Source organism: Variovorax durovernensis (assembly GCF_977011995.1).
This window is the reverse complement of the sequence record NZ_CDRNCW010000001.1, coordinates 1,739,028-1,795,445: the sequence shown is the minus strand read 5'-3', so window position 1 is coordinate 1,795,445 and position 56,418 is coordinate 1,739,028. Positions and strand designations below refer to the sequence as shown.

53 protein-coding genes (1 of these 53 cut by a window edge) are annotated in these 56,418 nt (G+C 67.1%); 15 read left to right on the top strand and 38 right to left on the bottom strand.

Annotation, left to right across the window (positions count from 1 at the left end; genetic code table 11):
• Positions 1 to 112 precede the first annotated feature (112 nt).
• The 8 genes from urtE to ppk2 form a co-directional block, all read right to left on the bottom strand.
• Complete coding sequence (gene urtE, locus ACWV14_RS08520; RefSeq protein ID WP_454907352.1) at positions 113 to 805, bottom strand: urea ABC transporter ATP-binding subunit UrtE; 693 nt, start codon at positions 803 to 805, stop codon at positions 113 to 115.
• Positions 806 to 1,072: 267 nt separating this feature from the next.
• Positions 1,073 to 1,951, bottom strand: coding sequence for an urea ABC transporter ATP-binding protein UrtD (gene urtD, locus ACWV14_RS08515; protein ID WP_422085518.1), 879 nt, complete (start codon positions 1,949 to 1,951; stop codon positions 1,073 to 1,075).
• The gene (gene urtC / locus ACWV14_RS08510; RefSeq protein ID WP_454907353.1) at positions 1,948 to 3,168 is read right to left on the bottom strand and encodes an urea ABC transporter permease subunit UrtC; all 1,221 of its coding nucleotides are present in this window, start codon (positions 3,166 to 3,168) and stop codon (positions 1,948 to 1,950) included. The genes urtD and urtC overlap by 4 nt, the downstream gene beginning before the upstream one ends.
• A complete protein-coding gene (gene urtB, locus ACWV14_RS08505; RefSeq protein WP_454907354.1) occupies positions 3,165 to 4,712 on the bottom strand; it encodes an urea ABC transporter permease subunit UrtB in 1,548 nt (515 codons plus the stop codon). The genes urtC and urtB overlap by 4 nt, the downstream gene beginning before the upstream one ends.
• Positions 4,713 to 4,895: 183 nt before the next feature.
• Positions 4,896 to 6,164 (bottom strand): urea ABC transporter substrate-binding protein, encoded by a 1,269-nt coding sequence (gene urtA, locus ACWV14_RS08500; protein WP_081270211.1) that lies wholly within the window; start codon positions 6,162 to 6,164, stop codon positions 4,896 to 4,898.
• Between the two features lie 117 nt (positions 6,165 to 6,281).
• Complete coding sequence (locus ACWV14_RS08495) at positions 6,282 to 6,611, bottom strand: nucleotide pyrophosphohydrolase (RefSeq protein WP_454907355.1); 330 nt, start codon at positions 6,609 to 6,611, stop codon at positions 6,282 to 6,284.
• A 20-nt stretch (positions 6,612 to 6,631) separates the two neighbouring features.
• The gene (locus ACWV14_RS08490; RefSeq protein WP_454907356.1) at positions 6,632 to 7,678 is read right to left on the bottom strand and encodes an extracellular catalytic domain type 1 short-chain-length polyhydroxyalkanoate depolymerase; all 1,047 of its coding nucleotides are present in this window, start codon (positions 7,676 to 7,678) and stop codon (positions 6,632 to 6,634) included.
• Between the two features lie 148 nt (positions 7,679 to 7,826).
• Positions 7,827 to 8,753 carry a polyphosphate kinase 2 gene (ppk2, locus tag ACWV14_RS08485; RefSeq protein WP_454907357.1) on the bottom strand — a complete coding sequence of 309 codons (927 nt, stop codon included), beginning with the start codon at positions 8,751 to 8,753 and terminating at the stop codon, positions 7,827 to 7,829.
• A gap of 153 nt (positions 8,754 to 8,906) precedes the next feature.
• Between ppk2 and ACWV14_RS08480 the strand changes: the two genes are divergently transcribed.
• The 8 genes from ACWV14_RS08480 to ACWV14_RS08445 all read left to right on the top strand — a co-directional run bounded on the left by ACWV14_RS08480 (position 8,907) and on the right by ACWV14_RS08445 (position 16,911).
• Positions 8,907 to 10,538, top strand: a complete 1,632-nt coding sequence (locus tag ACWV14_RS08480) for an inorganic phosphate transporter (protein WP_454907358.1) — start codon at positions 8,907 to 8,909, stop codon at positions 10,536 to 10,538.
• A 10-nt stretch (positions 10,539 to 10,548) separates the two neighbouring features.
• On the top strand, positions 10,549 to 11,592 hold the full coding sequence (locus ACWV14_RS08475; protein ID WP_422085512.1) for a transporter: 1,044 nt from the start codon (positions 10,549 to 10,551) through the stop codon (positions 11,590 to 11,592).
• Between the two features lie 97 nt (positions 11,593 to 11,689).
• A complete protein-coding gene (locus tag ACWV14_RS08470) occupies positions 11,690 to 12,547 on the top strand; it encodes a 3',5'-nucleoside bisphosphate phosphatase (RefSeq protein ID WP_081266235.1) in 858 nt (285 codons plus the stop codon).
• Positions 12,544 to 13,521: a DMT family transporter gene (locus tag ACWV14_RS08465; protein WP_422085511.1), complete on the top strand. Its 978-nt coding sequence runs from the start codon at positions 12,544 to 12,546 to the stop codon at positions 13,519 to 13,521. The genes ACWV14_RS08470 and ACWV14_RS08465 overlap by 4 nt, the downstream gene beginning before the upstream one ends.
• Positions 13,522 to 13,537: 16 nt before the next feature.
• Complete coding sequence (locus ACWV14_RS08460) at positions 13,538 to 14,173, top strand: L-threonylcarbamoyladenylate synthase (RefSeq protein ID WP_454907359.1); 636 nt, start codon at positions 13,538 to 13,540, stop codon at positions 14,171 to 14,173.
• 41 nt (positions 14,174 to 14,214) lie between these two features.
• Entirely contained in the window at positions 14,215 to 14,886 is a 672-nt protein-coding gene (locus tag ACWV14_RS08455; protein ID WP_454907360.1) for a site-2 protease family protein, read from the top strand.
• Positions 14,887 to 14,902: 16 nt separating this feature from the next.
• The gene (locus tag ACWV14_RS08450) at positions 14,903 to 16,234 is read left to right on the top strand and encodes a tryptophan--tRNA ligase (RefSeq protein ID WP_454907361.1); all 1,332 of its coding nucleotides are present in this window, start codon (positions 14,903 to 14,905) and stop codon (positions 16,232 to 16,234) included.
• A gap of 74 nt (positions 16,235 to 16,308) precedes the next feature.
• Positions 16,309 to 16,911: a LuxR C-terminal-related transcriptional regulator gene (locus ACWV14_RS08445; RefSeq protein WP_081266230.1), complete on the top strand. Its 603-nt coding sequence runs from the start codon at positions 16,309 to 16,311 to the stop codon at positions 16,909 to 16,911.
• Between the two features lie 159 nt (positions 16,912 to 17,070).
• Here ACWV14_RS08445 and shkS read toward each other — a convergent pair whose 3' ends face one another.
• A complete protein-coding gene (gene shkS / locus ACWV14_RS08440) occupies positions 17,071 to 18,486 on the bottom strand; it encodes a surface-behavior sensor histidine kinase ShkS (RefSeq protein WP_454907362.1) in 1,416 nt (471 codons plus the stop codon).
• A gap of 177 nt (positions 18,487 to 18,663) precedes the next feature.
• Here shkS and ACWV14_RS08435 point away from each other — a divergent pair, with 177 nt between their 5' ends.
• Positions 18,664 to 19,065 (top strand): phage holin family protein, encoded by a 402-nt coding sequence (locus tag ACWV14_RS08435; protein WP_454907363.1) that lies wholly within the window; start codon positions 18,664 to 18,666, stop codon positions 19,063 to 19,065.
• A 19-nt stretch (positions 19,066 to 19,084) separates the two neighbouring features.
• Here the strand turns inward: ACWV14_RS08435 and ACWV14_RS08430 are convergent, their stop codons facing one another.
• A complete protein-coding gene (locus tag ACWV14_RS08430; RefSeq protein WP_454907364.1) occupies positions 19,085 to 20,410 on the bottom strand; it encodes an FAD-dependent oxidoreductase in 1,326 nt (441 codons plus the stop codon).
• A gap of 1 nt (position 20,411) precedes the next feature.
• Positions 20,412 to 21,374: a Bug family tripartite tricarboxylate transporter substrate binding protein gene (locus ACWV14_RS08425; RefSeq protein WP_454912700.1), complete on the bottom strand. Its 963-nt coding sequence runs from the start codon at positions 21,372 to 21,374 to the stop codon at positions 20,412 to 20,414.
• 215 nt (positions 21,375 to 21,589) lie between these two features.
• On the opposite strand from ACWV14_RS08425, the gene ACWV14_RS08420 reads away from it, so the two are divergent.
• Complete coding sequence (locus tag ACWV14_RS08420; protein ID WP_454907366.1) at positions 21,590 to 22,489, top strand: LysR family transcriptional regulator; 900 nt, start codon at positions 21,590 to 21,592, stop codon at positions 22,487 to 22,489.
• A gap of 224 nt (positions 22,490 to 22,713) precedes the next feature.
• A complete protein-coding gene (locus ACWV14_RS08415) occupies positions 22,714 to 23,724 on the top strand; it encodes a LacI family DNA-binding transcriptional regulator (RefSeq protein ID WP_454907842.1) in 1,011 nt (336 codons plus the stop codon).
• A 6-nt stretch (positions 23,725 to 23,730) separates the two neighbouring features.
• Here the strand turns inward: ACWV14_RS08415 and ACWV14_RS08410 are convergent, their stop codons facing one another.
• Positions 23,731 to 24,795: an L-idonate 5-dehydrogenase gene (locus ACWV14_RS08410; RefSeq protein ID WP_422085500.1), complete on the bottom strand. Its 1,065-nt coding sequence runs from the start codon at positions 24,793 to 24,795 to the stop codon at positions 23,731 to 23,733.
• A 19-nt stretch (positions 24,796 to 24,814) separates the two neighbouring features.
• Positions 24,815 to 25,768: a 2-hydroxyacid dehydrogenase gene (locus tag ACWV14_RS08405; protein ID WP_454907367.1), complete on the bottom strand. Its 954-nt coding sequence runs from the start codon at positions 25,766 to 25,768 to the stop codon at positions 24,815 to 24,817.
• A gap of 165 nt (positions 25,769 to 25,933) precedes the next feature.
• On the opposite strand from ACWV14_RS08405, the gene ACWV14_RS08400 reads away from it, so the two are divergent.
• Both ACWV14_RS08400 and ACWV14_RS08395 read left to right on the top strand, forming a co-directional pair.
• Positions 25,934 to 26,695, top strand: a complete 762-nt coding sequence (locus ACWV14_RS08400; protein ID WP_454907368.1) for an SDR family oxidoreductase — start codon at positions 25,934 to 25,936, stop codon at positions 26,693 to 26,695.
• A 4-nt stretch (positions 26,696 to 26,699) separates the two neighbouring features.
• Positions 26,700 to 27,239: a gluconokinase gene (locus ACWV14_RS08395; protein WP_454907369.1), complete on the top strand. Its 540-nt coding sequence runs from the start codon at positions 26,700 to 26,702 to the stop codon at positions 27,237 to 27,239.
• On the opposite strand, the gene ACWV14_RS08390 is transcribed toward ACWV14_RS08395, so the two are convergent.
• From ACWV14_RS08390 to fliE, 25 genes are all read right to left on the bottom strand, one after another.
• Positions 27,205 to 29,103 carry a glycoside hydrolase family 15 protein gene (locus ACWV14_RS08390; RefSeq protein WP_454907370.1) on the bottom strand — a complete coding sequence of 633 codons (1,899 nt, stop codon included), beginning with the start codon at positions 29,101 to 29,103 and terminating at the stop codon, positions 27,205 to 27,207. The genes ACWV14_RS08395 and ACWV14_RS08390 overlap by 35 nt on opposite strands.
• Before the next feature lie 95 nt (positions 29,104 to 29,198).
• On the bottom strand, positions 29,199 to 29,933 hold the full coding sequence (locus ACWV14_RS08385) for an RNA polymerase sigma factor FliA (protein ID WP_081266208.1): 735 nt from the start codon (positions 29,931 to 29,933) through the stop codon (positions 29,199 to 29,201).
• Positions 29,934 to 29,967: 34 nt separating this feature from the next.
• Positions 29,968 to 30,807: a MinD/ParA family ATP-binding protein gene (locus ACWV14_RS08380; RefSeq protein WP_454907371.1), complete on the bottom strand. Its 840-nt coding sequence runs from the start codon at positions 30,805 to 30,807 to the stop codon at positions 29,968 to 29,970.
• Between the two features lie 10 nt (positions 30,808 to 30,817).
• Positions 30,818 to 33,319 (bottom strand): flagellar biosynthesis protein FlhF, encoded by a 2,502-nt coding sequence (flhF, locus tag ACWV14_RS08375; protein ID WP_454907372.1) that lies wholly within the window; start codon positions 33,317 to 33,319, stop codon positions 30,818 to 30,820.
• Positions 33,316 to 35,415 (bottom strand): flagellar biosynthesis protein FlhA, encoded by a 2,100-nt coding sequence (gene flhA, locus ACWV14_RS08370; RefSeq protein ID WP_454907373.1) that lies wholly within the window; start codon positions 35,413 to 35,415, stop codon positions 33,316 to 33,318. Before flhA ends, flhF begins: the two co-directional genes overlap by 4 nt.
• The gene (gene flhB / locus ACWV14_RS08365) at positions 35,412 to 36,566 is read right to left on the bottom strand and encodes a flagellar biosynthesis protein FlhB (RefSeq protein WP_422085492.1); all 1,155 of its coding nucleotides are present in this window, start codon (positions 36,564 to 36,566) and stop codon (positions 35,412 to 35,414) included. The genes flhA and flhB overlap by 4 nt, the downstream gene beginning before the upstream one ends.
• 144 nt (positions 36,567 to 36,710) lie before the next feature.
• The gene (gene cheZ, locus ACWV14_RS08360; RefSeq protein ID WP_422085491.1) at positions 36,711 to 37,355 is read right to left on the bottom strand and encodes a protein phosphatase CheZ; all 645 of its coding nucleotides are present in this window, start codon (positions 37,353 to 37,355) and stop codon (positions 36,711 to 36,713) included.
• Position 37,356: 1 nt separating this feature from the next.
• Positions 37,357 to 37,752: a chemotaxis response regulator CheY gene (cheY, locus tag ACWV14_RS08355; protein ID WP_422089148.1), complete on the bottom strand. Its 396-nt coding sequence runs from the start codon at positions 37,750 to 37,752 to the stop codon at positions 37,357 to 37,359.
• 31 nt (positions 37,753 to 37,783) lie between these two features.
• Positions 37,784 to 38,869: a protein-glutamate methylesterase/protein-glutamine glutaminase gene (locus ACWV14_RS08350; protein ID WP_454907374.1), complete on the bottom strand. Its 1,086-nt coding sequence runs from the start codon at positions 38,867 to 38,869 to the stop codon at positions 37,784 to 37,786.
• Positions 38,866 to 39,540, bottom strand: coding sequence for a chemoreceptor glutamine deamidase CheD (gene cheD, locus ACWV14_RS08345; RefSeq protein ID WP_454907375.1), 675 nt, complete (start codon positions 39,538 to 39,540; stop codon positions 38,866 to 38,868). Before cheD ends, ACWV14_RS08350 begins: the two co-directional genes overlap by 4 nt.
• Positions 39,537 to 40,370, bottom strand: a complete 834-nt coding sequence (locus tag ACWV14_RS08340; RefSeq protein WP_422085489.1) for a CheR family methyltransferase — start codon at positions 40,368 to 40,370, stop codon at positions 39,537 to 39,539. Before ACWV14_RS08340 ends, cheD begins: the two co-directional genes overlap by 4 nt.
• Before the next feature lie 95 nt (positions 40,371 to 40,465).
• Positions 40,466 to 41,773, bottom strand: coding sequence for an EAL and HDOD domain-containing protein (locus ACWV14_RS08335; RefSeq protein ID WP_454907376.1), 1,308 nt, complete (start codon positions 41,771 to 41,773; stop codon positions 40,466 to 40,468).
• A 19-nt stretch (positions 41,774 to 41,792) separates the two neighbouring features.
• A complete protein-coding gene (gene cheA, locus ACWV14_RS08330; RefSeq protein WP_454907377.1) occupies positions 41,793 to 43,895 on the bottom strand; it encodes a chemotaxis protein CheA in 2,103 nt (700 codons plus the stop codon).
• Positions 43,896 to 43,945: 50 nt separating this feature from the next.
• Positions 43,946 to 44,845: a flagellar motor protein MotB gene (gene motB, locus ACWV14_RS08325; RefSeq protein ID WP_454907378.1), complete on the bottom strand. Its 900-nt coding sequence runs from the start codon at positions 44,843 to 44,845 to the stop codon at positions 43,946 to 43,948.
• A 36-nt stretch (positions 44,846 to 44,881) separates the two neighbouring features.
• Positions 44,882 to 45,742, bottom strand: coding sequence for a flagellar motor stator protein MotA (motA, locus tag ACWV14_RS08320; RefSeq protein ID WP_454907379.1), 861 nt, complete (start codon positions 45,740 to 45,742; stop codon positions 44,882 to 44,884).
• 64 nt (positions 45,743 to 45,806) lie between these two features.
• Entirely contained in the window at positions 45,807 to 46,394 is a 588-nt protein-coding gene (gene flhC / locus ACWV14_RS08315) for a flagellar transcriptional regulator FlhC (protein WP_081271448.1), read from the bottom strand.
• Positions 46,391 to 46,777: a flagellar transcriptional regulator FlhD gene (flhD, locus tag ACWV14_RS08310; RefSeq protein WP_454907843.1), complete on the bottom strand. Its 387-nt coding sequence runs from the start codon at positions 46,775 to 46,777 to the stop codon at positions 46,391 to 46,393. Before flhD ends, flhC begins: the two co-directional genes overlap by 4 nt.
• Before the next feature lie 324 nt (positions 46,778 to 47,101).
• Positions 47,102 to 47,401 (bottom strand): EscU/YscU/HrcU family type III secretion system export apparatus switch protein, encoded by a 300-nt coding sequence (locus ACWV14_RS08305; RefSeq protein ID WP_422085484.1) that lies wholly within the window; start codon positions 47,399 to 47,401, stop codon positions 47,102 to 47,104.
• Positions 47,398 to 48,708 (bottom strand): flagellar hook-length control protein FliK, encoded by a 1,311-nt coding sequence (gene fliK, locus ACWV14_RS08300; protein WP_454907380.1) that lies wholly within the window; start codon positions 48,706 to 48,708, stop codon positions 47,398 to 47,400. The genes ACWV14_RS08305 and fliK overlap by 4 nt, the downstream gene beginning before the upstream one ends.
• A 29-nt stretch (positions 48,709 to 48,737) precedes the next feature.
• Positions 48,738 to 49,070: a flagellar protein FliT gene (locus ACWV14_RS08295; protein ID WP_454907381.1), complete on the bottom strand. Its 333-nt coding sequence runs from the start codon at positions 49,068 to 49,070 to the stop codon at positions 48,738 to 48,740.
• Between the two features lie 40 nt (positions 49,071 to 49,110).
• The gene (fliS, locus tag ACWV14_RS08290) at positions 49,111 to 49,530 is read right to left on the bottom strand and encodes a flagellar export chaperone FliS (RefSeq protein WP_422085481.1); all 420 of its coding nucleotides are present in this window, start codon (positions 49,528 to 49,530) and stop codon (positions 49,111 to 49,113) included.
• 19 nt (positions 49,531 to 49,549) lie between these two features.
• A complete protein-coding gene (fliD, locus tag ACWV14_RS08285) occupies positions 49,550 to 50,992 on the bottom strand; it encodes a flagellar filament capping protein FliD (protein ID WP_454907382.1) in 1,443 nt (480 codons plus the stop codon).
• Positions 50,993 to 51,060: 68 nt separating this feature from the next.
• Positions 51,061 to 51,417, bottom strand: coding sequence for a flagellar protein FlaG (locus tag ACWV14_RS08280; RefSeq protein WP_422085479.1), 357 nt, complete (start codon positions 51,415 to 51,417; stop codon positions 51,061 to 51,063).
• 173 nt (positions 51,418 to 51,590) lie between these two features.
• Positions 51,591 to 53,246, bottom strand: coding sequence for a FliC/FljB family flagellin (locus tag ACWV14_RS08275; RefSeq protein WP_422085478.1), 1,656 nt, complete (start codon positions 53,244 to 53,246; stop codon positions 51,591 to 51,593).
• Between the two features lie 179 nt (positions 53,247 to 53,425).
• On the bottom strand, positions 53,426 to 53,746 hold the full coding sequence (fliE, locus tag ACWV14_RS08270) for a flagellar hook-basal body complex protein FliE (RefSeq protein WP_081271454.1): 321 nt from the start codon (positions 53,744 to 53,746) through the stop codon (positions 53,426 to 53,428).
• Between the two features lie 356 nt (positions 53,747 to 54,102).
• On the opposite strand from fliE, the gene fliF reads away from it, so the two are divergent.
• Both fliF and fliG read left to right on the top strand, forming a co-directional pair.
• Positions 54,103 to 55,839, top strand: coding sequence for a flagellar basal-body MS-ring/collar protein FliF (fliF, locus tag ACWV14_RS08265; RefSeq protein WP_454907383.1), 1,737 nt, complete (start codon positions 54,103 to 54,105; stop codon positions 55,837 to 55,839).
• Positions 55,832 to 56,418: the 5' portion of a flagellar motor switch protein FliG gene (fliG, locus tag ACWV14_RS08260; RefSeq protein ID WP_422085476.1), read on the top strand. Its footprint extends 412 nt past the window's final position; only the first 587 of its 999 coding nucleotides appear in the window; it begins with the start codon at positions 55,832 to 55,834; its stop codon lies off the right edge, out of view. Before fliF ends, fliG begins: the two co-directional genes overlap by 8 nt.

Here is a 56,418-nt window from a genome sequence, read left to right as displayed (position 1 = left end):
TGCCCGGCAGCAGCGGGCAAAGCCCGATTTTAGGGTTAACCCTGAAATTCCGCCGATACGGAATTGCCGAAGACCTTGTACTCACATGGCCGCGAGGCCCTGGCGGCAAGGCTCAGATGGCCACCAGCTGGCGCACGCCCTGTGCTTCCATGTCTTTGCCGAGACCGCGCGCGATGACCTCGCCGCGCTCCATCACGAGGTAGTCGTCGGCCAGTTCCTGGGCGAAGTCGTAGTACTGCTCGCACAGCACGATGGCCATGTCGCCGCGGTCGGCCAGCATGCGGATGACGCGGCCGATGTCCTTGATGATGCTGGGCTGGATGCCTTCGGTGGGCTCGTCGAGGATGAGCAGCCTGGGCTTGGGAGCCAGGGCGCGCGCGATGGCAAGCTGCTGCTGCTGCCCTCCCGAAAGATCGCCGCCTCTTCTGTTGATCATTTGCTTGAGCACGGGGAACAGGTCGTACAGCTCCGAAGGGATGGGCGTGCTGCCGCTCTTGTAGGCCAGGCCCATGCGCAGGTTTTCTTCTACGGTGAGCCTCGCGAAGATCTCACGGCCCTGGGGGACGAAGCCGATGCCGGCTCTGGCCCTGTCGTAGGGTGTCGCTTTGTGGATGGGCTTGCCTTCGAGTTCGATGCTGCCGCTCTTGATGGGGACCAGGCCCATCAACGATTTAAGTAGCGTGGTCTTGCCTACGCCGTTGCGGCCCAGCAGCACCGTGACTTTGCCTAACCTTGCCTCGAAGCTCACGTCTCTGAGGATGTGGGAGCCGCCGTAGTACTGGTGGATGTTTTTTACTGTCAGCATTTATGGGCTCCTTCTCTGGTTTCGTTTGGGGAGCGCCCGGTACGCGGCACGGCTCTGACCACGGCGACGGGGGCTGTCCCTTTGGGCGGCCGTTGAGGCACCGCCGAGCAGCGCAGCGGCGGGCGGATCAGGGCTCGCAGCTGTTTGAGCGGAGCGAGTTCTGCGAGACCCCGCCCGTCGCGAGCAGCGCAGGGGAGCCCGAAGGGCCGGTGACGTCGGCCGACCAAAGGGACAGCCCCCGTCGCCGAGCCCCGGACAACAACGGCCTCAGCGCCCAAGATAAACCTCGATCACGCGTTCGTCTGCCTGCACTTCATCAAGCGTTCCCTGAGCCAGCACGGAGCCGTCGCACAGCACGGTGACGATCTCGGAGATGGTGCGGATGAAGCTCATGTCGTGCTCCACCACCATCAGCGAATGCTTGCCCTTGAGGGTGAGGAACAGCTCCGCGGTGCGCGCCGTCTCTTCGTCGGTCATGCCGGCGACTGGCTCGTCGAGCAGCAGCAGCTTCGGGTCCTGCATCAGCAGCATGCCGATTTCCAGCCACTGCTTCTGGCCATGGCTCAGGTTGCCGGCCAGGCGCGACACGCTGTCGGCCAGGTGGATGGTCTCCAGCACCTCGGCCAGGCGGTCGCTCTGCGCCGAATCGAGCTTGAACAGCATCGACGCGCGCACGCCCTTGTTCGTCTTGAGCGCGAGCTCGAGGTTCTCGAACACCGTCAGGTGCTCGAACACCGTCGGCTTCTGGAACTTGCGGCCGATGCCTAGCTGCGCGATTTCCGCCTCGCGGTGGCGCAGCAGGTCGATGGTGCTGCCGAAGAACACCGTGCCCGAATCGGGCCGGGTCTTGCCGGTGATGATGTCCATCATCGTGGTCTTGCCCGCGCCGTTGGGGCCGATGATGCAGCGCAGTTCGCCGGGCGCGATGTCGAGCGACAGCTTGTTGATGGCCTTGAAGCCGTCGAAGCTCACGCTCACGTCTTCCAGGTACAGGATGCGGCCGTGCGTGACGTCGACCTCGCCGGGCGTGACATGGCGGCCGAAGTCGGCGGCTCGGCCGCCCGACTCTGTGCTGCCGCTCACGTAGTGAATGCCGCTGGCGCGTGCGGCGCGCTCGGCGCCCGCTTCCATCAGGTCGGGCGTCATGCGCGTGCTCCCTTCGCGTCCGCTGGCAGCGAGGCCAGCGCATCGGGCTCGACGCCCTGCTCCGCCGCAACCGAGCGCCGAGCAGCGTCCTGCACGGGCTCGGGCGGCACCGATTTCTTCTCCCTCGACACCCACTTGCGCACCAACCCCACGATGCCGTTCGGCAGGAACAGCGTGACAGCAATGAACAAGGCACCCAGGAAGTACAACCAGTACTCCGGGTAGGCCACGGTCAGCCAGCTCTTCGCGCCGTTGACGATGAAGGCGCCGATGATGGGGCCGATGAGCGTCGCACGCCCGCCCACCGCCGCCCAGATGGCGATCTCGATGGAGTTGGCCGCGCTCATCTCGCCCGGGTTGATGATGCCGACCTGCGGCACGTACAGCGCGCCGGCCACGCCGCACATGATGGCGGAGATGACCCAGATCGTGAGCTTGTAGGGCAGCGGGTTGTAGCCCGAGAACATCACGCGCGTTTCAGCATCGCGAATGGCCTGCAGCACGCGGCCGAACTTGCTGCCGATGAGCCACTTTGCGAACAGGAAGAAGCCCAGCAGCGTGGCGCCGGTGAGCGCGAACAGCGTCATGCGCATTTCCTGCGTGGCGATCGGAATGTTCAGGATGCGCTTGAAGTCGGTGAATCCGTTGTTGCCGCCGAAGCCGGTCTCGTTGCGGAAGAACAGCAGCATGGCCGCAAACGTCATGGCCTGCGTGATGATCGAGAAGTACACGCCCTTGATGCGCGAGCGGAACGCGAAGAAGCCGAACACGAAGGCGATGAGGCCCGGCACCGCGACGATCAATATCAGCGTGGCGATGAAGCTGTCGCTGAAGGTCCAGTGCCAGGGCAGCGTCTTCCAGTCGAGGAACACCATGAAGTCGGGCAGGTCGCTCTTGTAGTTGCCGTCGCGGCCGATCTGGCGCATGAGGTACATGCCCATCATGTAGCCGCCGAGCGCGAAGAACAGGCCGTGGCCCAGCGAGAGGATGCCGGTGTAGCCCCAGATCAGGTCCATGGCCAGCGCGCAGATGGCGTAGCACATGATCTTGCCGACCAGCGCCACCGCGTAGTCGCTCATGTGCAGCGGGCTGTCGACCGGCACCCACATGTTGAGAACGGGCGCCACCGCGCACACCACGACGAGTGCGACGAAGAAGGCCGTCCAGCCCTTGCCGCTCAGCAGCGGCCCCTTGGTTGGAAGTACGACCTTGCTCATGCCTCAGCGCTCCGGCCTTTCATTGCGAAGATGCCCTGCGGCCGCTTCTGGATGAAGATGATGATGAAAACGAGCACCGCGATCTTGGCAAGCACCGCGCCCGCCCAGCCTTCGATGAACTTGTTGAGAATGCCCAGCCCCAGCGCCGCATACACGGTGCCCGCGAGCTGGCCGACGCCGCCCATCACGACCACCATGAAGCTGTCGACGATGTAGCTCTGGCCCAGGTCGGGGCCGACGTTGCCGATCTGGCTCAGCGCACAGCCGGCAAGGCCCGCGATGCCGGAGCCGAGCGCGAAGGCGTAGGTGTCGATGCGCGCGGTGTTCACGCCCATGCACGAGGCGATCGGCCGGTTCTGCGTGACGCCGCGCACGAAGAGGCCCAGTCGCGTCTTGCCGATGAGCCAGCCCATCGCCAGCAACACCAGGGCAGCGAAGATGATGATGCAGATGCGGTTCCACGGCAGCGTGACGTTGCTCAGCATGGTGAAGCCGCCGCTCATCCAGCCGGGGTTCTCGACGCCGACGTTCTGCGCGCCGAACAGCGAGCGCACCAGTTGCTGCAGCATCAGGCTGATGCCCCAGGTGGCGAGCAGCGTCTCGAGCGGGCGGCCGTAGAGGAAACGGATCACGCCGCGCTCCAGCACCGCGCCCACCAACGCCGACGCGAGGAAGGACACGGGAATCGCGGCGACCAGGTACCAGCCGAAGGCTGCCTCCGGCATGTACTTCTGGAAGATGCCCTGCATCACGTAGGTGGCGTAGGCACCGATCATCATGAGCTCGCCGTGCGCCATGTTGATCACGCCCATCAGCCCGTAGGTGATGGCCAGGCCCAGCGCGGCGAGCAGCAGCACAGAGCCCAGGCTGATGCCGCTGAACACGGCGTTGATGCGGTCGCCCCAGACCAGCGAGCCGTCGATGCTGGCGATGGACGCGACGATGGCGGCCTTGACGTCGGCCTCGGTCTCGTCGGCCAAGCGCTGGTTGAGCAGCAGCTTGGTGTCGGGGTTGCGGTTGTTGCCCAGTTCCTTGGCGGCGACGAGGCGCTTGGCCTTGTCGGCGCTGCTGAGCATGCTGGCGGCGCGCACCAGTTCGAGCTGCGCCTTGATCTTGGGGTTGGTCTCGGCGGCCAGCGCCTTTTCGACCATGGGCACGCGCGATTCGTCGGGCTCCTTGAAGAGCGCCTGCGCGGCTTCGGCGCGCACCGCGTCGTCCTTGCTCGTGAGCTTGAGCGCGGCCTGCGCGGCATCGAGCGCGCCGCGCATGAGGTTGTTGTTGACGACATCTTCCGCGGTGTCGGGCACCTTCAGCTCGGCGCCGGTGACGGGGTCGTAGCCCTTGTCGTCCTTCATCACGAAGACCTTGTCCTCGGTGTACTTGACCGCGTCGTCGGACATGGCCTGGATGAAGGCGGCGGTCTTGTCGTCGGCCGTGAGCACGGCCTTGTTGAGCGCGGCGATGCGGGCTTCGGATTCGCCGGACGCGATGGCCCGGGCTTCGTCGGCGGTCAGCGCGTAGGCGGCCGATGCCATGAGGAGCATGGCGGCGAGTGCGCAGTGAAGGGTTCGTCGAAGCATGTTGAGAATGGAAGTTGGGTTGGCTCCCTCCCCTTCCGGGGGAGGGTTGGGGTGGGGGCACGCGGCGCACGCTCAGGCGCTGTGACCGGATCGACCGCCGTCAGCCCCCACCCCTGCCCTCCCCCAGCGGGGGAGGGAGAAACACACTTACATCGACTTGCCAGCCGGGTAATCCGGCTTCTTGTCGTTGCCTTCGATGTACGGGCTCCACGGCTTGGCCTTCACCGGACCCGGCGTCTTCCACACCACGTTGAACTGGCCATCGGCCTTGATCTCGCCGATGAACACGCTCTTGTGCAGGTGATGGTTCTTCTCGTCCATCTTCGACACGATGCCCGAGGGCGCGGTGAAGGTCTGGCCGGCCATGGCCGCGATCACCTTGTCGGTGTCGGTCGACTTGGCCTTCTCCACGGCCTGCTTCCACATGTGGATGCCGATCCAGGTAGCTTCCATCGGGTCGTTGGTGAGCGGCTTGTCCATGTGGCCAGGGATCTTCTTGGCCTTGGCGTATTCGCTCCACTCCTTGATGAATGCCGTGTTGGTCGGGTTCTTCAGGCTCATGAAGTAGTTCCAGGCGGCCAGGTGGCCGACCAGCGGCTTGGTGTCCACGCCGCGCAGTTCTTCCTCACCCACCGAGAAGGCGACCACGGGCACGTCCTTGGCCTTCAGGCCGGCGTTGCCCAGTTCCTTGTAGAAGGGCACGTTGGAGTCGCCGTTGATGGTCGACACCACGGCCGTCTTGCCGCCGGCCGAGAACTTCTTGATGTCGGCAACGATGGTCTGGTAATCACTGTGGCCGAAGGGGGTGTACTTCTCGTCGATGTCCGTTTCCTTCACGCCCTTGCTCTTGAGGTAGGCGCGCAGGATCTTGTTGGTGGTGCGGGGGTACACGTAGTCGGTGCCCAGGAGCACCCAGCGCTTGGCGCCGCCGCCTTCCTTGCTCATCAGGTAATCGACGGCCGGAATGGCTTGCTGGTTGGGCGCGGCGCCCGTGTAGAACACGTTCTTCGAGAGTTCTTCACCCTCGTACTGCACCGGGTAGAACAGCAGGCCGTTCATTTCCTCGACCACCGGCAGCACCGACTTGCGCGACACCGAAGTCCAGCAGCCGAAGATCACCGAAACCTTGTCCTGGCCGAGCAACTGCTTGGTCTTCTCGGCGAACAGGGGCCAGTTGGAGGCCGGGTCGACCACCACGGGCTCGAGCTGCTTGCCCAGCACGCCGCCCTTCTTGTTGATGTCGTCGATAGCCATCAGCACCGTGTCTTTCAGCACGGTTTCCGAAATGGCCATCGTGCCCGACAGCGAGTGCAGCACGCCGACCTTGATGGTGTCGGCGGCAAATGCGGGCGCAGCAGAAATGCTGGCCAGCGCGACGGCGGCGGTAAGCGCCTTGAGTGTGAAACGACGTTGCATGTGGACTCCTGCTCCGGGGTTGGTTGAACCTTGTCGACAGCGCTTGGCTGGCGTGGAGAGGAGTCTGCGGAATGCACCACGAAGGTGAAATACGCCGGGTGGCGTACACGGAGGTATTCAGGCAATTGGCGGCAGCGGCGGCGGGTATTTCCGGGCGTTGACCAGCATCTTGCTGCGCGCCGCCTCGACCACGTCGATGCCGAGCTTGTCCGCAAGCTGCAGCAGGTAGAGAAAGACGTCGGCGATCTCGGTGCCGATCTCGGCGCGCTTCTCGGGCGGGAGGTTGCGGCTCTGGGCTTCGGTGAGCCACTGGAAGTGCTCGAGCAGTTCGGCAGCCTCCACGGAAAGGGCCGAGGCGAGGTTCTTGGGGGAGTGGAATTCTTCCCAGTTGCGCTCGCTCGCGAATTCGCGCAGCGCCTGGGTCAGTTGTTGCAGATCGGCGGCCATGTCGCTCCAGTGTCGCCGGATCAGGCCTTCTTTGCCGCGGCCTTGAACTGCGCGCTGGCGAAGGCCCAGGTCATTCGCGTGGCGTCGGGCCCGTTCGGGTCGCTGAACAGCAGCTTCGATGCGCCGCCGCTCCATGAATGGCCCAGGCCGGCAATCTCGCACAGCGTGACGAGCGTGCGGCCCTTGCGCTTGAAGTCGGTCACCCGCATGGGCCGGCGCTTGCCGCGCTGCATGTCGCGCGGCTGGCCCGGCTGCGCGCCCATGGCAGTAGCCCAAACCGCCGCGCTGCTGACGGCATTGCTGGGCGCGACCACCGCGTCGGCGTCGCCGTGCAGCACCAGCATCGGCGGCAGCGTGGTGAAGACGGCCGCGGCGCCCATCGCCTTGCCGACGGCCGTCACCGGCATGGGCGGCACGTTCTGCCCGCGCATCGCGCCGAGCGCGGTGGCAGACGACTTGGCGGCGCCGGGCGCAACGCCCGAATGCATGACGACGGCGCGGAAACGATTCGGGTAGCGCGTGGCGACCAGCGCCGCCATGCTGGCACCGGCCGACAAGCCGGCCAGCGCCACGCGGTCGCGGTCCACCGGGTAGAGCATGCAGGCCTGGTCGACAGCGGCCATCAGCGTGGCGGCCTCAGCGTCGGCCTTGCCGGAGCGGCGCTCATACCAGTTCCAGCAGCCTTGCGGATGGGCCAACCGGTCCTGCTCTGGGTAAAGAACGAAGAAGCGCTGGCGCACCGCAAGCGCGTTCATGCGCGTGCTGGCCGCGAAGTCACGCCCAGTCTGGCCACAACCATGCAGCATGACCATGAGCGGCAGCTTCTCGCCGGGCGCAAGCTGCAGCCCGGCCGGCCGGAAAAGGTGATAGCCCCGGGCCCCGCCCGCCCCTATCGCCACGCCACTGAGCCAATCACCACGCCCCGGCGGCGGCTTCAGCCGCTTCGCGGTCGCGCGCTGCACCTGCCCCGCCACGCGCTTGCTGCTGCTCAGCGTGAGCCGGGTCAGCGCCTTGAGGTTGCGCTCATAAGCGCGGGCAAAAACGGAAGCGGTAGAACGACGGGCCATGGTGCAGTGTGAAGGCAAAGCGCTCACCAACCAAGAACCGCTCCACGGCCCAGTCCAGAAACACCGCGGATCCGGCTCCGCCGGTCCGCAGGTGTTGCCCCCTGCAAGGGGGAAGGAGAAGCGACACGAAGTGCGCGAAGCCTGGGGGTCAGTAAATTTCCGGCACGATCATGCTGGCCGGCACCGGCTGGCGCAGATAGTCCGCATGGCGCACGCGCTCGGGCAGTTCGACCGGGGGATGCGGCACTTCCTTGTACGGCATCTGGTCCAGCAGGTGGCTGATGCAGTTCAGGCGCGCCTTCTTCTTGTCGACCGCCTGCACCACCCACCACGGCGCTTCCGGAATATGGGTGCGCTCCAGCATGATTTCCTTCGCCTTGGTGTATTCCTCCCAGCGGCGGCGGCTCTCCAGGTCCATGGGGCTCAGCTTCCATTGCTTGAGCGGGTCATGGATGCGGCCGAGGAAGCGCATGTGCTGCTCGTCGTCGGTGATGGAGAACCAGTACTTGATGAGCTTGATGCCCGAACGCACGAGCATCTTCTCGAACTCGGGCACGGTGCGGAAAAATTCTTCGTACTCGTCGTCGGTGCAGAAGCCCATCACGCGCTCGACGCCGGCGCGGTTGTACCAGCTGCGGTCGAACAGCACCATTTCGCCGGCTGCAGGCAGGTGCGCGGCATAGCGCTGGAAGTACCACTGGGTGCGTTCGCGGTCGTTCGGCGCCGGCAGCGCGGCCACGCGGGCCACGCGCGGGTTCAGCCGCTGGGTGATGCGCTTGATGACGCCACCCTTGCCGGCCGCGTCGCGGCCCTCGAACAGGATGACTACTTTCTGCTTGCCGTGCTGCACCCAGTCCTGCAGCTTGACCAGTTCGCCCTGCAGGCGGAACAGTTCCTTGAAGTAGGCCTGCCGGGCTGCCTTGTCGGTGGCGGCACTGGTGCTGGACGAGGGGTCGAGACCCTCGATGTTGCGGTCTTCGATCTCCAGTTCCAGCTCTTCGTCGTAGCTGTCGATCAGGTCGCGGGCGATGCGTTGCATCAGTTCTTCATGGTCGGGAAGTGCGCTCGTCAGCATGGTGGGGCAGCAGGAGAAAAGGATTGAAATAAGGCGAAAAGGCATGCTGCTCGCCCTGTATGACGACTACATGACGGTCTTGACGCCGTTGACATGTAGTTGTCACACGCGGCGAACACCATCTGGAGCCATTCCAACACCCCAGAATCGTCCATGAACACGCTTGCAGCCCCGCATGCCGAGTTGCCGTCCGCGCCTGCTGCGCACCGGCCGAAACTCGACGCCAAGCCCGGTCCGCTCACGCTGATCACCTTCGTGGGCCTGCTGGCCGCCGGCCTGCTGTTCACGGCCTGGAGCCTGGTGGGCGACGTCACCGCCTCCGGCGTGCCGGTCACGACCTGGGTTCCCTACATCCTCCTGGGCGTGGCGTTGCTGATTGCGCTGGGCTTCGAGTTCGTCAACGGCTTCCACGACACGGCCAACGCCGTGGCGACCGTCATCTACACACACTCGCTGCCGCCCAACTTCGCGGTGGTGTGGTCGGGCTTCTTCAACTTCCTGGGCGTGCTGGTTTCCAGCGGCGCGGTGGCCTTCGGCATCATCGCGCTGCTGCCTGTGGAGCTGATCCTGCAGGTGGGCTCGAGCGCCGGCTTTGCCATGGTGTTCGCGCTGCTGATTGCCGCGATCATCTGGAACCTGGGCACGTGGTGGCTCGGGCTGCCGGCATCGTCGTCGCACACGCTGATCGGCTCGATCATCGGCGTGGGCGTGGCCAATGCGCTCATGCACGGCCGCGACGGCACCAGCGGCGTCGACTGGGGACAGGCCACCAAGGTGGGCTATTCGCTGCTGCTGTCGCCGATGGTCGGCTTCGGCTGCGCCGCATTGCTGCTGCTGGCGCTGCGGGCCTTCGTGAAGAACCGCGCACTGTATGAGGAGCCCAAGGGCAGCGAGCCGCCGCCGTGGTGGATCCGCGGCCTGCTCATCCTTACCTGCACCGGCGTATCTTTTGCGCACGGCTCGAACGACGGGCAGAAAGGCATGGGCCTCATCATGCTGATCCTGGTGGGCACGGTGCCGATGGCCTACGCGCTGAACCGCGCGATGCCCGCCAACGAGACCATCAAGTTCGTGGCGGTGACCGAGATGGCGCAGACCGCGCTGAACCGCAGCGTGCCGACCTCCCTGCCCGCGCTGCAACCCGAAGCAGCGCGCGAGACGCTCTCCACCTACGTGCGCACGCGGGAGTTCAATGCCTCGGTCGTGCCCGCCCTGGCCGCCGCTGCCGGCAGCATCGGCCAGCAGGTCAAGGCACACGGTTCGCTGGCCGGCGTGCCTGCCGATTCCGTGGCCAACGTGCGCAACGACATGTACCTGGCCTCCGAAGCCATCCGCCATCTGGAGAAAAGCGGCGCCGCCAAGTTCGACGACGAGACCAAGCTGCGCGTCGGCACCTTCCGCGAAGAACTGGACACCGCCACGCGCTTCATCCCGTTGTGGGTCAAGGTCGCTGTGGCCATTGCGCTGGGCCTGGGCACGATGATCGGCTGGAAGCGCATCGTCGTGACCGTGGGCGAGAAGATCGGCAAGACGCACCTGAGCTACGCGCAAGGCGCCTCGGCCGAAGTGGTGGCCATGATCACCATCGGCGCGGCCGACATGTACGGCCTGCCAGTGTCGACCACGCACGTGCTGTCCTCCGGCGTGGCCGGCACCATGACGGCCAGCGGCTCGGGCCTGCAGATGTCGACGCTGCGCAACCTCGCACTGGCCTGGGTGCTCACGCTGCCGGTGGCGATGCTGCTGTCGGGTTCGCTCTACTGGCTTTTCACTCGTATCTTCTGAATCACGCATCTTGTCGGCATTTCATGATCTCGCCGCCCAGTCCTACGGCGGCGACGAAGCCGGACTGATCTCCGGCTACCTGTTCGACGCGTCGGCGCCCGAGCCCGCGCGGGCCATCGACTCCGTCCAGGCCGCGGCATGGCTGGCGGAGCAGCGCGAAAGCGAGTGCGCCGAAGAAAACCCGCCGTACGTCTGGCTGCACTTCAACCTGAGCCATGCGCACGCCGAGCGCTGGCTGGTGCGGCACGCGAACCTCTCCGACACCTTCTACGAGACGCTGCACGAAGGGCTGCCCTCCACGCGCATCGAACGCGCCGACGACTCGCTGATCGCGGTCATCAACGACGTGCACTTCGAGTTCAGCTTCGAGCCCTCGGACATCTCCACGCTGTGGATCAGCGTGGGCCCGCGCCTCGTGGTCACGGCACGTACCAAGCCGCTGCGCTCGGTCGATGCGCTGCGCACGGCCGTGAAGGCAGGCGACGCGCCGCGCTCCAGCACCGAACTGCTCGAACACCTGCTGCGCGCGCAGGCCGACGTGCTGGTGAAGATCGTGCGCGGCGTCACCTCGCGCATCGACCGCATCGAAGACGAGCTGCTGGCCGGCCGCCTCGACCACAAGCGCGCGCGGCTCGGCGTGCTGCGCCGGCTGCTGGTGCGGCTGCAGCGGCTGCTGGCGCCCGAGCCGGCCGCGCTCTTCCGCCTGCTGCAGGGGCCACCCGCCTGGATGGCCGAACCCGACGTGCAGGAACTGCGCGGCTCGACGGAAGAGTTTTCGGTAGTGTTGCGCGACATGCAGGCGCTGCAGGAGCGCATCAAGCTGCTGCAGGAAGAAATAGCCGCCAACGTCAACGAGGACAACAACCGCAGCCTGTTCGTGCTCACGGTGGTCACTGTGCTGGCGCTGCCGATCAACATCCTGGCCGGCCTGTTCGGCATGAACGTGGGCGGCATTCCGCTCGCGGATCACAAACACGGCTTCTGGATCGTTGTCGCCATCGTGGCAAGCTTCACCGCGGTGGCGGCCTGGGCGGCTTTTCGCAAGAAGCGCTGAGCCGCATGCAGCGGGCCAGTAATGCTATTTATTTAGTAGCGTCGTGCATAGCATCCATGCGCCCGCACCGATGTTCCATAGCCCCTAGAATGGTGGGGTGTCCTCCATCCTCAATGCCGATCTTCACTGCCACTCCGTGGTCTCCGACGGCACTCTGACGCCCGAAGAACTGGCCGCGCGCGCGGCCGCGAACGGGGTCGAGCTCTGGGCCCTCACCGACCACGACGAAATCGGCGGCCAGCACCGCGCCGCCGCGGCAGCCCGCGCCAATGGCATGCGCTACCTCACCGGCACCGAGATTTCCGTGACCTTCGCGGGCGAGACCGTGCACATCGTCGGCCTGGGTTTCGACCCGGACGACGCGGCCATCACGCAGGGCCTCTACGACACGCGCGGCGGCCGCGGCAAGCGCGCGCAGGAAATGTCCGAGGGGCTGGCCAAGGTCGGCATCCATGGCGCCTACGAAGGCGCGCTCAGGTTCGTGGGCAACCCCGAACTCATCTCGCGCACGCACTTCGCGCGCTTCCTGGTCGAGCAGGGCCATTGCCGCGACACGCCCGAGGTGTTCCGCAAGTTCCTCACCGAGGGCAAGCCCGGCTACGTGCCGCATCGCTGGGCCTCGCTGAAGGACGCGGTGCACTGGATCACCGCCGCCAAGGGCATCGCCGTCATCGCGCACCCTGGCCGCTACAAGTTCTCGGCCAACGAGGAATACGCGCTGTTCCTCGAATTCAAGGCGCACGGCGGCCAGGCGATCGAGGTCGTCACCGGCAGCCACACGCCGGCCGAATATGTCGAGTACGCCGACAAGGCGCTCGAGTTCGATTTCGCCGCCTCGCGCGGCAGCGATTTCCACAGTCCCGACGAGAGCCATTGCGATCTCGGCAAGCTGCCGCCGTTGCCCGGCGCGCTCACTCCTGTGTGGGAACTGCTCGGCCACCGCATCCAGCAGTGAGCCAGAGCCCCGGGCCCGGCATCGACAACGCGGCAACCGTTGCGCTGGCCAGTGCACGCTCGGCGGCACAAAGGGCCCGCAGCGTCGAGTCGGAACGCATCCTCGCGGGCATCGGCCTCGTGCTGCTGGCGGTGGCCTGCTTCGCCACGCTCGACACCGCCACCAAGTTCTCCACCCTCGGCGTGCCGATTCTCATGGGCGTGTGGTTCCGCTATGCATTCCAGGCCGTGGCGACCACCATCGTGCTGCTGCCGCTGCACGGCACCGCGCTGCTGCGCACGCGGCATCCGCGCTACCAGGCGCTGCGCGGTGCGTTGCTGCTGTCGTCGAGCGTGTTCGCTTTCCTGAGCCTGCGCTACATGCCGCTGGCGGAGTTCACGTCGATCGTGCTGATCGCGCCGCTGGTCATCACGCTGCTGGCCGCCACTACGCTCAAGGAGCAGGTGTCACCCTTGCGCTGGACGCTGGTGGCGGGCGGCTTCGCCGGCACGCTGGTGATCCTGCGGCCGGGCGGCGGCACGTTCAGCTGGGCCATTCTTTTGCCGCTGGGGCTGGTGCTGACCAACGCCTGGTTCCAGGTGCTCACCAGCAAGCTCGCGCAGACCGAGAACCCGCTGACCATGCACTTCTACACCGGCTGGGTCGGCACGCTGATCGCCTCGCTGGTGGTGCCCTTCGCATGGACCGCGCTGCCTTCGTGGGAATGGTGGGCGCTGCTGTGCCTCATGGGGTTCATGGGTACGGTGGGCCACTTCATGCTGATCCTGGCCTACCAGCGCGCGCCGGCCTCCACGCTCACGCCCTATCTTTATGCGCAGATCGCCTTTGCGATGCTGGGCGGCTGGCTTGTCTTTTCCCATGTGCCCGACCGCTTCTCGCTAATCGGCATGGCAATGATCGCCGTGTGCGGCGCGGCCGGCGCATGGCTCACCGTGCGCGAGCGGCGCGTGCCGATCGAACCCGCGGAATCCTGATCCGGAGATATTTCCAATGGCCCAGTACTTCGAAGTCCACCCCGAGAACCCGCAGCAGCGCCTGCTCAAGCAGGCCGTCGCGCTGCTCGAGCGCGGCGAGATCGTGGCCGTGCCCACCGACTCCAGCTACGCCCTGGCCTGCCACCTCGACGACAAGGACGCAGTCGACCAGCTTCGCCGCATCCGGCAGGTCGACGACAAGCACCACCTCACGCTGCTGTGCCGCGACCTGAGCGAACTGGCCAACTACGCACGCGTCGACAACAAGCAATATCGCCTGCTGAAGGCCGCCACGCCCGGCCCCTATACCTTCCTGCTCGAAGCCACCAAGGAAGTGCCGCGCCGCGTGAGCCATCCGCAGCGCAAGACCATCGGCCTGCGCGTGCCCGACCACAAGGTGCTGCTGGAGCTGCTGTCGCTGCACGGCGCGCCGCTGCTGGCCACCACGCTGATCGCGCCCGGCGAGACCGAGGCACTGAACGACGCACAGACCATCCGCGAGCGCTTCGAGAAGCAGATCGGCGCCGTCATCGATGCCGGGGCCTGCCCCTCGCAGCCCACCACGGTGGTCGACCTCACGCCCATGGGCACTGGCGACGACCCTGTCGTGGTGCGCCAGGGGCGCGGGGCATTGGCCGTGCTGGGCCTCTGAAATCGGACTGAATCGCATGCCATGTCTGACACAATCCGGCGGTGGATATTACAAGTCAGATTCAAACCGTCCTGATACTGGCGTTGCCAGTGCTGTTCGCCATCACGGTACCCGCCGTTGTCCGAGGCCGCGTGGCAAGCCACTTCGGCGATCAGACCGCAGCCATGATGGGTCGGCTCACGCTCAATCCGATCAAGCACATCGATCCGATCGGCACGCTGCTGATCCCGATAGTGCTGTACTTCGCAACTTCGGGCGCCTTTCTGTTCGGCTATGCCAAGCCGGTTCCTTTCGACCCGCGCAATCTGCGCAATCCGAAGCGGGACTTGCTCTGGGTGTCGCTATCGGCACCCGTTGCAAACTTTGCGATGGCGTTGGCTTGGGCGGTCCTTTTCGTCTTGTTGCGCGCAACCGGAGTAGACGAACCTTTCTTCGTACAAATGGCTCAGGGCGGTGTGCTCGTCAACCTCGTGATGTGGGCCTTCAATCTGTTCCCGCTTCCACCACTCGATGGAGGACGCATCCTCGCAGGGCTACTGCCCAACGGACCCGTGCAGAATTTTCTCGCGCGCATCGAGCCTTACGGCTTCTTCATCGTGATGGCATTGGTGCTGGCAGGCGTTCTCAGCAAGTTCTGGCTGCAGCCCTTGATGGCTGCGGGCTACGCCATCATCAACACCATCCTCATTCCGCTCGTGGCACTGCTGCGCTAAGTTCCCTCGTCGTTCCATGTCCCCGTCTTCCAAAGCTCCCCTGCGCGTCCTGACCGGCATCACCCCGTCGGGCACGCCCCACCTCGGCAACTACGTCGGCTCGATCCGCCATTCGGTGCGGCAAAGCGTCGCGCCCGGTGTGCAGAGCTTCTTCTTCCTGGCCGACTACCACGCGCTCATCAAGGTACAGGAGCCGGCAAAGATCCAGCGCTCCACCCTCGAGATCGCCGCCAGCTGGCTGGCCTGCGGCCTCGACCCCGAGCACGTCACCTTCTACCGCCAGTCCGACATTCCCGAGATTCCCGAGCTCACCTGGTTTCTCACCTGCGTCACCGGCAAGGGCGTGCTCAACCGCGCGCATGCCTACAAGGCGCAGATCGACAAGAACGTCGCCAAGGGCGAAGACCCCGACGCCGACGTCACGGCCGGCCTCTTCATGTACCCGGTGCTCATGGGCGCGGACATCCTGATGTTCAACGCCCACAAGGTGCCCGTGGGCCGCGACCAGGTCCAGCACATCGAGATGGCGCGCGACATGGCGCAGCGCTTCAACCACCAGTACGGCGAGCACTTCACGCTGCCCGACGCCGAGATCGACGATGCCGTCGCTACCTTGCCCGGCCTCGACGGCCGCAAGATGAGCAAGAGCTACAACAACACGATCCCGCTGTTCGCGCCGCGCGCGTACCTCCGCAAGCAGATCACCAGCATCGTGACCGACTCGCGCGCGCCAGGCGAGCCCAAGGAGACCGAAGGCTCCGCGCTGTTCCAGATCTACCAGGCCTTTGCCGACGCCGACGAGACCGAGATGCTCCGCAAAGCCTATGCCGACGGCATCGGCTGGGGCGATGCCAAGCAGCTGCTGTTCGAGCGCATCGACCTCGAGGTGGCGCCGCTGCGTGAGCGCTACGACGCGCTCATGAACAACCCGGCCGAGATCGAGCGCCTCCTGCTCATCGGTGCCGAGAAGGCACGCGCGCTGTCGAAGCCCTTCATGGTCGAGCTGCGCCATGCGGTCGGCCTGCGCAATCTCGCGGCCGGCAAGGACAAGGGCGGCGCCAAGGCGGCCAAGGTCGCGAAGCCCAGCTTCAAGCAATACCGCGAGAAGGCCGACGGCCTCTTCTATTTCAAGCTGCTCGATGCGCGCGGCGAAACCCTGCTCCAGAGCCGTGGATTCACCTCGCCGCAAGAGGCGGGCCGTACCATCGCGGTCTTGCAGGCGCAGCGCGGCGCTGCATTGGCCGCACTGGCCGGGCAGCTTGAACCAATCGACACAGAAGGAACACGCGCCGTCACCGAGGCGCTGGAGGTACTGGCCGAGGCAACGCCCACGAACCAAGGGAGTTGATCCGGCTGAACCCGCCGGCCTACCCGCCGGCGAGCAGGAAGAGAGAAGACGGTGCGATCACAAAGGAAGAAAACATGAGCATTTATGTCATCGACGACCACCCCCTGATGCGCGACGCGATCGTGATGGTCTTGCGGCGCTTGCGCCCGGCCGAGAACATCGTCGAGCTCGAGCGCCTCGACAAGCTCGCGGGCTCTGTCCAGCAGCGCGGCGCCCCCACCCTCTTCTGCCTGGACCTGAAGCTCCCGGACACCAATGGCGTGTCGGGCGTGATCGCGGTCAAGCAGGTCTATCCCAACGTGCCGATCGCCGTGTATTCGGCGGCACCGGCCGCCGACATGGAAGATGCCTGCATCGAGGCGGGTGCAGACACCTACATCGAGAAATCGGCCAGCTCCAACGAGCTGGCGGCCGCCCTTCGCGGCCTGCTGATGGCGGGTTCGGAAGACGAAGCCGACGAGCCGCCGGCCGCCAACAGCGGCAAGCTGTCGAAGCGCCAGACGCAGCTGATCGCCATGCTCGACAAGGGCATGAGCAACCGCGACATCGCCACCGACCTGGAAATCAGCGAGCACACGGTGAAGGTTCACCTGTGGCGGCTGTTCCGCCGGCTGGGCGTGAAGAGCCGGACACAGGCGCTGCACTATGCGCGCACAAACGGGCTGCTGTCGGGTTGAATCAGGCTAACCCCCAGGCTTCGCGCACTTCGTGCCGCTTCTCCTTCCCCCTTGCAGGGGGCAACACCTGAGGCCCGGCGGAGCCGGTTCCTCGATGTTTCTGGAATAAAAAAACCGCGCGCTGCGCGGTTTTTTGCTTTGGGGCGGCAGCTCTTTCCCTCAACCGCCCGACGCAGTCACCCGCGCCTGCGCCACCGCCTCGTCCGCGTCATGCAGCGCCACGCGAAACACGCTGCCGCTGCCCAGCCGCGACCGCACGCTCACCGGGTGGCCCAGCACGTGCGAAAGCCGCGCGACGATGGCCAGGCCTAGACCGAAGCCGTCGGAGGTGCCGGCATGGTCGGCCACCTTGTAGAACTCCAGGAACACGTCGCGCAGATGCTCGGGCGCGATGCCGATGCCGGTGTCCCACACTTCCACGCGCAGGCCGTCGCGCGTCTGCCGCGCGGCCAGCAGCACGCCGCCTTCGGTCGTGTACTTGATGGCGTTGGCCAGCAGGTTGCCGATCATGCGGCGCACGCGGATCGGGTCGGTCAGGAACGAGCCTTCGCAAACATGCACCCGGAAGTCCAGCCCGCGGCTCTCGGCCACCGGGCGATATTGCAGCTCCAGGTCGTGCAGCAGCTCGGGCACGTCGACGCGCTCGACGTGCAGGCGCACCTGGCCCGAGTCGATGCGCGCCAGGTCGAACATCGAGTCGAACAGTGCATTCACGGCATGCGTGGCGCGCACGATCTTCGGGGCGAGTTCCAGCACCAGTTCGGGCTCGTTGCGCAGCCAGTCGGCGTACAGCGAAAGCGCCAGCACCGGCTGCCGCATGTCGTGCGCGGCGCTGGCCAGGAAGCGGTTCTTCATGGCCACGGCCGACACTGCCGCCTGCCGCTGCTGCGTGAGCGACTTGATCAGGATGTGGTTGTGGAACAGCAGCTCGAGGCTGTTGCGCGCCGTCTCGTAGATGTGCCGCCCGGCCCGCAGCAGCAGGAACCAGTGCAGGATCGGAAGGATCGGCATCAGGTAGCTGTACTGGAACTGGGGGTGCTGCAGCATGATCCCCGACAGCCGGATCACCACGGCGCCCAGCATCGTGATGAACAGCGTGTTGACGTAGCGCTTGAGCAGCGGCGGATGCAGCGCCAGCCCGTTCAGCGGAAAGGTGCCCACGCCGGCCACGATGAGCCAGCTCATGAACTGGTTGGCCTGCGGCGTGCGCTCGAAGAACAGCAGCACCGAGAAGCCCCACACCACCGCGCTCGTGCCCCAGACGAAGCCGTAGCGCTCGGTGAACTGCAGCTGCGCCGCGGCACTGCGCCCGGCATAGCGCACCGCATAGACCTGCGCGCCCCAGGCCCGGCAGGCCGTGGCAATGAGGCCGGCCACCAGCCAGGTGATCAGTTCCCACCGCGGTATGTAGGCCCAGTTGAGGCCGACCATGGCCGGCATCAGCGCGGCCGAGACGAAGTAGGAGCCGCGCGCGGAGCGCATCAGGCTGCGGATGAGCTCGCCGCGCACCCATGATTCGGCCTCGTCGGCTGAAGCCGGGGCGGGTGTCAAGCTCGCGATCGACGCATTGGCCATATGGTGATGACCCTTGTTATCCGGCCACAAAAAAAGCCCCTTCTGCACGGGGCACCAAGAGGTCAGATCTTAACGGGGTGTCGTCCGTTGTTTCATCGCGTAACAAGAGAAAACGTCGGCGGGGCCGGCCACGGATAATGGCCGGCCCCTCTTTCCACGAATCACGAGCCCCCAGAGATGTTTAACAACTTGGCCCCTTTTCTCATCCACTGGGCCATCACGGCCATCTCGCTCTGGGTGGCGAGCCATCTGTTTCGGGGGATCAAGTTCGAGAGCACCGGCGCGCTGGTGGTCTCTGCCCTGCTGCTGGGCCTGGCCAATGCCATCGTCAAGCCGCTGCTGATCGTGCTCACGCTGCCGCTGACGCTGGTGACGCTCGGCCTGTTCCTGCTGGTCATCAACGCCCTGATGATCCTTCTGGTGGCCGCGCTGGTGAAGGGCTTCCGCGTATCCGGCTTCTGGACCGCGCTGTTCGCGAGCATCTTCATCTCGATCCTGAGCGTCGTCATCGGCTCGTTCGTGACGAGCGACGACCCGGCCGAGAAGGTGCAGATGCCGCAGACCGGCAACTGGCTCTGACGCCAGGCTGCCAGCGGCGCTAGCCGAGCACGGCGCCGCCGCGCAGCAGCGCCTCGCGCAGGGCCGGCACCCGCACCTTCCGCACCTGCGCCCCCATGCCGCCCTCCGCCGCCCTGGCGGCCATGGCCGCGGCAATGCCGGCGGCCTGCCCGACCGCCATCGAGATGGTCATCACCCGGATCGCCGCCAGCGCCTCGTGGCTGGCCGAGATGCCGCGGCCCACGCCAAGCGCGTTGTCGAGCGCACTCGGCACCAGGCTGCGGTACGGGATCTGGTAGGCGTGGTCACCGTCCATCGGCACGTAGTGCAGCGCACCGCCCGTCGCCGGATGGATGTCGATCGGGTATGCCCCCGCGGCAATCGCGTCGGGAAACTGCACCGGCTCCAGCAGCTCGGCCGCTGTCAGCACATGGTCGCCCTCCATCCGCCGCGTCTCGCGCACGCCGACCTGCGTGCCGAAGGCCCGCAGCCGACCGCGCTCGCAGCCGGGCACCGCATCCGCGAGGAAGCTCGCCGCCTTCCACGCCTGGCGCCGCCCTTCGATCTCGGCGGCGCCCAGCGCCATCGGGTCGGTGGCGTCGATGCCCAGGCGGCTGATGTTGAACCAGCCGTCATCCGAATACGGGTCGCGGCTCGAATGCAGCGCCGCGCGCGCCAGGCGGCCCTGCGAGAAGCCGAGCGCCGCCAGTTCGGCAAGCTCGGCCTTCGACAGCGCACCGAAGCGCTCGAAGTCGATCGGCCCGAAGCGGAACATCATCGTCGCCGGCTGCAGCGCCTCGCCATCGCCGAGTTCGAGAAAGCGCGCACCCGCCCGCTTCAGCGCATCCATGTCGCCCGACGCATCGACGAGCACGCCCGGGCGCAGGTGCAGCACCCCGCCCTTGGTCAGCACGCTCACCCACTCGATGCGGCGGTCCTCGCACGCCACGTCGAGCAGGCTGGCATGCAGCAGCGGCCGCACGCCGGCCTCGGCGACCATGTCGTCGAGCACCAGCTTGAGCACTTCGGGTGCGTATTCGACGCGGTCCATGCGATGCCCGGTGGACATCACGAAGGTCTCGTGCGCGCGAGCCCCGCCGTAGCGCCGCAGCCGATCGACCACCTCCTCTGCCAGCCCCGCCACCACCTTGCGGCCGTTGCCGGTCTGCCAGCTGTTGAACTGCGCCACCGCGCCGGCCGTCGCATTGCCGCCGAGGAACCCGTAGCGCTCCACCAGCACGACCGACGCGCCCTGCCTCGCCGCCGCCACTGCCGCCATCGTGCCGGCGACGCCGCCGCCGCACACCACCACGTCGGCCTCGACCATGCGGCTGCTTGCCCGGCCCTGATTCGTGCTGTCGTTCATTTCAGTTTTCCAGCTGGATGCCGCGGCTCTTCACCACCTCGCCCCAACGGCTGCCTTCTGCCTTGAGGTACTTGGCCGTGGCCTCGCGACCGCTGGTGAACGGTTCGAGGCTCAGCGCGGTGAAGCGCTTCTTCACCACATCGGACTGCAAGGACGCGGCCAGCAGCTTCTCGAGCCGGGCCAGCCCCTCGGGCGGAATCGATCCCTTGGGCGCGACCAGCGTGGCCCAGCCCTCGACCTCCAGGCTCTGCAGCTTCAGGCTGCGAAAGGTGGGCACGCCCTGCAGTTCGGCCACGGGCTGTGCCGAAGAAACGGCCAACGCGCGCAGCCGGCCAGAGCGGATGTGCACGATCACGCTCGGCAGGTTGAGGAACCCCATCGACACCAGCCCGGAGATCAGGTCGGGCATCAGCGCGCTCTCGCCCTTGTAGGGCACGCTGACCAGCGAGGTGCCGGTCTCCTGCGCGAACAGCTCGGCCGTCAGGTGCGCCAGCGTGCCGGTGCCGCTGTTGCCCGCGCTGAGCTTGCCCGGCTGCGCCTTGGCCTGCGCGACGAGGTCGGCCACCGTCATCGCTTTCGATTCGGCCGGCACGACCAGCACCAGCGGCTGCTGCGAAACCATGCCGATGGCGTCGAAGTCGCGCGCCACGTCGTATGCGAGCTTGGGGTTCAGCGCCGGGTTGATCACCATGCTGTTGCTGCCCATGAGCAGCGTGTGGCCGTCGCGGCTCTGCAGGGCCGCCGCCACGCCGATGGCGCTGCCCGCGCCCGGCTTGTTCTCCACGATCACCGCCTGCCCCAGTTGCGGCGCGAGCACTTCGGCCAGCACGCGCGCCGAGCCGTCCGCGCCGCCGCCCGGAGCGAAGGGCACGATGATGCGCACCGGCCTGGTGGGCCATGCCTCGGTGGCCCCGGCGCCGTGCCAGGGGCCGGCGGCCAGGGTGCCCGCGGCGCCGAGCGCCATGACCGAGAGAACGCTTCTGCGTGTGACACCGGGTGCCCGCGCACCCCGGCCCGCGACTGGACGGTGAACCATGTCTTGTATGCCTCTGCTTATGGTTTTGATCGACTGAAGAAACAGGCCGATGCTAGGAAAGCCGCGCCCGGCCGGCAAATACCAACACGTCGCAAGCCCATAACATCGCGTTATCGAACAACGCCGAAGAACGGGGCAAAGTCATGAACCTCCGACAGATCGAAGTCTTCCGCGCCGTCATGCTGGCCGGCTCCGTCACCGATGCCGCGCGCTCGCTGCATGTGTCGCAGCCCGGCATCAGCCGCATGCTGTCGCACATCGAGCTGCAGCTGGGGTTGCGCCTGTTCGAGCGCCGCAAGGGCAAGCTGCAGGCCACGCCGGAGGCACAGGCGCTGTTCGCCGAGGTCGAGCAGGTGTATCGCGGCGTCGCGCGCATCGATGACTGCGCGCAGGCGCTCAAGAGCGGCAAGATGCTCACGCTACGTGTGCTGTGCAGCCCGAGCACCGGGCTCGACATGGTGCCGCGCGCGCTCACGGCGCTGGGCCGCGAGTTCCCCGCCGCCCGTTTCTACGTCGAGGTGCTGATGGCCCGCGACATGGTCAAGCGGCTGGCCGCGCACGAAGCCGACGTGGCGATCTCCACCCTGGCCATCGACGACCCGCTGCTCAACGCGCGCACCATCGGCCAATGGACGCTGGCCGGCGTGTTTCCCAAGGGCCACCCGCTGGAGGCGCGGCGCACCCTGAAGCCGGCCGACATCCTGGGCGAACGCATGATCGCGTTCAGCCCCGACACGCCGCAGGGCCGCATCATTGCCGACTGGTGCCTGCAGCACGGCTGCCAGCCCGATGCGCAGACCGAGGTGCGCGCCGGCCAAACCGCCTGCGCCCTGGCGGCGGCGGGCGCGGGCGTGGCCATCGTCGACGACCTCACGGCGCGCGGCTGCATGACCGACCGGCTGAGCTTCCGGCCGATACGCAAGGCGCCGTCGTTCGACGTGTTCGCCGTCACCAACGACAACTTCGCGGCCTCGCTGCTGACCGGCCGCTTCATCACGCACGCCGAAGCCGCCCTGCGGCAGCTGAAGAAAGAGCGCGCCTGAACGTGAACGGGCGCGAACAGATACCTGTAACCCGGGTTTTCCGCAGGCTCAGCGACAGGCATTTCACTCTGGAGTTTTCACAAACGCCGGAGTTCTCGTAGCATCCGGACAGGCGATACCCGCGTTATCGGTATCGCATCACACCGCCTGCCTTCGAACCCGATTCCCGAGAGAGCCCATTGCCCCCGACCAAAGCCTCCGCCCCTCTGTCCCGCCCGCCCACCATGGCCGACGTGGCCGCGCGCGTCGGTGTGTCGAAGATGACGGTCTCGCGCGCGCTCAACCGCAGCGTGGGCAGCGACCGCGTCACATCGCAGGCGCTGCGCGAACGCATCCTGCAGGCCTGCGAAGAGATGGGCTACGTGATCGACCAGACCGCGCGCACCTTCTCCAGCAAGCGCTCGGGCTTCGTCGCGGCGCTGATTCCGTCGCTCAACAACTCCAACTTCTCGGAGACCGTGCAGGGCATTGCCGCGGCGGTGGAATCGCGCGGACTGCAACTGCTGCTGGGCTACACCGACTACCGCGTGGAGACCGAAGAGCGCCTGCTGCGCGCCATGCTCGCACGCCGGCCGGAGGGCGTGATCCTCACCGGCGGCTCCCACACGCCCGCCGCGCGCGCCATGCTGCAGGCCGCCGGCGTGCCGGTGATCGAGACCTGGGACCTGCCCGCCACGCCCATCGGCCATACGGTCGGCTTCTCGAACGCGGAAGCCGCCGCAGCGATGGTGCGGCACCTGCACGGCAAGGGCTACCGGCGCATCGCGTTCATCGGCGGCACTTCGAACCGCGACACGCGCGGCGCCGACCGGCAGCGCGGCTATGCGCAGGCGATCCGAGAACTGGGGCTGCCCGACGGGCGCGTCATCAGCTTCGGCCAGCCGCCGATCTCGATGGCGCAGGGGGGCGAGGCCATCGCGCAGCTCGTGCGCCAGTGGCCTGATGTGGATGCGGTGCTCTGCGTGTCCGACCTCTCGGCCTTCGGCGCGCTGATGGAATGCCAGCGCCAGGGCTGGGACGTACCCGGCCGCATAGCGATCGCAGGCTTCGGCGACTTCGAGGTCGCGCGCGCCTGCCATCCGCGCATCACCACCGTGGCGGTGGATTGCGTGGGCATCGGCACGGCGGCGGGCGAACTGCTGCTGCGGGTGATCGACGGCACGCGGGACGGGCACCGGCCGCCCGCGGAGACGGTGCTGATCCCGTTTCGCGTCGAGCAGCGGGAAAGCTCCTGAGCGACCTCAGGCGGCCGCTTCCGCTCCCGCAAAGTCGATCAGCACCTTCATCGCCTGCTTGCGGTCGCTCGCCAGCTCGAAGGCCTCGCGCGCCTTCAGCATCGGGAAGGTGTGCGTCACCACCGGCGACAGGTCGACCCGCCCTTCGTTGATGAGCCGCACCGCCAGCGCGAACTCGGCGTGGAAGCGGAACGAGCCGCAGATGCTCAGCTCCTTCGACACCACCATGTTCTGCGGAATGCTCACGTCGCCGCCCAGGCCGAGCTGCACGACCACGCCGCGCGGGCGCATCACTTCCAGGCCGTCGCGCAGCGCGCGTTCGTTGCCGGAGCATTCGAGCATCACGTCGAAGGTGCCCTTGTCGGCCGAATGGCGCGACACCCAGGTCTTGTCCTGCGCGACGTTGATGGTCTGGTCGGCGCCCATGGCGCGTGCAATGGCCAGCGGCTCGTCGACCACGTCGGTGGCGGTGATCTCGGCCGCGCCGTGTGCGCGCGCCGCCGCGATGGCCAGCACGCCGATCGGGCCGCAGCCCGACACCAGCACGCGCTTGCCCAGCAGCGGCCCGGCACGCGACACGCCGTGCAGCCCCACCGAGAAAGGCTCGGCCAGCGCGGCCAGCCGCAGCGGCACATGCTCGGCCACCTTCACGCACTGCGTGGCCTCGCACAGCAACATGTTGCGGAACGCGCCCTGCACGTGCGGCGTGCGCATCGCGCTGCCGTAGAAGCGCATGTCCAGGCACTGGTTGGGCAGGCCTTCAAGGCAGAACTTGCAGGCGCCGCAGGGGCGGCTCGGGTTGACTGCCACCTTGTCGCCGATGCGCACGCTCTCCACGCCGGGCGCCACCGCCACCACGGTGCCGGCTACCTCGTGGCCCAGCACCATCGGCTCCTTGATGCGCACGGTGCCGAAGCCGCCGTTGTGAAAGTAGTGCAGGTCGGAGCCGCAGATGCCGCCCATGCCGACCTTCACCAACACCTGGCCGGGGCCGATTTCCCCGGCGTCCTGTTCGTCCAGCCGCAGGTCGTCGGGGGCATGGATCACGAGGCACATACAACGCAAGCGCATGATTCTTTCCTTCGGGCAATCAGGCCACGGGGGTGATGAGAGGCTGGCCCGCGAAATGGGCCTCGAGGTTGCGGCGCACCAGCTCGCCCATGGCACGGCGCGTCTGTTCGGTGCCGCTGCCATGGTGCGGGGTCAGCACCACGTTGTCGAGCGCGGCGAAGCGCGGGTCGATGCGCGGCTCGTTGAGGAACACGTCGAGCCCCGCACCGGCAATGCTGCGCGCTTCGAGCGCCTGCAGCAGCGCGGCTTCGTCGACGGTGGAGCCGCGCGACACGTTCACCAGCCAGCCCTTGGGGCCCAGCGCCTGCAGCACTTCGGCATTCACGATGCCGCGCGTGGCCTCGCCGCCCGGCAGGATGACGATGAGCACGTCGCACCAGTCGGCCATCGCGCTCAGGCTCGCGAAGTGGCGGTGCGGGCTGTCGGCCTTCGGGCTGCGGCTGAAGTAGCCCAGCTCCACCTCGAAGCCCGAGAGCCGCTTCGCGATGGTGCTGCCGATGCGGCCGAAACCGGCAATGCCGACGCGCTGGCCGAAGACGCGCGTGGCCAGCGGTATGCCGCCTTGCGCCCACGCGCCGCTGCGCACGAACTGGTCGCTGGCCGCAATGCGCCGCTGCAGTGCAAGCGTGAGCCCCACGGCAAGGTCGGCCACGTCGCCGTTGAGCACGTCGGGCGTGTTGGTCACGCGGATGCCGCGCGCGCGGCAGGCTGCGAGATCGATGGCGTCGGTGCCCACGCCGTAGCAGGCGACCAGTTCCAGCTTCGGGAGCGACGCGATGAGCCCGGCGCTCGCGCCCAGTTCGCCGCGCGTGGCTATGGCGCGGATGTCGGCCGCATATTCGGCGACGAAGGCCGCCGGGTCCGGCGCCTCCCACAGGTGGTGCAGGGTGTATGCCGCCCGCATCGGCGCCATGTCCCACTCGGGATAAGCGCCGGCCAGGAGCACGTGCGGGGAAATGGCGGTAGCGGTCAAGCGGATGTCTCCTGCTGCATGAAAGATACCGGTAACTTTAACCAATTGCCCTGAGGAAAGCCAGCACGGGCTTCACCCATTGACGTTTTCACAAGATACCGGTAACTTACTCCCGTTGCCATGTACCGAGGCACCCCGTTCACGCCCCGTTCCCAGGAGCTTTTCTTGAAACTGTTCGACCTCTCCGGGCGCACCGCCCTCATCACCGGCTCCAGCAAGGGCATCGGCTTCGCGCTGGCGGCGGCACTGGGCCAGGCTGGCGCGCGCGTCGTGCTCAACGCACGCGATGCCGCCGCACTCACCGCCGCGCGCGACGCACTGCGCGCCCGGGGCATTGCCGCCGAATCGGTCGCTTTCGACGTGACGGACGCCGCCGCGGTCGAGGCCGGCGTGGCCGCCGTCGAGTCCGGCATCGGTGCCATCGACATCCTCGTCAACAACGCGGGCATGCAGCACCGCGGCGCGTTCGCCGAATTCCCCATCGACGCCTGGCACAAGATCACGACCACCAACATCGACAGCGTGTTCCTCGTGGGCCGCTTCGTGGCGCAACGCATGATCGAGCGCAAGCGCGGCAAGATCATCAACGTGTGCTCTGTGCAGAGCGAACTGGGCCGCCCCGGCATCGCGCCCTACGCCGCCACCAAGGGCGCGGTGAAGATGCTCACCAAGGGCATGGCCATCGACCTGGGCAAGCACGGCATCCAGGTCAACGGCCTGGGCCCCGGCTACTTCAAGACCGAACTGACGCAGGCACTGGTGGCCGACGAGGCCTTCACTTCCTGGCTCTCGGGGCGCACGCCCGCTGGCCGCTGGGGCGACGTCGAGGAACTCGGCGGCGCGGCCATCTTCCTGGCGTCGGACGCCTCGAGCTTCGTCAACGGCCACATCCTGTACGTGGACGGCGGCATCACCGCGAGCCTGTAATCACATGCCCCCGCAGCAGCCCACCTGCGTGGTGGTGATGGGCGTGTCGGGCACCGGCAAGAGCAGCGTGGCGGCGGGGCTGGCGCAACTGCTCGAGCTGCCCTGGGTCGACGCCGACGACCTTCACCTGCCCGAAGCCGTGGCGCGCATGCGGGCCGGCCAGCCGCTCGGCGATGCAGACCGCTGGCCCTGGCTCGACCGCGTGGGCCACAACCTGGCCGACCGCACCGCCGCGCCACGCGGCGTGGTGGTGGCCTGCTCCGCACTGCGCCGCGCCTACCGCGACCGGCTGCGTGCCGCGTCACCATCGCTTCAGTTCGTGTTTCTGGACGGGCCCGATGCGCTCATCCGGCAGCGGCTGGAACGACGCACCGGCCACTACATGCCGCCCAGCCTGCTCGACAGCCAGTTGCAGACGCTGGAACGGCCGGACGCGAACGAGACGGATGTGTGGCATGCCGCCATCGACACGCCCGTGGCGCTGATCGTGGCCGACATCGGCGCGCGGCTCACCCCGCGCGCGAAGGACGCCGCCGTCGTTTGACCGGCGCCTTGCCGTCGAGGTCCGCCAGCTCCCACACGCCGCCCGCAGCAGACACCAGCGCATGCGCGCTGTTGATCAGCCCGATGTGCGAGAACGCCTGCGGAAAATTGCCGAGCTGCCGCCGGCCGACGGGGTCGTATTCCTCAGCGAACAGCCCCAGGTCGTTGCCCAGCGCCAGCAGCCGCTTGAACAGCGCGCGCGCCTTGCGCAGCTTGCCCATGGCCACGTACACGTTGGTCAGCCAGAAGCTGCAAGCGAGGAACGCGCCCTCCCCGCCTTCCAGGCCGTCGACGCCCTTCTCGGTGCGGTAGCGATACACCAGCCCGTTGAAGATCAGCTCTTTCTCGACGCGCGCGATGGTGCCCTGCACGCGCGGATCGTGGATGGGCAGGAAGCCGATCAGCGGCATCCACAGCAATGCCGCATCGACCGTGTCGGCGCCGTAGTACTGCACGAAGGAATTGCTGGCCGCGTCGTAGCCCCGCGCGCAGACCTCGGCATGGATCTCGTCGCGCGCCGCGCGCCAGTGCTCGACCGGGCCTTCGAGGCCGAAGTCTTCCGCGCTCGCGATCATGCGGTCGAAGGCCAGCCAGCACATCATCTTGGAGTGCACGAAGTGGCGCGGCTCGCCGCGCACTTCCCACAGGCTGCAGTCGGGCTGCTTCCACAGCACCGTGAGCTGCTTCGCGATGGCGCGCTCCAGCGGCCAGACCTTGTCCATGTCCGCCAGCCCCGCCTTGCGCGCCGCGTGGAATGCCGCGATGACCGAGCCGTACACGTCGAGCTGGCGCTGCCCGTGCGCGCCGTTGCCGATGCGCACCGGCCTGCTGTCGTCGTAGCCCGGCAGCCAGCCGAGCTCCAGTTCGTTGAGCGAGCGTTCGCCGTGCAGGCCGTACATCACCTGCAATTCTTCGGGCGAGCCGCCCACGGCGCGCATCAGCCACCAGCGCCAGGCGCTGGCCTCTTCCACATAGCCAGAGCCGATCAGCGCATAGAGCGTGAGCGCGGCGTCGCGCAGCCAGCAGAAGCGGTAGTCCCAGTTGCGTTCGCCGCCGGGCTGCTCGGGCAGCGAGGTGGTCGGCGCGGCGACGATGCCGCCGGTGGGCTCGTAGGTCAGCGCCTTGAGCGTGAGCAGCGAACGCATCACGGGTTCGCGGAACTCGCCGTGGTAGCCGCAGCGGTCGGTCCATGCGCACCACTCGGCGCAGGCCTGCGCCAGCAGCGCGTTGGCGTCGCGCGTGACCGGCGGCTTCTCGTGCGAGGGTAACCAGTCGAGCACGAACGTGATCGACTGCCCGGCCAAAACGGTGAAGTCGGCGCGGCTCGCGAAGTCTTCGTTGACCAGCGGCACGCCGGAGCTGATCCGCACCGCGTCGGGTCCGGCGACGGCATGCACCGCGCCGTCGCGCCGCTCGACCCAGGGGCACCACTCGCCGTAGTTGAAGCGGATTCGCAACTCGGTGTGCATGTTCACGGTGCCCCGCACCCCCTGCACGATGCGCACCACCTCGTGCGTGCCGCCAGCGGCCGGGCGCGGCATGAAGTCGGTCACCAGGGCCGTGCCCTTGGCGGTGTGGATGGTGGTCTCCAGCACCATGGTGCCGGGCAGGTAGCGCCTCGTCACCCGGGCCTTGGCGCTCCTGGCGCGCATCGTCCAGCGGCCGTTGCGCTCGTCGCCGAGCAGGCTCGCGAACATGGCGGCGGAATCGAAGCGCGGCAGGCACAGCCACTCGATGTCGCCGCCCAGGTGAACCAGCGCGGCGCTGTGGGTCGAGCCGATCAGCGCGTAGTCGGCAATGGGCCGTGCCGGGCGGGCACGCCGCCGGCGCGTGGAGAGTTGTTGATTTTTCGGCTGCTGGGACAAGCCACCAGCCTCGCCCGCCGGCCGGCAGCATCGCGCCGGAGAGCGGCGCAACATGCTGCCGGACAACGCCTATCCGGCCGGGGCCGGCTGCGTTGTCAGAGCAGGTCCTTGAGCTTCGCGCGCAGCCTGCTGATCGCCTGGCTGTGCAGCTGGCACACCCGCGACTGGCTCACTTCCAGGATGGCGCCGATCTCGCGCAGGTTCAGTTCTTCCTCGTAGTAGAGATTGAGCAGCAGCTGGTCGCGCTCCGGCAGCGCCGAAATGGCATCCACCAGCTGGTGGCGGAAGCCGCTCTCCAGCAGTTGCTCCAGCGGGTCGTCGCCACTGCGCCGGTCGCGGCGCGCGTCCTGCGAGTGGATGTCCAGGAACGGGTTGTCCGGGTCGTCCTTCGCGAAGTCTTCGACGTAGAGCAGCTGGCAGCCATGTATCTCCTGCAGCATGGACTGGTAGGCCTCCAGGTCCATCTTCAGTTCCTTGGCGATCTCGCCTTCGCTCGGCGCGCGCCCGAGCCGGTGGCCGAGCGCATGAATGGCCTTCTCGATACCACGAGCCGACTGGCGCAGGCCGCGCGAGCCCCAGTCGCTGGCGCGCAGCTCGTCGAGCATGGCGCCGCGGATGCGCTGGCTGACGAAGGTCTCGAACTGCGCCCCACGGTTGTCCTGGTAGCGGCTGGACGCATCCAGCAGGCCCAGCATGCCGGCCTGGATCAGGTCGTCCAGCTCCACGCTGGCGGGCAGCTTGGCCATCATCTGCAATGCGATGCGGCGCACCAGCGGCTGGTGCTGCGCCAGCAGGTGCGATTTCTCGATGGTTCCCTGTGCGGTGTACACGGACGTCCTCTTGCGGTTATCTGCCGGAACCGGGTCAGGCGGCTGCCGCCGCGTGCATCACGGCCGGGGCCGGGTTGCCGGGAACGGCGCCGGTGCGCGCATCGGCGCGCCAGGGCCAGCGGCCCATGTCGTCGGCCACGCGGCGGAAATCGACCGCCGCCGCGCTCGCGGGAAAGGCCTCGACGATGGTCTGCTTCAGCCGCCACGCATCGGCGACGCGTGCGTCGAAGCGGGCCCAGCCGGCCGCCTCCAGCGACAGCGCCAGGTAGCGGCTGCCGGCGTTGGCCAGGTTGCTCATGATCTGCCGCGCCGCCTCGACCTCGGCCACGCCGTTGACGAGAAAACGCAATTGCTTGAGTCCGTGCGCGTAGTGCAGGCGCTTGATGCCCGCATAGGCGGTGGTGATCGACGCGGGCTGCGGCTGCAGCACCAGCAGAAGTTCGTCGGCGGCCTGCGCCAGCGGCGACAGGCGGCCTTCGCTGTCGAGGGCCGCGTCGACGATGACCACGCCGTCGCGCCACATCGTGCGCGGGTCAGTGGCATCGTCGGCCACGCCGGGCGGCGCGGGCAGCACATGCACGCCGCTGCCGGCGCGCACCGCCGCGCCCGCGAGCGTGAGCCGCCCGGAGGCCACGTCGGCCAGCCCGCCCAGCGGATCGATGGCCCATACCTCGCAGGCCGAACCGACCTTGGGGCAGTGCTCATCGAGCAGCAGCACGTTCTTGCCCTGCTGCACCAGCGCGGCGCCCAGGTTCATCGCGGCCGTGGTGGCACCCGCGCCCGGGCCCATGCTCGCGACCGCGACAACGCGCGTCTGCGTCTGCGCCAGCAGGCGGCGCAATCCGTCGGCCTGGTCCGCGACCATCTTGCTCATTGCGATCTCCTCAACCCTGCGGCTCCAGCGCGCGCGGCGCCTGGACGGGCGCGGTGGACTCGGTGCCCAGCGCCTCCAGCAACAGGAAAAGCTTGCCCACGCCCGCGTACAACGCGCTGCCGCTCATGAGCCGGCCGTTGCGCACCGGGCGCCCGGTCAGCTGGCCCAGCAGCACGCGCGTGCGGTCGGCCCATTCGCCCTCGGCCTGCGCCAGGCGCCACACGGTGGTGGTCATCTGGCCGGCGATAAGCAGGCGCTTCATGTTGTTCGGGTCGCCCAGCTCGCCGATGCCGCCGACCAGCTGCACGCCGTCGCGCAGCAGGCGGAAGCAAGGCTCGGCGTCGTTGGCCCAGGCCTGCCATTGGGCGAGCTGGCGCGCCGCTACTTCCGTGCCGATGTTCGTCAGCGCATAGCTCTGCGCCAGCACGTTGCCGCTGCGCGCGTCGAGCATGCGCGTGGCGACGCAGCGCAGCGCGGGCATGGCCTCGCGCCCGACGCCGGCCGCCACTGCGGCCGCATTGAAGCGCAGCACCACGTCGGCCTGCGCCTCGCAGCGCAGCGCGGCCTTGCCGCGGAAGCGCACGGGTTGCCCTTCGCTGAACTCGAAGTCCAGGCGCGCGAGCGTGTCAGGTGCGCCGGTGCGCGCATCGATCACCGCCGTGGAGCCCGGCGCGCGTGCCAGCCAGCGCTGGCCCGCGGCCTGCCACTGCAGCATCGATTCGAGGCCGGGCAGGCGCGTGAGCACATGCACCATCGGCTTGTCGCCGAAGTCCTGCTGCCGCAGCCACGGCACCTGGCGCGCGCCCGGCTTGCGGGCGGCGTCTTTCATGCCACGTGTGGCGGCGGTGGAAAGCCACTGGTTGGGCGCGGCCAGCGGCAGGCCGCTGCGGTCAGACAGCAGCAGGCTGCCGTGGCATTCGTAGGCGTCGCCGCCTTCGTTCGAGCGCAGGCCGACCTGGCCGCACAGCGCGAGCACATGGGTCTCGCAGCCTGCGGCGATCTCGCCGCGCGCATGCACCATCAGGTCCTGCAGCACGGCCTTCTGGCCGATGTCTTCGTCGGCGGCATTGCGCCACAGCCCGCGCGCGCGCTCGAAGCCGATCTGCGCGCCGGCCAGCGCGCTGGCGGCGGTGGCCAGCTCCTGCGCGTCGTGCGCCATCGCGCGGATCAGGTTCTGGTACTTCAGCCGCAGGCGGTCGGCTTCGCCCTGCGCCTGCACCACCTGGGCTGACGGGGCGTTGCCCGCGGGCTCTTCCTGCAGGTCGCTTTCGGCCGGCACGAACAGCGGGTTGTGCTGGCGCGGCTGGAACACGCTGTCCACCAGTTGCGCGCGGTCGGCCTGCATCAGGTTCTCGGGCACCTTCTGGCCGCTGGAGATGTAGTGCACCGGCAGGCGATGGCGAATGACGGTGTCGATCAGCGCGCCCGGGTGCGTGGCCTCGTCGACCTTGGTGAAGATGCAGCCGGTCAGGTCGTTGCCGTGGCGGTAGGCGTGGACCACTTCGTTGAGCGTGTCGCCGTGGCTGGTGGCGTTGAGCAGCAGCAGCCGCTTCACAGGGCGCGGGCTCTGGCCCAGCATGGCGATCTGCTCGGGCACGGCGCGGTCGCGCTGGCTCATGCCGACGGTGTCGATCAGCACCATGTGCTTGTCGCGCAGGTCCTGCAGCACCAGATGCAGGTCGGCCGCGTCCTTCACGGCGTAAACGGGCACGTTGAGGATCTGGCCGTAGATGCGCAGCTGCTCGTAGGCGCCGATACGGTAGCTGTCGGTGGTGACCAGCGCGAGCTTGTCGGAGCCGAAGCGCATCACGCAGCGCGCGGCCAGCTTGGCGGTGGTGGTGGTCTTGCCGACGCCGGTCGGGCCCATGAGCGCATAGACGCCGCCCTGCGCGAACAGGGCATCTTCGTCTTCATGCACGGGTACCGCGCGGATCAGCTCGGAGCGCACGTAGGCCATGCCCTCGGCGTAGGTCTGGCCGGTGGGCAGCTTCTCGAGCATGGCCTTCGACAGGCGCGCGCTGAAGCCGGCGCCGAGCAGCGTGCGCAGCAGGCGGCCGCGCACCGGGTCGCGGCGCTGCTTGTCGTTCCAGACCACGCTGGCGAGCTGCTCTTCGATCATGCCGCGCATGGAGTGCAGCTCGTTGAGCACCGTGTCGCCATGAGGCGCAGGCGCGGGTGCGGCCACGGGCTGCGGAGCGGGGCGTGCGGCCTGCGCAACCGGAGCAGCCGGCGCGACCTGTGCAACGGGCGCCGCGACTGGGGCAGAGACAGGTGCAGGTGTGGGCACAGGTGCAGGTGCAGCTGCGGCCGCCACTGGCGCCGCGTTGCGCGCCACGCCCTGCACGTCGCCTTCCACCATGGCGACGATCTCGACGCCCTCGGCGGTGGCACGGTGGGTGAGCACGATGGCGTCGGCGCCCAGCGCCTCGCGCACCAGCCTCAGGGCTTCGCGGCTGGTGGCCGCGACGAATTTGCGTGCGGTGGTGCGCACGTCGTTCTGCTGGGAATTCAACCTCGTCCTCCAATGGCGGCAGTGATCTTGATGGTGCGGGAATCAGGGATTTCCGCGTGCGAAAGAACCTTGAGCTGCGGCAGGCTGCGCCGCAGGAAACGCGACAGCAGCACGCGCAGCGAGTGCTGCACGACGAGCACCGGGGCCAGCCCCATCTGCTCCTGCCGCTGGATGGCGGCCTGCGCCTGGTGCAGCAGGTTGTCGGCAATGCCGGGCTCGATGCCGCCGCTGTTGCTCAGCGCCTGCTGCAGCACGCCGTCGAGCGCGCCGTCCAGGCCGATGACCTGCATCTCCGCATCGCCCGGGAACAGCTGCTGCGTGATGGCGCGGCCCAGCGCCAGGCGCGTGAGCGTGGTGAGTTCGGTCGGGTCCTTGATGGTCGGCGCGTGCTCGGCCATCACGTCGAGGATGGTGCGCATGTCGCGGATCGGCACCTCTTCGTCGAGCAGGTTCTGCAGCACCTTGTGCAGCGTGCTGAGCGACAGCACCTTCGGCACCAGGTCTTCGGTGAGCTTGGGCGCGGTCTTGGCGATCTGGTCGAGCAGTTGCTGCACTTCCTGGCGGCCCAGCAGTTCGGCGGCATGCGTCTGTATGAGGTGGTTCAGGTGCGTGGCCATCACGGTGCAGGCATCGACCACCGTGTAGCCGTACACCTGCGCCTGCTGGCGCTGGCTGGCGTCGATCCACACCGCGGGCAGGCCGAAGGCCGGGTCGCGCGTGGGCGCGCCGGGCAGCGAGCCCGACACCTGGCCGGGGTTGATGGCCATCCACTGGTTCGGGAAGGCCTCGCCGCGGCCGATCTCCACGTCCTTGAGGGTGATGACGTAAGTGTTGGGCTTGATCTCGAGGTTGTCGCGGATGTGCACCACCGGCACCAGGAAGCCGATGTCCTGCGCGATCTTCTTGCGGATGCTCTTGATGCGGCCCAGCAGCTCGCCCTGCTGCGACTGGTCCACCAGCGGAATCAGGCGGTAGCCGACCTGCATGCCCAGCGGGTCGACCATGGCCACGTCGTCCCAGGTGGCCTCGGCCATCTCGCTGCCGGGCGCGAGGTTCGCGGCCTGCGCGGCGGCCGCCTCTTGCGCTGCCTGCTGCTGCGGCTTGCGCTGCACCAGGCGGCGGCCCAGCCACACCAGGCCGCCCGCGATCAGCAGGAACGCCAGGTTCGGCATGCCCGGAATCATGCCCAGCAGGCCGACGATGCCGGCCGTCAGGAACAGCACCTGCGGGTTCGAGAACAGCTGTCCGGTGAGCTGGCTGCCGACGTCTTCGTCGGTGGTCACGCGCGAGACGATCACGCCGGCCGCGGTCGAGATCACCAGCGCCGGGATCTGCGCCACCAGGCCGTCGCCGATGGCCAGCAGCGTGTAGGTCTTGCCGGCGGTGGAGAAGTCCAGCCCGTGCTGCACCATGCCGACGACCAGCCCGCCGATGATGTTGATCACCATGATGAGCAGGCCCGCGATCGCGTCGCCGCGCACGAACTTGCTGGCACCGTCCATCGAGCCGTAGAAGTCGGCTTCCTGCGCCACTTCCTGGCGGCGCTTGCGGGCCACTTCCTCGCCGATCAGGCCGGCGTTGAGGTCGGCGTCGATGGCCATCTGCTTGCCGGGCATCGCGTCGAGCATGAAGCGCGCGCCCACCTCGGCGATGCGGCCCGCGCCCTTGGTGATCACCATGAAGTTGATGAGCACGAGGATGATGAACACCATCACGCCCACCGCGAAGTTGCCGCCCACCAGGAAGTGGCCGAAGGCCTCGATCACCTTGCCCGCCGCGTCGGGGCCGGTGTGGCCGTTCATCAGCACCACGCGCGTGGAGGCCACGTTCAGCGACAGGCGCAGCAGCGTGGAGAACAGCAGCACCGCCGGGAAGGCCGCGAAGTCGAGCGCCTTCATGGTGTACATGCTCACCAGCAGCACCATCACGGACATGGCGATGTTGAAGGTGAACAGCAGGTCGAGCAGGAATGGCGGCAGGGGCAGCACCATCATGCTCAGGATCATGATGATGAGAATCGGCCCGGCCAGTCCCTTGAACTGCGATCCGGAGAACATCTGCGTCGGCAGACGCAACAGGTTGGTCATCGCGTTCATGCGGCTTTCGCTGTGTCTTTCACTGTGTATTCAAGGGCTTGCGGCACTTGCAGGTCGGTGGGGGTGCGCGGGGCATCGCCGCCCTCGCTCTTCCAGCGCTTGAGCTGGTAGACCCACGCCAGCACTTCGGCCACCGCGGTGTAGAGGCCGCTCGGTATTTCTTCGCCCACCTTGGTGTGCTTGTAGAGCGAACGCGTGAGCGGCGGCGCCTCGAGGATGGCGACGTTGTGTTCCCTGGCCAGCTCGCGGATGCGCTCGGCCACCAGGTCGGTGCCCTTGGCGACCACGCGCGGCGCGCGCATGTCGCTGTCCAGGTACTTCAGCGCCACCGCGAAGTGGGTGGGGTTGGTCAGCACGATGTCGGCCTTGGGCACCTCGGACATCATCCGGCGCTTGGCGATCTGCTGTTGCTGGCGGCGGATCTGCGCCTTGATGTGGGGGTCGCCTTCGCTTTCCTTGTGCTCCTGGCGCAGGTCTTCGCGCGACATGCGCAGCTTGCGGTAGTAGCTCCAGAGCTGGAATGGCACGTCGACCAGCGCCACCAGGAACAGCGTGGCCGCGATCAGAACGCAGTGCTTGGCCACCAGCACCAGGGCGTGCGGCAGCGCGTAGTGCGCGGGCTGGGCCATGAGCGCCATCACCGTACCGATGTCGCCCGCGATCACCCACCAGGCCACGCCGCCGATCAGCGCCGACTTGGCCAGCGCCTTGACCAGCTCGGCCAGCGACTGCGCCGAGAACATGCGCGCAATGCCGGCCAGCGGATTGATCTTGCTGAACTTGGGCGCGACGGCCTCGGCGGAGAACATCCAGCCGCCGAGCATCAGCGGCGCGGCCACGGCCGCGACCATCATCATTCCGAACAGCGGGCCGATGGCCATCAGCGTCTGCAGCGCCATGAGCCCGGTCTGGGCCAGCATGTGCGAGGTGTCGAACGCGCTGGCGCGCTCGAACTGCAGGCCGCGGCGCAGCGAGCCGTCCATGCTCTCGCCGAGCAGCCCCGCGCTGAACCACAGGCCCGCGCTCGCGGTACCCAGCATCACGAAGGTGGTGAGTTCCCGTGAACGGGCAACGTTGCCTTCCTCGCGCGCCTTCTCCAGGCGCCGCTCGGAGGCGGGTTCCGTTTTTTCGAGATCGCTTTCCTCAGCCATTCATGCTCCGAACCAGCAGTGGCGACGTACGCCTTGCTCATGACCAAATTATTGAATTCGGTCGTCCGGAACAATCTGCCGATAAGGGCCCTTATCGCCCTGCAGTTCGGCCAATGAAGCAGGGCCGGGCCGCCCTGCCCGGCCCTAGAAGCCCAGGCTCTCCAGCAGGTCGTCCACCTGGGCCTGGTCGGTCACGGCCTCGGGGTTGCCGGGCTTGACCTGCGGGCCGTTCTGCAGGCTCTGGGCGGCTTCCTGGCGCTTCTCGGGCGGGGAGTTGTCGATCAGCACCTGGAGCAGCTGGGTCTCCACGTCGTTGACCACTTCCATCATCTTCTTGATGACTTGGCCGGTCAGGTCCTGGAAGTCCTGCGCCATGAGGATTTCCATCAGCTGCGAGTTGATGGCGCCGGCGCGCTCGGGCACCTCGTTGAGGTAGCCGCGCGTGTCCAGCACCAGCTCGCGCGCCTGGTCGAGCTCGAGCGGGTTCTCGAACCACTGGTCCCAGCGCTTGCTCAGGCCCTTGGCATCGCTGGCCAGGGCTTCCTGCAGCGGCTGCGCCACGTCGATGGCGTTGAGCGCGCGGTGCGCCGCGCGCTCGGTGGTCGCGGCCACGTAGCTCAGGCGGTCGCGCGCATCGGGAATGGCCTGGGCGGCCTTGGCCACCTGCTTGTCGAGACCCAGCTCGCGCAGGCCTTCGCGCAGCTGGCGCGTGAGCTGGCCGATGCGGCCGAGCAGTTGTTCCGCGGTGTTGTTGGTGGAGTCCGCGGCCACCGATGCGTCCTGGCTCATGTCAGGCCGCCTCTTTGGCCAGCTTCTCGAAGATCTTGGTGATCTTCTCTTCGAGCGTGGCGGCGGTGAAGGGCTTCACCACGTAGCCGTTGGCGCCCGCCTGCGCGGCCGCCACGATGTTTTCCTTCTTGGCCTCGGCCGTGACCATCAGCACCGGGATCTTCTTGAGCTCGGGGTCGGCGCGGATGGTCTGCAGCATGGTCAGGCCGTCCATGTTCGGCATGTTCCAGTCGGACACCACGAAGCCGAAATTGCCGCCGCGCAGTTTCTCGATACCGGCCGCGCCGTCCTCGGCCTCGTCGACGTTGAGGAACTCCAGTTCCTTCAGCAGGTTGCGCACGATGCGGCGCATGGTCGGGAAGTCGTCCACAACCAGGATTTTGATGCTCTTGTCGATCACGATATTTCCAACTCCAACAGGTCGATTTTCAAACTCGGTTCGCACGTTCGCCGAACGTGCGAAGGTGCGCCAGAACCCGGCGACTCACTTCACTCAGGGGGGATACGTCTTCCACCGCACCCAGCGCGATGGCCTCGCGCGGCATGCCGAAGACCACGCAGCTGGCCTCGTCCTGCGCCAGCGTGTGGGCGCCGGCGCGCTTCATGCGCAGCAGGCCCTCGGCGCCGTCCTTGCCCATGCCGGTCAGGATGATGCCGATGGCGTTCTTGCCCGCGTACTTGGCGGCCGAATCGAACAGCACGTCGATCGACGGGCGGTGGCGGTTCACCGGCGGCTCCTGGTCGAGGTGCGCCACGTAGTTGGCGCCGCTTCGGCCCAGCGAAAGGTGAAAGCCGCCCGGCGCGATGTAGGCATAGCCCGGCAGCACACGCTCGCCGTGCTCCGCTTCCTTGACGTTGATGCGGCACAGGCCATCCAGGCGCTGCGCGAACGAACGCGTGAAGCCGGCCGGCATGTGCTGCGCGATCAGCACCGCGGGCGAATCGGGCGGCAGCGGCTGCAGCACTTCGCGGATGGCCTCGGTGCCGCCGGTGGAGGCGCCGATGATGATCAGCTTCTCGGTACTGAGCAGCGGGCTGCGCAGCAGGGACTCCTGCGGCGCGTCCGACGCGGACCTGGCCGCCGCCGCTTGCCGGCTCGGCAGCAGCCGCGCGCTGGCGGCCGTGCGGATCTTGCCGGCGATCAGCTCGGTGTAGTTGAGCAGGCCGTCGCGCACGCCCAGGCGCGGCTTGGTCACGAAGTCGATGGCGCCCAGCTCGAGCGCGCGCAGCGCGATCTCCGAGCCCCGCTCGGTCAGCGAGGACACCATGACCACCGGCATCGGCCGCAGGCGCATGAGCTTCTCGAGGAACTCCAGGCCGTCCATGCGCGGCATTTCGACGTCGAGCGTGAGCACGTCGGGGTTGGTGACCTTGATGAGGTCGCGCGCCACCAGCGGGTCGGCCGCCGTGCCCACCACGGTCATGTCGCTCTGGCTGTTGATGATCTCGGTCATCACGCTGCGGATCAGCGCCGAATCGTCGACACACAGCACTTTTATTTTCTTGACGCTCACCGGTTTCCTTTGATGGCGGCCACGGGCGCCATGCGGGCGCCCAGGGCATTGCTTGTTTTCTCCAGGTCGGGCACCGCGCGCAGGCCGGACAGACTGCGCAGCAGTTCGCCCTCCTCGCGCTGGATCGACCGGACTTCCGTCTGCGCACGCAGCTTGCGCACGATCGCCTTGCCGGTGGCCGGCATGAAGTACACGCGCCGCGCGTGCGGCCCGCGCAGGTCTTGCGCGGCGACCTCGATGCGCTCGGTGCGCAGATAGCGCAGCACGAAGTCCGCGTTGCGGTCGCCGATGTTGAGCGTGGTCATGTTGGCCAGCACAGCGCCGCCGCCGAACACCTTGGCCTGCAGCCGGTCGCGGCGCGCGCCCGCGCGCACCAGCTCGCGGATCAGCACGTCCATTGCGTAGGTGCCGTAGCGCATGGAGTCGACCGGGTCGCGCATGCCGGACTCGCTGTCGTCGGGCAGCATGAAGTGGTTCATGCCGGCCACGCCGGCTTCGGCGTCGTGCAGGCACGCGGCCACGCAGGAGCCCAGCACCGTGCTCAGCACGGTGTCGTCCGCCGTCACGTAGTACTCCGATGGCAGCAGCTTCACCGCCTTGTGGCCAACGTCGCGGTCGAAGTAGTGGTGGCTCGCCACCGAATCCGGCGCGCTGGGGCTGGTATTGCTCATGCCGCGCCCGGGGCGCGCGTGCGCGCCAGTTCGTACACCGTCTGGCCGAGCGACTTGAATGCCTGGTTGACCAGCGACGCGTTTTCCGAATGCCCGGCGAACAGCAGCCCGTTCGGCTTGAGCAGCGGCACGAAGCGGTCGAGCACCTTCTTCTGCGTCGGCTTGTCGAAATAGATCATCACGTTGCGGCAGAAGATCGCGTCGACCGGCTCCTTCACAGGCCAGGCGCTGTCCAGCAGGTTGAGCCGCGAGAACTTCACCAGCGCGGCCACCTCGGGGCGGATGCGCACCTTGCCGGCGTTGGCACCCGTGCCCTTGTTGAAGAAGCGCCGCAGCCGCTCCGGCGACAGCCGCGCGACCTGCTCGGTAGTGAACACGCCGGCCGCGGCCTTGGCAAGCACAGCCGTGTCGATGTCGGTCGCGATGACCCGCGCCGAACCCGCCTTGTCGCCCAGCGCCTCCATCAGCGTGATGGCGATCGAGTACGGCTCCTCGCCGGTCGACGCCGCCGCGCACCACACCGTCACCGGCTGCGGCATCTTGCGCACATGCGCGGCCAACGCCGGAAAGTGGTGTGCCTCGCGGAAGAACGATGTCAGGTTGGTGGTCAGCGAGTTGATGAACAACTGCCACTCCCCACCATCCGCGCTGGACTCCAGCCAGTCGAGGTACGTGGAGAACTCCGGGAGCTGAAGCTCCCTCAGGCGACGCGAGAGCCGGCTGTACACCATCTGCCGCTTCTGGTCGCCAAGGGCGATGCCGGCGCGGCGATGGATGAGGGTCCGGATTCTGGAGAAGTCGCTATCGGTAAAGAGGAACTCGTTATTCACAGCCAGCCTGGAAGCATGGCTTTCAATGTACATAGCGCTCCCCGTTTCCAATGGAGCGATCAGACGCACAAAAGCCCTGCACTTTCAATGTCATGTCAGGGGCCCGCCGCGGCCGGACTCGCGTCCTGGGACCACACCAGCGCCGAGAGTTGCGCCGCGTTGACCTGCGCCGCGCTCAGGAAAAGCGCCTCCGCCAGTCGCGAGGCCTGGCCGTCGTCGAGCTCGCAGCTCTCGGCCAGCGCCACGAACGGGCCGTAAAGGCCGCCGCGCGACAGGATGGCCTGCTGCACCGACTCGGTGAGCTGCACCTTGCGCAGCACGCCTTCCATCGACACGCCCAGCAGCTGGTCGAGCAGCGAGAACATGCCCGCCACGAACAGGTTGTCGGATTCGCTGGGCGGCAGCATGCCCTGCCCCATCAGCTCGACGAAGCGGCCACGCAGGATGGCCTTCTTCATCATGAAGGGCGAGCTGGCCTTGTTGCTGGTGGCCAGCAACAGCGACAGCCAGCGGTACAGCGGCGAATAGCCGAGCATGGCCACCGCATGGCGCAGCGAGTGGATTTCCACCGCCATGCCGACCGATGGCGAATTGATGTAGCGCAGCAGCCGGTAGGTGAGCGCCGCGTCGTGCTTGAGTGCGGCCTCGATGACGCGCACGTCTTCGTTGCGCTGGATCATCTGCATGAGCTGCACGATCAGCAATGACTCTGGCTGCAGGGCGTCGTCCACGTCGCGCACCGGCGGATTGCGGAACGCGCCGTCGATGAACACGTTCACGCGCCGCGCGGCGCAGGCGTCGAATTCCTTCCAGGTGTTCACGCGGGGCGCCACCAGCTCGACCGGCGGATGGCCCTGCTGGGTTTCCTGGCGCACGCGCACAACGGTGTCGGCGTCCAGCGCGTCCACCTCGAAGTGGGTGACGATGGCGCGCAGCTCGGGGTCCTCCGGCAGCGCCGTGGCGCCGCGCAGCATGAAGCCGAAGCCCTGTTCGCGCAGGAACAGCAGGATGGAGCGCAACTCGGCATCCATCAGGTCTTCCTTGTCCATGCACAGCACAACGCTCTGCGCCGGCAGCGACTGCAGTTCGCTCTGGAACAGCGCGTCGACCGAGACATCCACGAACAGCAGCATGGCGCCGAGCTGCCAGCCGCCGTCCTCGGGGTTGAGGTGCTGCGCCGCCGTGTCCATCAGCGCCTTGACGCCGGAGCCCGCCTGGGCGGCCGCCTGCTCGCCGGCCGGGCGCCAGGCCAGCCGGTAGCCGACGACGCGCCGCTGCGCATCGAGCAGCATGGCGTAGGCCACATGGCCATTCGCGCCGGCATCCTGGCCGCGCGTGGCTTCGGTGCCGTCTGCGCCATTGGCGTCGCCGGAACCGGAGCGTCTAAAGAAGTCGAAACGCATTCAGCTGTCTCCGTGGGGCTCAGAGTGCGATGGCGTCGGTCCTCCGGGCGGCTCCCGCCAGGGCAGCCGCGCTCGCGGCTTGCGCGCGCTGGATCCGTGGCATGGCGCCCACGTCGATGATGAAGGCCACGCTGCCGTCGCCGAGGATGGTGGCGGCGGAGATGCCGGGCACCTTGCGATAGTTGGTTTCCAGGTTCTTCACCACCACCTGGTGCTGTCCGAGCAGCTCGTCGACCAGCAGCGCGAAGCGGCTGTCGTCGGCCTGCACGATCACCAGGATGCCCTGCGTCGGATGCGTCTGCGCGCCCGCCACGTCGAACACGCGGTGCAGCTCGATCAGCGGCAGGTATTCGCCGCGCACGCGGATCACGTGGCCGTCGGCGGTGATGGAATGCAGGTGCTCCGGCAGCGGCTGCAGCGACTCGATCACGTAGCTCAGCGGCAGGATGTAGGCCTCGTCGCCCACCTTCACCGACATGCCGTTCAGGATGGCCAGCGTCAGCGGCAGCACGATGCGCGTGGTGGTGCCCTGCCCGCCGCGCGAGTGGATTTCCACATGGCCGCCCATTTCCTGGATGTTGCGCTTGACCACGTCCATGCCCACGCCGCGGCCCGAGATGTCGGTGACCTGCTCGGCGGTGGAGAAGCCGGGCGCGAAGATGAGCTGCCACACCTCCTCGTCGGGCATGGTCTCGCTGACCGCCATGCCCTGCTGCATGGCCTTGGCCAGGATGCGTTCGCGGTTGAGGCCGGCGCCGTCGTCGCTCACCTCGATCACGATGTTGCCGCCGTGGTGCTGCGCCGACAGCAGCAGCTGGCCGGTGGCGTCCTTGCCCTTGGCCAGGCGCACTTCGGGCGTCTCGATGCCGTGGTCGAGGCTGTTGCGCACCAGGTGCGTGAGCGGGTCGACGATGCGTTCGATCAGGCCCTTGTCGAGTTCGGTTTCCTTGCCGTAGGTGTCCAGGCGCACCTGCTTGCCCAGCTTGGCGCTGACGTCGCGGATCACGCGTGGGAAGCGGCTGAACACGTAGTCCATCGGCATCATGCGGATGGACATGACCGATTCCTGCAGGTCGCGCGCGTTGCGCTCCAGGTGGCCGAGGCCGCTGAGGAAGCGTTCGTAGGCCACAGGGTCGAGCATGGTCGCGGCCTGCGTGAGCATCGACTGCGTGATGACGAGTTCGCCCACGAGGTTGATGAGCTGGTCGACCTTCTCCACGTCGACGCGGATGGAACTGGATTCCTTGGCGGCGGACGCCGCAGCGGGCGCTGCCGCCACCGGCGCGGCCGGCGCGGCCTGCACGACGGGCGCGGCAGCAGCGACCACGGCCGGTGCCTTCGCGGGCGCCTCGGCCGGTGCCGCCGCCGCAGGCTCTGGCGCCGCCACGGCGCCAGCCGCTTCGCGCGTGATGTCGATCTGCGATTCGTCGATGACGAAGCAGCACACGGCAACGATGTCATCGGGGTCGCAGGTGGTCTCTAGCAGCACCGTCAGCTGGTCGTTGGTGCGGGTGCGCGAGATCACCTTGCCGAGATTGGAGAGCTCGCCGGCGAGCAGGTCGCATTCGCTGTCCGATAGGCGGGCGAAGCGGATGCGCAGCACGCCGCCACCGGCGGGAGTGGCGGGCGCTGCGGCCTCGGCCGGTGCCGCCGCGGCGACTGGCGCGGGCGCCGGAGCCGCCACGGGCGCGGGTGCAGCCGCGGTGGCTGCAGCGTGCGCCGCAAGGCTTTCGTCGCCGCTTTCCAGCGCGAGTTGCTGAAGCACGCCGCAGATGTGCGCGACCATGTCAGGGTTCGGCTCCTGGCCGGCCTGGTATGCGGTGAGTTGTTCTTGCAAGGCGTCCTTCGTTTCCAGAAATGCATCGATCATTCGACCGTTCAGGCTCAGCTGCCCGTGGCGGGCGCGGTCCAGAAGCGTTTCGAGCACGTGCGTGGTGTTGGTCAAGGCGGTGAAACCGAACGTCGCCGCACCGCCCTTGATGGAGTGCGCGGCGCGGAAGATGGCATTGAGCTGCTCGCTGTCGGGAGACTCGACGTCGAGCTCCAGCAGCAGTTGCTCCATCTCCGCGAGAAGCTCGATGGCTTCGACGAAGAATGCCTGGGTGAATTGACTGAGGTCCATCTCGTTGCTCCGGGCCGGCGCTGGCGCCGTCCCCTGGGTTGTCTGCGTTGTTATTCCGTCGTCGCCACGGCCTTGGGCGCACTGTTCGCGGCAGGCAGCTTGCCGACACGCGTGCTGCTGCCGCCGTCGCTGCTGTTCTCGCGCTCGATGCGTTCCTGGGTCTTGTGGTTGAGCAGGATGATGCTGATGCGCCGGTTGATCGGGTTGCGCGGGTCGGCGCGGTCCAGGTGCATGCTGTCGGCCAGGCCGATCACGCGCAGCACCTTGCCCTCGACCATGCCGCCGGACACGAGCTCGCGGCGCGAGGCGTTGGCGCGGTCGGCCGACAGCTCCCAGTTGCCGTAGGTCTTGTCGTTGGTGTAGACGATGGCGTCGGTGTGGCCCGACAGCGTCAGCTTGTTGGGCAGGCCGTTGAGCACCGGTGCCAGCTCGCGCAGGATGGCGCGCATGTGCGGCACCACGCGGGCGCTGGCCAGCTCGAACATCGGGCGGTTCTCCGTGTCGACGATCTGCAGGCGCAACCCCTCGGTGGTGATGTCGATCAGGATCTGAGAGCGGAACTGCTGGAACACCGGGCTCTTCTCGATCAGCTCGTCGAGCTGCTTCTTCATCGCGGCCAGGCGGCTCGCGTCGGCTTCTTCCTCGGCGTCGGACTGCTTGACCTCACCCTCGACATGCATCACGTCGGCGCCGCCGCCGGGGATCATGCTGGTGCTCAGGCTGGACTTGTCGCCGCCATGCATCGCCACGCGCAGCGGCATGCGGAAGTGCTCGGCAATGCCTTCGCGCTGCTTGGGGCTCGATATGGACAGCAGCCACATGACCAGGAAGAAAGCCATCATGGCCGTCATGAAGTCGGCATACGCGATCTTCCAGCCGCCACCATGATGGCCGCCGCCCCCGCCCTTGTGGACGTGCTTGATGATGATCTGGGGCTTGCCTTCGCTCATGGTCGCTCGCTTGTTCGCTCTTCTCTCGGCGGGGCGTCAGCGCGCCTTGACCTCGCGGACGTGGTCGTCCAGCTCGGTGAACGATGGGCGCTCCGTCGAGAAAAGCACCTTGCGGCCGAACTCCACCGCAAGCTGCGGCGCGTAGCCATTGAGGCTGGCCAGCAGCGTGACCTTGGCGCACTGGTAGATCTTCATGCCCTCTTCCACCTTCTGTTCGACCAGCGTGGCCAGCGGCGACACGAAGCCGTACGCCAGCAGCACGCCCAGGAAGGTGCCGACCATCGCGTGGGCAATGAGCGCGCCCATTTCCGAAGGCGGCAGGTCGGCCGAGGCGAGCGCGTGCACCACGCCCATCACGGCGGCGACGATGCCCAGCGCGGGCAACGCGTCGGCCACGCGCGAGAGGCTGTGGCCGGGCACTTCGGCCTCGTGGCGGATGGTCTCGATCTCGTGGTCCATGAGCGCCTCGATCTCGTGCGCGTCGGTGTTGCCGCTGATGACCAGGCGCAGGTAGTCGCACAGGAAGACGGTGACGCCCTCGTGCGCAATGATGTTCGGATAGCGCAGGAAGATTTCGCTCGAGCCCGGGTCCTCGACGTCGGCCTCCAGCTTCATCATGCCCTCCTTGCGGGCCTTGGCGAGCAGCTCGTACAGCAGCGCCAGCAGGTCCATGTAGAGCTGGCGGTTGTGCTTGGAGGAGCGCAGCAGGAGCGGCAGTTCCTTGATGGTCGCCTTGATGGTCTTGCCGTTGTTGCCTGCAATGAAGGCACCCAGCGCGGAGCCGCCGATCATGAGCAACTCCACTGGCTGGAACAGGACGCCGAAGTGCCCGCCCATGAGGCCATAGCCCCCGAACACGGCACCGATCACCACGAGATATCCAACCAGAACCAGCACGCGCTTCCCCTATCGCCCTCGGGCGTCAAACCAAAAACCCCACGCCGTGGCGCAGGGTGCTTACCTAGACCGCGCCCCCGATGTCCAGCACCGGCCCCACGGAGATCAATCCGCCCCGCCGCACCTCGGCGACCTTGGGCTTTCGTGCCTTGCCCGCGCGCGAAGGCGGACGGCACAGGACACACACATAACCGTTCTTGTTGTCGTGCGCATGCGCCACGAAGTGGCCGCCGCACCGGCAGCAGGTGCTCAGCTGCAGCATGTCGCTGTCGAAGAAGCGCACCATCGTCTCGGCGCGGGTGAAGTCGAGCACCACCTCGCCGCCCTGCGAGCCGACCTGCTCGGTGTAGAGGCGGTAGGCCTTGATGAGCGCGGGCAACTCGCTCTCGTCCGCCTCGTCGAGCATGAAGCGGTAGATGTTGTAGAACATCGACGAGTGGATGTTGGCCAGCCAGGTCATGTACCAGTCGGTAGAGAACGGCAGCAGGCCCTTGGGCGGCGAGACGCCCTTGAGTTCCTTGTACAGGCGGATCAAGCGTTCCCGGCTCAACGCGACGGCAGCTTCCAGGAACTGCAAGCGGGCACCCAGCCCGATCAGCTCGACCGCGAGCTGCACCTCTCGGACTTCGCCAAGGACGCTCTTGCGGGTCATGCGGCCGCCGCTCCAGGTTCGCGCATCTGCGATGCCGACCCCACTTGCGACTGCGCCTGGCGCGCCGCCATCAGGATCGACATGTGCGCCTGCTGCAGCGCGGGCTCCTTGCCCTCACCGACCACCGCGAACATCGGGCGGTCATCCAGCCGGAAGCTGCACAACAGGAAGTTGGATGCAGCCAGCTTGACGATCTGGCTGAGCGACATGTTCGCCAGCAAATCGGCGAGCTCGCGCCCCACTCCGAGGCGAAACATGGCCTCTGCCCGGTCTTGTTTGACCAGCTTCTGGGCAAGCAGCATATAGGCCAGATTAATCTCGCCGATTTCTTTCGAAATCACACCGTTTGCACTGGGATTGCAATTTTCCACGTCTATTTCCATTTCCGATTTCACGTCCACTTCGTGCTCCAATCAATCGTGTATACATTATATACACAAAGTTTTACACTTTGAAGTATCTGCTAAGAATCTCGGCAAAAAATGTAGGAAAAATCTGACAAGGGGGAAGGGACTCTCCCTCGTACAGAGGGGGAATCCGCGCTGATGCAAGTGATTCTCAGCATTGAAACCACTTGTTACCGAAGGCCCTTTTCGTCAATAATTTATTCATCTTGCAAATCGTATTGAGAAATACTATTACATGTGTAACATGTGAAATTGCAGTTAATTATTTGAATGCTGTATATCTTCATGCATTCGAATAGATTAGGTTTTCAATTGGTGTCCGGGGTGTGACTCCCCCTGGCCTTCCAAGCCATAGATCCATGCCATCACTTCGGCAACCGCGCGATAGAGCTGCGGCGGGATCTGCTGGTCGAGATTGACCTGCATCAGGAGCTTCACGAGGTCCGCGGACGCGTGCACATACAGCCCGTTCTCGCGCGCCTCCCGCATGATCGATTCGGCGACCACGCCATAGCCCTTGGCCACGACGACGGGTGCCTTGGTCTTGTCCGCATAGGACAGCGCGACCGCGCTGTTCCGGTTGGCGGGCGCGCCGTTCATGCATAGGCCTTCGCCGTGACCTGCAACTGCTGCAGCTGCAGGCCGGCGGCCTCGAAACGCTGGGTCAGCCGGCCGGCGTCGCCTCGCAGGCGCGCCATGGTGTCGGCCTCGCGGGCTGACAGGTGTGCCTGCACGCTGGCGCCGGTCAGGCTCAGGCGCAGGTCGACCTCGCCCAGGCGCGGCAGCACCAGCGACACGGTGGTCGACCAGCGGCGCGTGGCCTCGTCTTCCGGAGCCGCGCCGCCATGTGCGTCGGACTGCCGTTGCTCTTCCTCGATCGACCACGACATCGGCACATCGGGCCAGGCCTGTCCGCTCCAGCGGAAATTGGCGCTGGCCAGCAAATCGAGCTGCTGGTGCACGAGCGCCACCGCTTGCGGATGTATCACTTCGGCACTGTTCGCGCTGCGCGATGCAAGCGGGGCGCCCGGGCTGTCGGATTGGCGTGCTGCAGCTTCCGCCTGGCTCGCGCGATGCGCCTGAATGGCGTCGGCAGTCAAAGCTTCAGGCTGGCGATAGGCCGCCTGCACACGCGCGACATCGGCAGACGGCGCACCGTCGGCCGCGCCGGAAGCGTCGCTCATGCCGGGCATACCAGAAGGTGCGGAACTACCTGGATTCGGCCTGGCATCGGGCGCCGCAGCCGTGGCGGGCGCATTCGGCACCACCGCGCCAGGAACGGCGGCCGAAGTTTGTGCCACTGCGGCAGCAGCGGGTGCTCCGGCAGCCGTCGTCATCGCAGGCGCCATCTCAGGCATGTCGGCCAGCACAGCCTGCGCCACGGCAGCCGCGGCCGCCGGCCTCGCGGCAGCCAGCGGCACGGACCACTTTGCCTGCGGCTCCTGCGCCATCTGCGCCAGCGAGCGTCCGCCCGCGGCGAACTCCGCAAGGTGCGACTCGTAGAAGAGCCCGCTGTTCGACACCGTCTGCGCCAGCGTGCCTGCCAGCGCCTGAGCGCTCGCGGGCTGCCGGCCCGCCGACAACGGCGCGGCGCCGCGCACCGGCCCCGGTTCCGCCTGCAGGTCTGCCAGCACAGCGCCAATGACACGCGCCGCCAGCGAAAGCTGCGTCGCGGCCGAAGGCCCCGCCCCTGAAGACGCATGCGCCGCTCCGCCCGAGCCCCCGGCCGGAATCTGCCGGTCGAGCGCCGCGTTGGAGGGCAGCCGCACATCGTTCGCGACCTTGCCGACCGCAATAGCCGGGCCCGGAGCACCGATGGCGGTCTCGGGCTTGATGCCAAGCACGTCCAGTCGCGGCGTCAGCCGCGCGGCAAGCAATGCATCGACAAGTCCGGCAAGTGCACTCATGGTCGCGACGCTTCTTTCTCAGGCAGCCATCAGTGCGTCAGCCCGTAGGCCCTGCCCAGATTCTTCTGCTGGCTGAGATAGCCCATGCGGCTGATGAGCTCGTCGAGCTGCGGCTTGATCAGGTCCGACACCTCGGTCTGCTCGACGCGGATGCGGTCGAGCAGATACAGAACCCGCTCGACTTCCACCGCCTCCAGCGTCCCTGTGGACTCGATGACCCTGAGCCGGTCGACGATGGCCGAGCAACGGGCCTCGAGCTCGGGCAGGCGGCCCCAATCCTTGTCGCGTGCGAGTTCCAGCATCAAAGAGACGCTGGAGGCAAGCTCCTCGTAGCAATGAACGATCTCACTCCGGACTACCATCTTTTTCCTGTCTTTCCCTGTCTGCAATTGCTTTCGCGGATCAGCCGCGAGCCCGGTCATCGATTTCCCGCCAGGCGGAAGCGATGTTCTCGAGCAACCGGTCGGCCTCGTCCAGGGACTGCACGTCGTTGTGCAGGTTGGCCCGGAACAGACGCTGGACGATGTAGTCGTACAGCGCCGACAGGTTGCCCACGAGTTCGGCACCGGCCTCGCCGGCTGCCTGCGCATCGAGTCCGGCCTTCAGGCCGTTGTCCACGATGCCGATGGCCTTCGAGATCGCCTTGCCCTTGGCTTCGATCTCGCCGGCCGCCATGTGATACCTGGCCATGCCGATGGCGGTCTTGGCGCCGTCGAAGAGCATGACGATGAGCTGGTGCGGCGACGCGCTCATCACGCTCGTTTCCACGCCGACGCGTGCGTAGGCACCGGCGCCGGTGCGCATGTTGTGGGACGTGTACATCTGCTGGTGCTCCGGATGCTTACTTGCTGCTGCTCGACATTGCCTCGAACTGCTGCGTGAGGTAGTTCTTGGTGTTGTTCAGGCTGTTGATCAGCACGTCGAGCTGGTTGAACTGCTTGCGGTAGCGGTCGACCGTGGCGTCCACGCGCACTTGCATCGCGTCGTACTGGTCGTCGAGCTTCTTGATCGTCGAGGTCACGCCGTCGCTGGCCACCTTCAGGGCGTTGGCGTTGAGGTCGGTCACGATCGCGTCGATCTGCTTGCCGTAGCCGCCAGTGCTGCCGGTGGCGCTGGAGAACAGGTTGGCCACGCCCTTCAGGTTGCCGGCCAGGGCCTTGTCGAGCTTGTCGGAGTCCACGGCCAGGGTGCCGTCCTTCTGGAAGGCCACGCCGATCTCGGTGAGCACCTTCATGTCGTTGGCGCCGCCGGCCTGCGGCGTGGTGAGCGCCTGGCGGATGCGCGTCTGCAGGTTGCGCAGCGTGCTGTCGCCCACCAGCGCGGCGGCCGTCTTGGTGTCGGCGTCGTAGGCGGTCAGCGTCTTGGCGGTGCTCTGCAGGCTATTGTAGGCCTTCACGAAATCGTTGATCGCCGTCTTCACGCCGGCCGAGTTCTCCTTCATCGCCAGGCCGGTCTTGCCGGTGCCCACCAGCGTCAGCGTGGTGCCCTGGATGGCGTCCTTCACGGTATTGGTCGCGCTGGTAACGTCGATGCCGTTGACGTTGAGCTTGGCGTTCTGCGCCGCTGCCGTCTGCTTCAGGTTCTGCGTGCCGGCCGGGTCGTTGTTCAGCAGGCTCTGCAGCGCCGCGTCGCCGTCCACCGAAATGCGCATGCTCGACTTCTCGCCGGTCGCCGAGGAGGTCAGCACCAGGCGGTTGGGCGTGCCGCTGCCGTCATTCACGATGGCGGCCGTCACGCCCGCATTGGCGTCATTGATCGCCTTGCGGATGCCTTCCAGTGTGTTGTTGCTCGAATCGATGGTGATCGACTTGGCGGGCTGGCTCGCGTCCGCGGCGAAGGTGGCGCCGGTGTACTGGCCGGTCGTGGCGTTGAGCGTGCCGCCCGTGATGGCGCCGAAGTCGATGGTGATCTTGCCGCTGCCGATGGCGGTCTTCGAATCGGCCTGGCCAGCGCTGACCAGCGTCTGTGCCTGCGCGAGCTGCCCCACGTCGATGGTGTAGTTGCCGGCCGAGCTCACGTCGGTGGAAGACGCGGACAGGATGCCGCTGATCGTGGGCGTGCCGGTCACGCTCTGGAACAGCGTCGGGTCGCCCAGCTTCTTGGCGGCCGCCTGCAGCGTGCTCAGCGCGCTCTGGATCGTGCCGTAGGCGGACAGCTTGCTCGTGTAGCTCTTGGCCTTGGCCTGCAACGCCACCAGGGGCTGGCTCTCGGCTGTCTCGAGTTTCGTGAGCAAGGTTGCGAGGTCGAGATTGGCGCCGACGCCGAGGCTGCTGATGGTTGCCATTTGAATGCTTTCCTGTCCTGTATTTGAGAGTGCTGCCGCTGGCGAGTGAAGAACCGCGTGTCGCGGCCTCAGGCCGCGTGGTCCACCAGCAGGCCCTTGCCGTCGCTCATCAGCTTCGCGATGCGCACGACTTCTTCATTGGGGATCTGGCGGATGACCTCGCCGCTGGCGCGGTCCACCACCTTGACGATGACCTTGTCGGTGTCCTGGTCGACCTCGAACTGCAAGCCCACTTCGCGCAGCTCGAGGGCCGCATTCACCTGGCGCACCGCGTGCTCCACCTGCACCGGCGTCGCGTCTTCCTTCGCGTCGTCCTTCTCGGCCGTGGCCGCGCCGCGCGCGCCGGCGCCCGCAACGCCGCCGATGAGCAGTTGCGTCCACTGGCTGTCTTTCACGGAATTCGCCGGCACGGGGTTCAACATCATTTCCACCTTGTCTTGCTGGGTTCGCTGTCCTCTGCGGCCTCGCCTGTCGGGGCATGGCCGCAGAGGACAGCGCAGGCGGCTCCGGCTTGCTCCGGTTGCCTGCGCCCACCGGACCCCACCCTTTCGGGAGGGGCCCGGCATTTCCTTGCTACTGACTAACTAGACCCTGTCGATCAACGCAGGAGCGACAGCACGCCTTGCGTGGTCTGGTTGGCCTGCGACAGCACCGAGGTACCTGCTTGCTGCAGGATCTGGGCGCGCGTCATGTTCGACACTTCAACCGCGTAGTCGGCGTCTTCGATGCGCGAACGCGACGAGGACAGGTTGGTCACCGTGGTGCCGAGGTTGGCGATCACCGAGTCGAAACGGTTCTGCACCGCGCCCAGCGAGCCGCGCAGCGTGTCGACCTTGGCCAGGGCCGCGTCCAGGGCAGCCAGCGGGTCCACCGTCTTGGTGCCCTTGCTGGTCGTGTCCGTGGTCAGCTTGCCGGCCGAGTTGATGTATGCCGTAGCGCCGACTTGGGCAGCGTACTTGCCGGTACCGGTCGTCGAGGCAACGGTCACTTCGCCGTTGACTGCGTTGACGGCGTAGTCGGTGGTGTACGACGCGGTCTTGGTCATTGCCTTGTCGTTGTCCATGTACGTGTCGCTGGACAGGCCACCGGCCGCAGCGAACGTCACAGTCGAGGCGAAGATGCCTTGGCCGAGGTTGACCGTGGAAGCAGCGCCGGCAACGGCGGTCTTGACGTCGTCCTTCGACACCGTCTTGGTGTACGTGAAGCCGGAGTTGGCGCCGGCAGCGAAGTTGTAGGTCGTGCCGTTGAGCTTGATGCTCGAAGCGCCGGCGCCGGTGTCGGCACCGCCGAACAGCGTTGCTGCGGTGGCTGCCGGAGGAGCGCCGACGTTGTTGGTCGTCAGGTTGCCACCGGAGATGTAGGCAGCCTGGCCGCCGATCGTGATCGCGCCTGCGCTGTCGACTTCGAAGTTGGTGGAGCCCGAGGCGCCCGTGAAGGTACCGGTGAACTTGTTGCCGGCCGTCGGCAGCAGCGTCGCGGCGAAAGCCGTGGTGGGGCCGCCGGTGGCGACCGTGGCGGTCGTGGTGAAGTTGCCGGCGGTTGCGTCGTACTTGTAGGTGGTCGTGCCCACGACGGCGGTGTTGCCGTCTTGCATGGCGTCGACTGCCTGCTCGGCCGTCACCTTGGCGAAGCTGGTCGTCACGGTGTAGGGGCCCGTGCCGGTAGCGCCGGCCTTGGTCAGGTCGTTGACGTTGGCCTTGGTGTTGGCCGACACGCCCTTGCCGTTGACGTTGAAGCCGTCCAGGCCCAGGGTCTTGGCGCTGATTTCCTGCAGGTCGATGTCGATGGTTTCGCCATCGTTCGCGCCGACTTGCACGGTCAGCTTGCCGGCGTTGGCCGACAGAACCTTGACGCCGTTGAACTGGGTCTGGTTCGACACGCGGTTGATTTCGTCCAGGCGCTGGGTGATTTCACCCTGGATCGAGTCGAGGTCGGTTGCCGAGTTCGTGCCCGTGCCGGCTTGCACCGACAGTTCGCGGATGCGCTGCAGGTTGTTGTTGACTTCGGTCAGTGCGCCTTCGGTCGTTTGAGCGATCGAGATGCCGTCGTTGGCGTTGCGCGTTGCTTGCGTCAGGCCCTTGATGTTGGCCGTGAAGCGGTTGGCGATGGCCTGGCCGGCTGCATCGTCCTTGGCGCTGTTGATGCGCATGCCCGACGACAGGCGGCCGATGGCGCTGTTCAGTGCCGCTTGCGACTTGTTCAGGTTGTTCTGCGTGAGCAGAGAAAGGCTGTTCGTGTTGATGACTTGCGCCATGTTCGACTCCTGATTGATGAAAAAAGGTTGTGGACTCCGGCTTTCGGCCGTAACGCTGGACCCGCTTCCACTGTGAGACTCAAGCCATCGTTGATTTGGTTATCGGCCGGAGCTTTCAAACATTTAGGGCGGCGTACAAAAAAGTTCCCGGTGCCGCCGGGAGCCACAACCCCCTCTCATCAGGCCTGCAGGCTCATCACCTCCTGGTAGGCGCCCACCAGGCGGTTGCGCACCTGCAAACCAGTCTGGAACGCCACGTTGGCCTTCTGCAGGTCGACCATCACGTCGTTGAGCGCCACGCCGGGCTTGCCCATTTCGAAGGACTCGGCCTGCGCATAGGCGCCTTGCTGGGCGTTGCTGATGTTGGCGAGCGAGCGCTTGAGCTCCGCGGCGAAGCCGCCACCGGCCTCGGCGGGCGCGGCGCTCGCGGGCGCGATGCCCGTATTGAGCGCGGTGACGCGCATCTGCTGCAGGACGGATTCGATGGCGCTGATCGACATGGGTTTTCTTCCTCTTTGAACACTTCTGCGTGACTTGACAAGGAGGGGCCCAAGCCCCTCGGCCTGCACGCAGCGTATCAAGGGAAGACCCGGATTCAAGCGCCCAACTGAGGGCAAAAACCCCGGCTGTTCGACCGATCGAATTCCTTGCGTCTGTTGACAATCGTTCGCGAAACGACAAGGCCGCGGACGACATCACCGGCCATCCGGAATGACATCTCAACACCGAATTTCTTCTCTCGACATGGCTTTCGACCTCAGCGGCCGCCCGGCCATGACCAAGGTGCCCGCATGAGCGCAGCGCCGGGCCGCCCCAAGCAAGCTCGCACCGCAGTGCGCAGCACGAAGGTACTCTCATGAGCACGGCGGCACCCGCCGGCGAGCTGCCGGCGGCCGGCAACGGCCTGCCACCGATCCTGGAACGCCTTCGCGCGCAGCCGAAGCTGCCGCTGATCGTCGGCGGCGCGGCCCTGGTGGCCGCGGCCGCCGCGTTCGTGCTGTGGAGCCGCGCGCCCGACTACAAGGTGCTCTATACCAATGTGTCGGACCGCGACGGCGGCGCGATCATCGCGTCGCTGCAGCAGATGAACGTTCCCTACAAGTTCGCCGAAGGCGGCGGCGCGATCCTGATCGCCGGGGACAAGGTCGCGGAAACGCGTCTCAAGCTCGCGGCCCAGGGCCTGCCCAAGGCCGGCGGCGTCGGCTTCGAACTGATGGACAACCAGAAGTTCGGCACCAGCCAGTTCGCCGAGCAGATCAACTACCAGCGCGGCCTGGAAGGCGAGCTGGCGCGCTCCATCGAATCCATCGGCAGCATCGAATCGGCCCGGGTTCACCTGGCGCTGCCCAAGCCCTCGCTGTTCGTGCGCGACCAGAAGAAGCCTTCGGCCTCCGTGGTGCTGAACCTGATGCGCGGGCGCAGCATCGACGAAGGCCAGGTCAGCGCCATCGTGCACATGGTCTCCAGCAGCGTGCCCGACCTGGACGCCAAGAGCGTGACCGTGGTCGACCAGCGCGGCAACCTGCTGTCTTCCGCGCGCGGCACCGAGCGCGGGCTGGACGTGAGCCAGCTCAAGTACGCGCAGGAGATCGAGCAGAACTACATCCGCCGCATCGAGGCCATCCTGCAACCCATCGTGGGTGCGAACAACGTGCGCGCCCAGGTGGCGGCCGACATCGACTTCTCGGTGGTCGAGCACACCGACGAGAAATACAAGCCCAACCAGGACCCGTCGCAGGCAGCCGTGCGCAGCCAGCAGTCGAGCGAGTCGGCGCAGCACAACGGCGCCCTGCCCGGCGGCGTGCCCGGCGCCCTGACCAACCAGCCGCCGGTGAACCCGACGGCCCCCATCGTCGGCCCGCGCGCGCCCAACGCCCCCGGCACGCCGCCGCCCGGAACGCCTGGCGCGCCCGGAACCCCCGGCGCACAAGGTGCGACCGCCGCCTCCACCGCGGGCGCGGCCACGGGCCCGAGCAGCACCCGCAAGGACACCACCACCAACTACGAACTCGACCGCACCATCCGTCACGTGCAGCAGGCCGCCGGCGGCGTGAAGCGGCTGTCGGTCGCGGTGGTCGTGAACAACCGCGACGCGGTCGATGCCGCCGGCAAGACCAGCAGCCGCGCTCTCACGCCCGCCGAGCTGGAGCAGATCCGCAACCTGGCCAAGGAAGCCATGGGCTTCAGCCAGGACCGCGGCGACTCGCTCAACGTGGTCAACAGCGCCTTTGCCCGCGACCCCGACAGCGGTCCCGCACCCGAAGTGCCGTTCTGGCGCGACCGCGAGAACATCGAGATCGGCAAGACGGTGGGCCAGTACCTGCTGTATGCGCTGCTCGCGCTGTTCGCCTGGCTGGCCGTGCTGCGGCCGCTGACGCGCCGCCATGCGCCCGCCGCGCCGGTACCGGCCCCCGTGGCCGCCGCCGAGCCGGCAGCCGAGCCCGACCCCAACAAGCCGTCGGCCGAGGAAAGCCTGCGTGAACGCGAGGCCAGCCGCAAGAAGGCCGACATGGACTATGCCCACCAGCTCGCCGACAAGGATCCGAAGCTGGTGGCCGCCCTGATCCAGCACTGGATGAACACCGATGAGTAGCGAACTGGGAACCCGCAAGAGCGCCATCTTGCTGATGGCGCTGGGCGAAGACCGCGCGGCCGCCGCACTGCACCAGATGCCCACCTCCGAGGTGCAGGCACTGGGCCTGGCGATGTCCAAGCTGACCTCCGTCTCCAAGGAGGAGCTGGCGTCGGTGCTGGCCGAGTTCCGCGAGGAGACCGAGCAGCTGTCGGCCCTGCACCTGGGCTCGACCAGCTACATCCGCGCCGTGCTGAAGAAGGCACTGGGCGACGACCGCGCCAGCAACCTGCTGGAAGACATCCTGCAGCCCGACGAGCCGCGCGGCGGCATCGAGCGGCTCAACGAACTCGAGGCCGGCGAGGTGGCCGAGCTCATCCGCGACGAGCATCCGCAGATCCTCGCGACGCTGGTGGTGCACCTGGACCGCATGAAGGCTTCCGAAGTGCTGGAGAAGCTGCCCACGCGCCTGCGCCACGACGTGATCATGCGCGTGGCCACGCTCGGCGGCGTGCAGCCCTCCGCGCTGAAGGAACTGACCGACGTGCTGACAGAAATGCTCGCGGGCCAGGGCGTGCGACGCAGCCGCCTGGGCGGCGT

What these genes read in the sequence shown, in the direction of transcription:
- ACWV14_RS08275 (WP_422085478.1), bottom strand. Translation starts at nt 53,246, where the DNA reads ATGGCGCAAGTCATCAACACGAACAGCCTTTCTCTGCTCACGCAGAAC.
- fliK (WP_454907380.1), bottom strand. Translation starts at nt 48,708, where the DNA reads ATGAGTGCACTTGCCGGACTTGTCGATGCATTGCTTGCCGCGCGGCTG.
- urtA (WP_081270211.1), bottom strand. Translation starts at nt 6,164, where the DNA reads ATGCAACGTCGTTTCACACTCAAGGCGCTTACCGCCGCCGTCGCGCTG.
- ACWV14_RS08445 (WP_081266230.1), top strand. Translation starts at nt 16,309, where the DNA reads ATGAGCATTTATGTCATCGACGACCACCCCCTGATGCGCGACGCGATC.
- ACWV14_RS08380 (WP_454907371.1), bottom strand. Translation starts at nt 30,807, where the DNA reads ATGAGCAAGATGGTCGCGGACCAGGCCGACGGATTGCGCCGCCTGCTG.
- cheD (WP_454907375.1), bottom strand. Translation starts at nt 39,540, where the DNA reads ATGAGCAATACCAGCCCCAGCGCGCCGGATTCGGTGGCGAGCCACCAC.
- flhB (WP_422085492.1), bottom strand. Translation starts at nt 36,566, where the DNA reads ATGGCTGAGGAAAGCGATCTCGAAAAAACGGAACCCGCCTCCGAGCGG.
- ACWV14_RS08460 (WP_454907359.1), top strand. Translation starts at nt 13,538, where the DNA reads ATGGCCCAGTACTTCGAAGTCCACCCCGAGAACCCGCAGCAGCGCCTG.
- flhA (WP_454907373.1), bottom strand. Translation starts at nt 35,415, where the DNA reads ATGAACGCGATGACCAACCTGTTGCGTCTGCCGACGCAGATGTTCTCC.
- ACWV14_RS08435 (WP_454907363.1), top strand. Translation starts at nt 18,664, where the DNA reads ATGTTTAACAACTTGGCCCCTTTTCTCATCCACTGGGCCATCACGGCC.
- ACWV14_RS08420 (WP_454907366.1), top strand. Translation starts at nt 21,590, where the DNA reads ATGAACCTCCGACAGATCGAAGTCTTCCGCGCCGTCATGCTGGCCGGC.
- urtC (WP_454907353.1), bottom strand. Translation starts at nt 3,168, where the DNA reads ATGAGCAAGGTCGTACTTCCAACCAAGGGGCCGCTGCTGAGCGGCAAG.
- ACWV14_RS08490 (WP_454907356.1), bottom strand. Translation starts at nt 7,678, where the DNA reads ATGGCCCGTCGTTCTACCGCTTCCGTTTTTGCCCGCGCTTATGAGCGC.
- ACWV14_RS08480 (WP_454907358.1), top strand. Translation starts at nt 8,907, where the DNA reads ATGAACACGCTTGCAGCCCCGCATGCCGAGTTGCCGTCCGCGCCTGCT.
- flhC (WP_081271448.1), bottom strand. Translation starts at nt 46,394, where the DNA reads ATGACCCGCAAGAGCGTCCTTGGCGAAGTCCGAGAGGTGCAGCTCGCG.
- ACWV14_RS08430 (WP_454907364.1), bottom strand. Translation starts at nt 20,410, where the DNA reads ATGAACGACAGCACGAATCAGGGCCGGGCAAGCAGCCGCATGGTCGAG.
- ACWV14_RS08335 (WP_454907376.1), bottom strand. Translation starts at nt 41,773, where the DNA reads ATGCGTTTCGACTTCTTTAGACGCTCCGGTTCCGGCGACGCCAATGGC.
- flhD (WP_454907843.1), bottom strand. Translation starts at nt 46,777, where the DNA reads ATGGAAATAGACGTGGAAAATTGCAATCCCAGTGCAAACGGTGTGATT.
- fliD (WP_454907382.1), bottom strand. Translation starts at nt 50,992, where the DNA reads ATGGCAACCATCAGCAGCCTCGGCGTCGGCGCCAATCTCGACCTCGCA.
- ACWV14_RS08415 (WP_454907842.1), top strand. Translation starts at nt 22,714, where the DNA reads ATGGCCGACGTGGCCGCGCGCGTCGGTGTGTCGAAGATGACGGTCTCG.
- ACWV14_RS08280 (WP_422085479.1), bottom strand. Translation starts at nt 51,417, where the DNA reads ATGATGTTGAACCCCGTGCCGGCGAATTCCGTGAAAGACAGCCAGTGG.
- ACWV14_RS08395 (WP_454907369.1), top strand. Translation starts at nt 26,700, where the DNA reads ATGCCCCCGCAGCAGCCCACCTGCGTGGTGGTGATGGGCGTGTCGGGC.
- ACWV14_RS08425 (WP_454912700.1), bottom strand. Translation starts at nt 21,374, where the DNA reads ATGGCGCTCGGCGCCGCGGGCACCCTGGCCGCCGGCCCCTGGCACGGC.
- fliS (WP_422085481.1), bottom strand. Translation starts at nt 49,530, where the DNA reads ATGTACACGTCCCACAACATGCGCACCGGCGCCGGTGCCTACGCACGC.
- fliE (WP_081271454.1), bottom strand. Translation starts at nt 53,746, where the DNA reads ATGTCGATCAGCGCCATCGAATCCGTCCTGCAGCAGATGCGCGTCACC.
- cheZ (WP_422085491.1), bottom strand. Translation starts at nt 37,355, where the DNA reads ATGAGCCAGGACGCATCGGTGGCCGCGGACTCCACCAACAACACCGCG.
- shkS (WP_454907362.1), bottom strand. Translation starts at nt 18,486, where the DNA reads ATGGCCAATGCGTCGATCGCGAGCTTGACACCCGCCCCGGCTTCAGCC.
- ppk2 (WP_454907357.1), bottom strand. Translation starts at nt 8,753, where the DNA reads ATGCTGACGAGCGCACTTCCCGACCATGAAGAACTGATGCAACGCATC.
- fliF (WP_454907383.1), top strand. Translation starts at nt 54,103, where the DNA reads ATGAGCACGGCGGCACCCGCCGGCGAGCTGCCGGCGGCCGGCAACGGC.
- urtB (WP_454907354.1), bottom strand. Translation starts at nt 4,712, where the DNA reads ATGCTCCTCATGGCATCGGCCGCCTACGCGCTGACCGCCGACGAAGCC.
- ACWV14_RS08450 (WP_454907361.1), top strand. Translation starts at nt 14,903, where the DNA reads ATGTCCCCGTCTTCCAAAGCTCCCCTGCGCGTCCTGACCGGCATCACC.
- ACWV14_RS08295 (WP_454907381.1), bottom strand. Translation starts at nt 49,070, where the DNA reads ATGGTAGTCCGGAGTGAGATCGTTCATTGCTACGAGGAGCTTGCCTCC.
- urtE (WP_454907352.1), bottom strand. Translation starts at nt 805, where the DNA reads ATGCTGACAGTAAAAAACATCCACCAGTACTACGGCGGCTCCCACATC.
- motB (WP_454907378.1), bottom strand. Translation starts at nt 44,845, where the DNA reads ATGAGCGAAGGCAAGCCCCAGATCATCATCAAGCACGTCCACAAGGGC.
- ACWV14_RS08410 (WP_422085500.1), bottom strand. Translation starts at nt 24,795, where the DNA reads ATGCGCTTGCGTTGTATGTGCCTCGTGATCCATGCCCCCGACGACCTG.
- urtD (WP_422085518.1), bottom strand. Translation starts at nt 1,951, where the DNA reads ATGACGCCCGACCTGATGGAAGCGGGCGCCGAGCGCGCCGCACGCGCC.
- cheA (WP_454907377.1), bottom strand. Translation starts at nt 43,895, where the DNA reads ATGGACCTCAGTCAATTCACCCAGGCATTCTTCGTCGAAGCCATCGAG.
- ACWV14_RS08305 (WP_422085484.1), bottom strand. Translation starts at nt 47,401, where the DNA reads ATGAACGGCGCGCCCGCCAACCGGAACAGCGCGGTCGCGCTGTCCTAT.
- ACWV14_RS08495 (WP_454907355.1), bottom strand. Translation starts at nt 6,611, where the DNA reads ATGGCCGCCGATCTGCAACAACTGACCCAGGCGCTGCGCGAATTCGCG.